The organism is Cytobacillus firmus DS1 (genome assembly GCF_000565285.1).
Taxonomy (GTDB): Bacteria; Bacillota; Bacilli; order Bacillales; family Cytobacillaceae; genus Cytobacillus; species Cytobacillus firmus_A.
Map to the genome: position 1 here is coordinate 57,672 of NZ_APVL01000010.1, position 57,671 is coordinate 115,342.

60 protein-coding genes (2 of these 60 cut by a window edge) are annotated in these 57,671 nt (G+C 40.8%); 15 read left to right on the forward strand and 45 right to left on the reverse strand.

Annotated elements, in window-relative coordinates:
* The 5 genes in view from PBF_RS14220 to PBF_RS14240 are tightly spaced (at most 50 nt apart) and all read right to left on the reverse strand, a layout consistent with a single transcriptional unit that may run on beyond the window.
* Positions 1–885: the 5' portion of an MmgE/PrpD family protein gene (locus PBF_RS14220; protein ID WP_051488884.1), read on the reverse strand. It extends 468 nt beyond the left edge of the window; the window shows 885 of its 1,353 coding nt (coding positions 1–885); the start codon lies at positions 883–885; its stop codon lies beyond the left edge, outside the window.
* Positions 886–898: 13 nt separating this feature from the next.
* Positions 899–1,759, reverse strand: a complete 861-nt coding sequence (locus PBF_RS14225; protein WP_035330505.1) for an HpcH/HpaI aldolase/citrate lyase family protein — start codon at positions 1,757–1,759, stop codon at positions 899–901.
* 50 nt (positions 1,760–1,809) lie between these two features.
* On the reverse strand, positions 1,810–2,454 hold the full coding sequence (locus PBF_RS14230; RefSeq protein WP_035330506.1) for a GntR family transcriptional regulator: 645 nt from the start codon (positions 2,452–2,454) through the stop codon (positions 1,810–1,812).
* Between the two features lie 37 nt (positions 2,455–2,491).
* A complete protein-coding gene (locus PBF_RS14235; protein WP_035330507.1) occupies positions 2,492–3,760 on the reverse strand; it encodes a TRAP transporter large permease in 1,269 nt (422 codons plus the stop codon).
* Positions 3,757–4,314 (reverse strand): TRAP transporter small permease, encoded by a 558-nt coding sequence (locus PBF_RS14240; RefSeq protein WP_051488885.1) that lies wholly within the window; start codon positions 4,312–4,314, stop codon positions 3,757–3,759. Before PBF_RS14240 ends, PBF_RS14235 begins: the two co-directional genes overlap by 4 nt.
* 215 nt (positions 4,315–4,529) lie before the next feature.
* Here PBF_RS14240 and PBF_RS26150 point away from each other — a divergent pair, with 215 nt between their 5' ends.
* Genes PBF_RS26150 through PBF_RS14250 form a run of 3 tightly spaced genes read left to right on the forward strand, consistent with a single transcriptional unit; the run spans position 4,530 to position 6,605 of the window.
* Positions 4,530–4,670, forward strand: coding sequence for a hypothetical protein (locus PBF_RS26150; protein ID WP_160169259.1), 141 nt, complete (start codon positions 4,530–4,532; stop codon positions 4,668–4,670).
* Entirely contained in the window at positions 4,667–5,647 is a 981-nt protein-coding gene (locus PBF_RS14245) for an NAD(P)-dependent oxidoreductase (protein ID WP_051488886.1), read from the forward strand. Before PBF_RS26150 ends, PBF_RS14245 begins: the two co-directional genes overlap by 4 nt.
* On the forward strand, positions 5,568–6,605 hold the full coding sequence (locus tag PBF_RS14250; protein ID WP_051488887.1) for a DctP family TRAP transporter solute-binding subunit: 1,038 nt from the start codon (positions 5,568–5,570) through the stop codon (positions 6,603–6,605). Before PBF_RS14245 ends, PBF_RS14250 begins: the two co-directional genes overlap by 80 nt.
* A 258-nt stretch (positions 6,606–6,863) precedes the next feature.
* On the opposite strand, the gene PBF_RS14255 is transcribed toward PBF_RS14250, so the two are convergent.
* The 6 genes from PBF_RS14255 to PBF_RS24945 form a co-directional block, all read right to left on the reverse strand.
* Positions 6,864–7,931: a tartrate dehydrogenase gene (locus tag PBF_RS14255; RefSeq protein WP_035330740.1), complete on the reverse strand. Its 1,068-nt coding sequence runs from the start codon at positions 7,929–7,931 to the stop codon at positions 6,864–6,866.
* A gap of 2 nt (positions 7,932–7,933) precedes the next feature.
* Positions 7,934–8,515 carry a FumA C-terminus/TtdB family hydratase beta subunit gene (locus PBF_RS14260; RefSeq protein WP_035330508.1) on the reverse strand — a complete coding sequence of 194 codons (582 nt, stop codon included), beginning with the start codon at positions 8,513–8,515 and terminating at the stop codon, positions 7,934–7,936.
* A gap of 21 nt (positions 8,516–8,536) precedes the next feature.
* Positions 8,537–9,379, reverse strand: a complete 843-nt coding sequence (locus PBF_RS14265) for a fumarate hydratase (protein ID WP_035330509.1) — start codon at positions 9,377–9,379, stop codon at positions 8,537–8,539.
* The gene (locus PBF_RS14270) at positions 9,376–10,050 is read right to left on the reverse strand and encodes a GntR family transcriptional regulator (RefSeq protein WP_035330510.1); all 675 of its coding nucleotides are present in this window, start codon (positions 10,048–10,050) and stop codon (positions 9,376–9,378) included. Before PBF_RS14270 ends, PBF_RS14265 begins: the two co-directional genes overlap by 4 nt.
* Positions 10,051–10,225: 175 nt before the next feature.
* On the reverse strand, positions 10,226–10,606 hold the full coding sequence (pcaC, locus tag PBF_RS14275; protein WP_035330511.1) for a 4-carboxymuconolactone decarboxylase: 381 nt from the start codon (positions 10,604–10,606) through the stop codon (positions 10,226–10,228).
* On the reverse strand, positions 10,606–11,082 hold the full coding sequence (locus tag PBF_RS24945; RefSeq protein ID WP_051488888.1) for a PaaI family thioesterase: 477 nt from the start codon (positions 11,080–11,082) through the stop codon (positions 10,606–10,608). The genes pcaC and PBF_RS24945 overlap by 1 nt, the downstream gene beginning before the upstream one ends.
* A gap of 501 nt (positions 11,083–11,583) precedes the next feature.
* On the opposite strand from PBF_RS24945, the gene PBF_RS14285 reads away from it, so the two are divergent.
* Positions 11,584–11,766 carry a hypothetical protein gene (locus PBF_RS14285; protein ID WP_009334884.1) on the forward strand — a complete coding sequence of 61 codons (183 nt, stop codon included), beginning with the start codon at positions 11,584–11,586 and terminating at the stop codon, positions 11,764–11,766.
* 254 nt (positions 11,767–12,020) lie between these two features.
* Here the strand turns inward: PBF_RS14285 and PBF_RS14290 are convergent, their stop codons facing one another.
* Positions 12,021–13,562, reverse strand: coding sequence for a DHA2 family efflux MFS transporter permease subunit (locus PBF_RS14290; RefSeq protein ID WP_035330512.1), 1,542 nt, complete (start codon positions 13,560–13,562; stop codon positions 12,021–12,023).
* 187 nt (positions 13,563–13,749) lie between these two features.
* Between PBF_RS14290 and PBF_RS14295 the strand changes: the two genes are divergently transcribed.
* Together PBF_RS14295 and PBF_RS14300 are read left to right on the forward strand one after the other, a co-directional pair.
* A complete protein-coding gene (locus PBF_RS14295) occupies positions 13,750–14,640 on the forward strand; it encodes a TetR/AcrR family transcriptional regulator (RefSeq protein WP_035330514.1) in 891 nt (296 codons plus the stop codon).
* 117 nt (positions 14,641–14,757) lie between these two features.
* Entirely contained in the window at positions 14,758–16,248 is a 1,491-nt protein-coding gene (locus PBF_RS14300) for a spore germination protein (protein ID WP_035330515.1), read from the forward strand.
* Positions 16,249–16,287: 39 nt separating this feature from the next.
* Here the strand turns inward: PBF_RS14300 and PBF_RS14305 are convergent, their stop codons facing one another.
* Entirely contained in the window at positions 16,288–17,703 is a 1,416-nt protein-coding gene (locus tag PBF_RS14305) for an FMN-binding glutamate synthase family protein (RefSeq protein WP_035330516.1), read from the reverse strand.
* A gap of 130 nt (positions 17,704–17,833) precedes the next feature.
* Here PBF_RS14305 and PBF_RS26155 point away from each other — a divergent pair, with 130 nt between their 5' ends.
* Positions 17,834–17,992: a hypothetical protein gene (locus PBF_RS26155; RefSeq protein WP_160169260.1), complete on the forward strand. Its 159-nt coding sequence runs from the start codon at positions 17,834–17,836 to the stop codon at positions 17,990–17,992.
* Positions 17,993–18,028: 36 nt separating this feature from the next.
* On the opposite strand, the gene PBF_RS14310 is transcribed toward PBF_RS26155, so the two are convergent.
* From PBF_RS14310 to PBF_RS14350, 9 genes are all read right to left on the reverse strand, one after another.
* Complete coding sequence (locus PBF_RS14310) at positions 18,029–19,114, reverse strand: nitric oxide synthase oxygenase (protein ID WP_035330517.1); 1,086 nt, start codon at positions 19,112–19,114, stop codon at positions 18,029–18,031.
* A 180-nt stretch (positions 19,115–19,294) separates the two neighbouring features.
* Positions 19,295–20,914 (reverse strand): glycoside hydrolase family 13 protein, encoded by a 1,620-nt coding sequence (locus PBF_RS14315; RefSeq protein ID WP_035330518.1) that lies wholly within the window; start codon positions 20,912–20,914, stop codon positions 19,295–19,297.
* Between the two features lie 58 nt (positions 20,915–20,972).
* On the reverse strand, positions 20,973–22,658 hold the full coding sequence (locus PBF_RS14320; RefSeq protein WP_035330519.1) for a glycoside hydrolase family 13 protein: 1,686 nt from the start codon (positions 22,656–22,658) through the stop codon (positions 20,973–20,975).
* Between the two features lie 33 nt (positions 22,659–22,691).
* Positions 22,692–23,513, reverse strand: a complete 822-nt coding sequence (locus PBF_RS14325; protein WP_035330520.1) for a carbohydrate ABC transporter permease — start codon at positions 23,511–23,513, stop codon at positions 22,692–22,694.
* Entirely contained in the window at positions 23,513–24,376 is an 864-nt protein-coding gene (locus PBF_RS14330) for a carbohydrate ABC transporter permease (protein WP_035330521.1), read from the reverse strand. Before PBF_RS14330 ends, PBF_RS14325 begins: the two co-directional genes overlap by 1 nt.
* Positions 24,377–24,434: 58 nt before the next feature.
* Positions 24,435–25,667 (reverse strand): ABC transporter substrate-binding protein, encoded by a 1,233-nt coding sequence (locus PBF_RS14335; RefSeq protein WP_035330523.1) that lies wholly within the window; start codon positions 25,665–25,667, stop codon positions 24,435–24,437.
* Between the two features lie 76 nt (positions 25,668–25,743).
* Positions 25,744–26,751 (reverse strand): LacI family DNA-binding transcriptional regulator, encoded by a 1,008-nt coding sequence (locus tag PBF_RS14340; RefSeq protein WP_035330524.1) that lies wholly within the window; start codon positions 26,749–26,751, stop codon positions 25,744–25,746.
* Between the two features lie 194 nt (positions 26,752–26,945).
* Positions 26,946–27,764: a uroporphyrinogen-III synthase gene (locus PBF_RS14345; RefSeq protein WP_035330525.1), complete on the reverse strand. Its 819-nt coding sequence runs from the start codon at positions 27,762–27,764 to the stop codon at positions 26,946–26,948.
* Positions 27,765–27,943: 179 nt separating this feature from the next.
* Positions 27,944–29,947: an LTA synthase family protein gene (locus PBF_RS14350; protein ID WP_035330526.1), complete on the reverse strand. Its 2,004-nt coding sequence runs from the start codon at positions 29,945–29,947 to the stop codon at positions 27,944–27,946.
* A 411-nt stretch (positions 29,948–30,358) separates the two neighbouring features.
* Here PBF_RS14350 and PBF_RS14355 point away from each other — a divergent pair, with 411 nt between their 5' ends.
* Positions 30,359–31,645, forward strand: coding sequence for a serine hydrolase domain-containing protein (locus tag PBF_RS14355; protein ID WP_051488889.1), 1,287 nt, complete (start codon positions 30,359–30,361; stop codon positions 31,643–31,645).
* Between the two features lie 44 nt (positions 31,646–31,689).
* On the opposite strand, the gene PBF_RS14360 is transcribed toward PBF_RS14355, so the two are convergent.
* The 13 genes from PBF_RS14360 to PBF_RS14425 all read right to left on the reverse strand — a co-directional run bounded on the left by PBF_RS14360 (position 31,690) and on the right by PBF_RS14425 (position 41,650).
* Positions 31,690–32,364 (reverse strand): lysozyme family protein, encoded by a 675-nt coding sequence (locus PBF_RS14360; RefSeq protein WP_035330527.1) that lies wholly within the window; start codon positions 32,362–32,364, stop codon positions 31,690–31,692.
* Between the two features lie 158 nt (positions 32,365–32,522).
* The gene (locus PBF_RS14365; protein WP_035330528.1) at positions 32,523–33,416 is read right to left on the reverse strand and encodes an NAD(P)-dependent oxidoreductase; all 894 of its coding nucleotides are present in this window, start codon (positions 33,414–33,416) and stop codon (positions 32,523–32,525) included.
* Entirely contained in the window at positions 33,413–34,174 is a 762-nt protein-coding gene (locus PBF_RS14370) for a hydroxypyruvate isomerase family protein (protein ID WP_035330529.1), read from the reverse strand. Before PBF_RS14370 ends, PBF_RS14365 begins: the two co-directional genes overlap by 4 nt.
* Positions 34,175–34,320: 146 nt before the next feature.
* A complete protein-coding gene (locus tag PBF_RS14375; RefSeq protein WP_035330531.1) occupies positions 34,321–34,794 on the reverse strand; it encodes a RidA family protein in 474 nt (157 codons plus the stop codon).
* Between the two features lie 295 nt (positions 34,795–35,089).
* Positions 35,090–35,440, reverse strand: coding sequence for a 2Fe-2S iron-sulfur cluster-binding protein (locus PBF_RS14385; RefSeq protein WP_035330534.1), 351 nt, complete (start codon positions 35,438–35,440; stop codon positions 35,090–35,092).
* 95 nt (positions 35,441–35,535) lie between these two features.
* On the reverse strand, positions 35,536–36,222 hold the full coding sequence (locus PBF_RS14390) for a GntR family transcriptional regulator (RefSeq protein WP_035330535.1): 687 nt from the start codon (positions 36,220–36,222) through the stop codon (positions 35,536–35,538).
* A gap of 15 nt (positions 36,223–36,237) precedes the next feature.
* Positions 36,238–36,768 carry a chromate transporter gene (locus PBF_RS14395; protein ID WP_035330536.1) on the reverse strand — a complete coding sequence of 177 codons (531 nt, stop codon included), beginning with the start codon at positions 36,766–36,768 and terminating at the stop codon, positions 36,238–36,240.
* Entirely contained in the window at positions 36,765–37,361 is a 597-nt protein-coding gene (locus tag PBF_RS14400; protein WP_035330537.1) for a chromate transporter, read from the reverse strand. Before PBF_RS14400 ends, PBF_RS14395 begins: the two co-directional genes overlap by 4 nt.
* Positions 37,362–37,445: 84 nt before the next feature.
* On the reverse strand, positions 37,446–37,925 hold the full coding sequence (locus PBF_RS14405; protein ID WP_035330538.1) for a GlcG/HbpS family heme-binding protein: 480 nt from the start codon (positions 37,923–37,925) through the stop codon (positions 37,446–37,448).
* A gap of 18 nt (positions 37,926–37,943) precedes the next feature.
* Positions 37,944–39,407 (reverse strand): aldehyde dehydrogenase family protein, encoded by a 1,464-nt coding sequence (locus PBF_RS14410; RefSeq protein WP_035330539.1) that lies wholly within the window; start codon positions 39,405–39,407, stop codon positions 37,944–37,946.
* Positions 39,408–39,529: 122 nt separating this feature from the next.
* The gene (locus tag PBF_RS14415; RefSeq protein WP_019382771.1) at positions 39,530–40,261 is read right to left on the reverse strand and encodes a TenA family transcriptional regulator; all 732 of its coding nucleotides are present in this window, start codon (positions 40,259–40,261) and stop codon (positions 39,530–39,532) included.
* Positions 40,262–40,485: 224 nt separating this feature from the next.
* Complete coding sequence (locus tag PBF_RS14420; RefSeq protein ID WP_035330541.1) at positions 40,486–41,256, reverse strand: creatininase family protein; 771 nt, start codon at positions 41,254–41,256, stop codon at positions 40,486–40,488.
* Positions 41,257–41,317: 61 nt separating this feature from the next.
* Entirely contained in the window at positions 41,318–41,650 is a 333-nt protein-coding gene (locus PBF_RS14425; protein WP_035330542.1) for a 2Fe-2S iron-sulfur cluster-binding protein, read from the reverse strand.
* 306 nt (positions 41,651–41,956) lie between these two features.
* Between PBF_RS14425 and PBF_RS14430 the strand changes: the two genes are divergently transcribed.
* Positions 41,957–42,292, forward strand: a complete 336-nt coding sequence (locus tag PBF_RS14430; RefSeq protein ID WP_035330543.1) for a hypothetical protein — start codon at positions 41,957–41,959, stop codon at positions 42,290–42,292.
* 593 nt (positions 42,293–42,885) lie between these two features.
* Entirely contained in the window at positions 42,886–44,268 is a 1,383-nt protein-coding gene (locus PBF_RS14435) for a hypothetical protein (protein WP_035330544.1), read from the forward strand.
* A gap of 19 nt (positions 44,269–44,287) precedes the next feature.
* On the opposite strand, the gene PBF_RS14440 is transcribed toward PBF_RS14435, so the two are convergent.
* Together PBF_RS14440 and PBF_RS14445 are read right to left on the reverse strand one after the other, a co-directional pair.
* Positions 44,288–44,968 carry an NAD(P)-binding domain-containing protein gene (locus PBF_RS14440; protein ID WP_035330545.1) on the reverse strand — a complete coding sequence of 227 codons (681 nt, stop codon included), beginning with the start codon at positions 44,966–44,968 and terminating at the stop codon, positions 44,288–44,290.
* Between the two features lie 92 nt (positions 44,969–45,060).
* Positions 45,061–46,506, reverse strand: coding sequence for a hypothetical protein (locus PBF_RS14445; protein ID WP_035330546.1), 1,446 nt, complete (start codon positions 46,504–46,506; stop codon positions 45,061–45,063).
* A gap of 554 nt (positions 46,507–47,060) precedes the next feature.
* Here PBF_RS14445 and PBF_RS14450 point away from each other — a divergent pair.
* Entirely contained in the window at positions 47,061–47,867 is an 807-nt protein-coding gene (locus tag PBF_RS14450; RefSeq protein WP_035330547.1) for an aspartate dehydrogenase, read from the forward strand.
* Between the two features lie 30 nt (positions 47,868–47,897).
* On the opposite strand, the gene PBF_RS14455 is transcribed toward PBF_RS14450, so the two are convergent.
* Positions 47,898–48,572, reverse strand: a complete 675-nt coding sequence (locus PBF_RS14455) for a GntR family transcriptional regulator (protein ID WP_035330548.1) — start codon at positions 48,570–48,572, stop codon at positions 47,898–47,900.
* A 109-nt stretch (positions 48,573–48,681) separates the two neighbouring features.
* Positions 48,682–49,302: a spore protease YyaC gene (yyaC, locus tag PBF_RS14460; protein ID WP_035330549.1), complete on the reverse strand. Its 621-nt coding sequence runs from the start codon at positions 49,300–49,302 to the stop codon at positions 48,682–48,684.
* Between the two features lie 282 nt (positions 49,303–49,584).
* Between yyaC and PBF_RS26160 the strand changes: the two genes are divergently transcribed.
* The gene (locus PBF_RS26160; protein ID WP_160169261.1) at positions 49,585–49,737 is read left to right on the forward strand and encodes a hypothetical protein; all 153 of its coding nucleotides are present in this window, start codon (positions 49,585–49,587) and stop codon (positions 49,735–49,737) included.
* A gap of 192 nt (positions 49,738–49,929) precedes the next feature.
* On the opposite strand, the gene PBF_RS26795 is transcribed toward PBF_RS26160, so the two are convergent.
* Positions 49,930–50,163 carry a hypothetical protein gene (locus PBF_RS26795; protein ID WP_035330551.1) on the reverse strand — a complete coding sequence of 78 codons (234 nt, stop codon included), beginning with the start codon at positions 50,161–50,163 and terminating at the stop codon, positions 49,930–49,932.
* A gap of 118 nt (positions 50,164–50,281) precedes the next feature.
* Between PBF_RS26795 and PBF_RS14475 the strand changes: the two genes are divergently transcribed.
* Positions 50,282–51,217: a DMT family transporter gene (locus PBF_RS14475; RefSeq protein WP_343299439.1), complete on the forward strand. Its 936-nt coding sequence runs from the start codon at positions 50,282–50,284 to the stop codon at positions 51,215–51,217.
* Positions 51,218–51,265: 48 nt separating this feature from the next.
* Positions 51,266–52,201 (forward strand): acetamidase/formamidase family protein, encoded by a 936-nt coding sequence (locus PBF_RS14480; protein WP_035330553.1) that lies wholly within the window; start codon positions 51,266–51,268, stop codon positions 52,199–52,201.
* 266 nt (positions 52,202–52,467) lie between these two features.
* Here PBF_RS14480 and PBF_RS14485 read toward each other — a convergent pair whose 3' ends face one another.
* Both PBF_RS14485 and PBF_RS14490 read right to left on the reverse strand, forming a co-directional pair.
* Entirely contained in the window at positions 52,468–53,415 is a 948-nt protein-coding gene (locus PBF_RS14485) for an alpha/beta hydrolase (protein ID WP_035330554.1), read from the reverse strand.
* A gap of 67 nt (positions 53,416–53,482) precedes the next feature.
* Positions 53,483–55,126, reverse strand: a complete 1,644-nt coding sequence (locus PBF_RS14490) for a flavin-containing monooxygenase (RefSeq protein WP_035330559.1) — start codon at positions 55,124–55,126, stop codon at positions 53,483–53,485.
* A 176-nt stretch (positions 55,127–55,302) separates the two neighbouring features.
* Between PBF_RS14490 and PBF_RS14495 the strand changes: the two genes are divergently transcribed.
* The gene (locus PBF_RS14495; protein WP_035330562.1) at positions 55,303–55,998 is read left to right on the forward strand and encodes a response regulator transcription factor; all 696 of its coding nucleotides are present in this window, start codon (positions 55,303–55,305) and stop codon (positions 55,996–55,998) included.
* A gap of 231 nt (positions 55,999–56,229) precedes the next feature.
* On the opposite strand, the gene PBF_RS26800 is transcribed toward PBF_RS14495, so the two are convergent.
* The 3 genes from PBF_RS26800 to opuFB all read right to left on the reverse strand — a co-directional run.
* Positions 56,230–56,382, reverse strand: a complete 153-nt coding sequence (locus PBF_RS26800) for an L-serine ammonia-lyase, iron-sulfur-dependent, subunit alpha (RefSeq protein WP_235192258.1) — start codon at positions 56,380–56,382, stop codon at positions 56,230–56,232.
* A 274-nt stretch (positions 56,383–56,656) separates the two neighbouring features.
* Complete coding sequence (locus PBF_RS14500; protein WP_035330564.1) at positions 56,657–57,004, reverse strand: hypothetical protein; 348 nt, start codon at positions 57,002–57,004, stop codon at positions 56,657–56,659.
* A 123-nt stretch (positions 57,005–57,127) separates the two neighbouring features.
* Positions 57,128–57,671, reverse strand: partial view of an osmoprotectant update ABC transporter permease/substrate-binding subunit OpuFB gene (opuFB, locus tag PBF_RS14505; RefSeq protein ID WP_035330565.1) — the final stretch only. 974 nt of this gene lie beyond the right edge of the window; the window shows 544 of its 1,518 coding nt (coding positions 975–1,518); the start codon falls outside the window, past its right edge — the gene reads right to left on this strand; it ends in the stop codon at positions 57,128–57,130.

Genomic DNA, 57,671 nt, shown 5'->3' on the forward strand with positions numbered 1-57,671 from the left:
ATGAATTTCTTCTACTTCTTCTCCTTTTAAGTTGTGTGCTCTCTGTATGGCAATGATTCCTTCAATGGACGGATGGGTTACAATGCCGCTGGCAAATGGCTTATAGCTGTTTTTCTCAATTTTCCATTTATCTCCCCATTTATCTGTCAACAGTTCCATTTTAGATTCTTCTGATAAAACATTGATAAATCCGCGCTCTGCTTCCAATGCTTGTTTAGAACTTGTAAACCCTTCGCCTGCAATGAATGCTGCAAGCATCCCATTCATCGCTGCTTTTCCCGGATGATAAGGTTTTGTCATTGTTCCAAACATTTCCCTTAATCCGGTAGGATCGGTTGCGGCTATCCCAATAGCAAAGGAAGTTTTCTCCTCGTCAAGCCCTAAGAGCTTGCTCATTGCTGCAGCAGCGCCAATTCCTCCAACGCTTCCGGTAATATGCCAGCCCCGCCAGTAGTGGGAAGGGTATAAAGCAAGGGCAAGTCTGGCCTGAACCTCACAGCCTAAAATGAAAGCCTCTAAAACCTCTTTACCGGTTTTTTTCTTATATTGGCTATATGCTAATACAGCAGGAAAAACAGGGGAAGAAGGGTGAAGAACTGTTTCAAGCAGTGTGTCATCAAAGTCATAAATATGGGATGACATGCCATTTAGCAAAGCTGCGAAAAGCATATCAGTCTTTTCATTTCTTCCAAGAATAGACGCCTGCGGGGTGCTTTCCATCAATTTTGAAACATTTAAAACTTTATCCATTGATTCATGATAGGCTGCTCCTATAGCAACACCGAGCCAGTTCAATAGACTTCTCTTAGCTTCATATACAGCATTTCCGCTTATTTGTTCAAAATTTGTATGGTTGATATTTCTAGCAATTTGGGTGGTTACCATTTTATCTCTCCTCTTATAAACATGAATAGTTTAATAGCCCTTTTGCTTTTTTATATACTGGATAATCCACTAATTTATTTCTTACCGAAATGGACGCACTCCCATTAAGTTCAGCCTCTTCAAACGCTTCTACTATTTCTCTTGCTTCTTCCAAGGCTTTTTCGTCCGGAGTAAAAACCTGATGAATGGCATTTATCTGTTTTGGATGAATAGACAGCTTGGATTTAAATCCTGAAATTCTAGCCCGGACAGCCTCTCTGTATAACCCTTCTTCATTGGATAGATCTGGATATACCGCATCCACTGGGCTACTGATCCCTGCCGCCCTTGATGCGTTAACAATTTGTGACCTTGCAAAATAAAGCTCTTCACCTCCATCAGTTAGCTCGCAATCTATATCAAGTGAATAGTCAATTGAACCAAACACTAGCCTCGGAACCAAAGAATGAGAATTTGCAATTTCATAGGCAAAGTGAACACCTGAAGCTGTTTCGATAAGTGGCAGCACCTCAAAATGATCTCCTTTTCTTCCCGCCCTTTCAAGGAGCTCAAGCACTGTTTGGCAGATAACTTTCATATTGCTGCCGCTTTCAGCTTTCGGGACAATGATTCCCTTCGCACCTGATTCAACTGCACACTCGATATCTTTTCTCCAATACACAGTTGTAAAGTCATTAATTCTGATATACACATCTTTTTCAGCTGGGTAATTTAGCAAGTAATTTTTTGCCCTTTCTCTAGCAATCTCTTTTTCATTAATGGCGACAGCATCCTCCAGATCAAAAATGACACTGTCTGCTGCACTGGATAATGCTTTTCCCATTATTTTTTCAGAAACTGCCGGTACAAATAAGTAGGATCGTTTAGGTGCCATTGTTAACTCCTCCTTCGCGGATATTGGATCCAATTATATGGAAGAATAGCTTACTCAATTACTTGAGTAAGCGCATTCCCTGCCCTCATAATATGGCTTTCGACCAGCTGTCTCAGCATGATAGGATCCTTTAATTCAAGGGCTCTTAACATTTGTTTATGCTCTTCATTCGAAACAAACATTGTTTTTGGAATGAGACTTGGAACATGAGCTGGGTATCCCTCAATAAATTCCTTCGTCAGCAATTTAATCTTTTTCCAATCACATCCCTTTTGCAACAGCATGTGAAACTGATGATTATGGCTAATAAAGGAATCCATATCATTGTTTTCAATATCCTGGTCCATTTTTTTTACAAATAGATGTAAGCCTGACTTATCCTCATTTGTAAGAAAATTCATTGATTTTTGAACAGTGATGCCCTCCAGGAGTGCTCTCAGATAATACAGCTCTTCTATATCTTCCCTTCTAAAGCCGATTACCTGTGCTCCTTTATGGGGAAGAAAGGCTACTAGTCCTTCTCTCTCGAGACAGCGGAGAGCCTCTCTTACAGGCATCCTGCTCACCCCAAATCTTGAAGCTAATTCGTCTTGAATCAATCTTTCCCCCGGTTTATAAACCTGGTTGAAAATAGATTCCCTAATCATATCTGTAACTTTTTCTTGTAATGTATGAAATTCTTTTACCTGATTCATTTAAAAACTCCTTAAGCATTGTAAAAACTGCCAAGAATTATTTTGCTAATAACAGTGAAATCTGCGGGAAAATAACAATTAATATAAGGGCCAATACCATAAGAGCGAAGAAAGGCAGGACTCCTCTTACTACTTCCCCTACTTTTTCCCTAGTGATTCCGCTTACTACAAAAAGATTCAATCCTACAGGAGGAGTAATCATTGCCAATTCCATATTAATCGTCATTATAATCGCAAAGTGAATAATATTAATATCAAACATCACTAGAACCGGAAGTAAAATTGGCAAGGTAATTAAGATAATCGCTACAGCTTCCAGGAACATTCCAAGCACGAAGAACATTAAATTAACACCAATCATAAAAATCCATTTATTCGTTGTGCTTTCTTCAATCCATGCCGCGAAACTTTGCGGTACTTGCTCTGTCGTTAAGAACATTCCAAAGATCATAGCTGAGGCAATAACCAGGAAGATCATCGAAGTAATATTGATGGATTCCTTAAGTACTTCCCTGAATTTAGGAAACGACATTTCTTTATAGATAAATACTGAAACAATGATTCCATAGAAACATGAAACAAATGCTGCTTCAGTTGGGGTTACAATTCCAGAGTATATTCCTCCGAGGATAATAACAGGAAGAAGAAAACCCCAAATGGCCTTATAGGTTTTTTTCCAGCGTACATTCATTGGCTCCTTTGGCAACTTACCATAGTTATTAATTCGTGCGTTAACAATTGCTGAAAAAAGTAAAATACCGCCCAGCAATAAACCCGGGATAATCCCTGCAGCAAAAAGTTTACCTACAGATTCTTCTGCAACCGACGCGTAAATGATTAAGGGTATGGAAGGAGGAATCAGAATTCCAAGTGTCCCTGCTGCTGCAACTAATCCCATTGCATATCGCTTGCTATAGCCTGCTTTAACCATTCCTGGAATCATAATGCTCCCGATTGCTGCTGCTGTAGCGGGACTTGAACCGGAGATTGCAGCAAAAATCATACATGCAAGGATGGTAACTACCGCGAGTCCTCCACGAATATGGCCGACCCACGATTTTAGAGCTTCAATCAAATGAAAGGATATTCCGCCTTTTGACATTATAATCCCAGCAAATACAAACCCTGGAATAGCCATTAGTGTTGCTGAATTTAAGGAGTTAAACATTTTTTGAATGACAGTATATAGGGTAAAGTCGATCATGGACAGAGCAACAACACTTGAAAGCCCTAAGCTGACCGCAATAGGCACTCTAATAAGGCAAAGAATGGCAAAGACCAAAAACAATACTAGAACCGGACTCATGCTCCTACTCCCTTCTGATCAGTTTCTTTCTTATTTAGCTCCTGCATTTCTTCATAGAGATGTTCAAGTTCTCCTGTAATTTCACGTTTATCCCCTGTAAATGCCCGATAAGCCTTCACAATAAAGTAAACCCCAAGCAAACTCATTCCCACAGGCAGAACCAAATAGGTTATCCAAATTGGAATCCCGACATCAATGGTAGTGATCCCCTGCTCTTTTGAAAGCGTTATCAATTCAAGGGATGAAAAAGCGAGATAAAAGGTGAAGCACGCTCCTATAATATTACTAATACCGGCAACGATTTTTTTTAATCCTTTTGGCAGCAAATCAAACAACAACTCTACCTGAATGTGACGATTGTCTTTTAAAGCCATTCCAAATCCAATAAAAATAGACCAAACGAGAAGAAATTCAAAAATTTCAGTGACCCATGCCTGTGGTGCATTTAACACATATCTGGTAAATACACCATATAAACTGACAACTACTCCTCCTATAAATAGCAATCCAGCTGCGCCTTCTTCGATGTGATCAAGCCATTTAAAGAGCTTCATACAATCAACTCCTTTTTTGGATTGTATCCAATCCTTGCTTGGTTTCTTTTTCAATATACAAGAAATAGAAATAAAAATAAACAGAAAATTTTATTTTTTTATTATTTTTTGTGTATTCACAATATTCGACTTATTTGTTATACTATTTTTATCATCCTGTATTAGCACCTCGTAAATTTTACTTTGTATCCAAAATCCAAAAAGGAGGTCGAAAGGTGGTATTAGAAGAAAGTACTTTGGCACTAAAGAAACAACCCTCTTTAGTCAATGAGACTCTGGAAAATAATTCTCTTGACCAAAGAAGAAAAAAGGTTCCTTCTTTACATAAGGGGCTTAAAGGAGATGTTCTTTTATGAAAGAAAATATTGGCTTTATCGGACTGGGGAAAATGGGTCTGCCAATGGCAAAGAATCTCCTTAAGAACGGATACCATGTTTTTGGGTCAGATGTGAATGAAAACGCATTAATCGAACTCCGGGCATTGGGTGGCAATACCGGCAATATGAAAGAGTGGATTCATAAAGTACAGTATGTTGTGTTAATGCTCCCTTCCTCTGTCATCGTTAACAAGGTAGTGGAAGAAATTATTGATTCAAGATCTTTGGTTCCGCTTCAAGATCAGAATTCTCTCATGATAATTGATATGAGCAGTTCTTATCCTGCGGATACAAAAGAAAATAGCAGAAAACTGGAACCTTATAATATATGCTTTGTTGATGCTCCAGTAAGCGGCGGAGTAAAAAAAGCAGTTGATGGGACATTGACGATCATGGCTGGCGGTTCAGCAGAGCAATTCGAAAAATGTAAGCGTTTGCTGTGTGCCTTGGGCAGCAATATTTCTTTAGTTGGCCCATCCGGAAGCGGCCATTTAATAAAAGCAATTAATAATTACTTATCAGCCACCCATCTTTTAGCATCTTGTGAGGCTGTGCAATTGCTGGAGAACTTTGGTGTGGAGCCTGAGAAGGCAATCAATGTAATTAATCAAAGTACCGGCAGGAGCGGCTCGACAGAATATAAGTTCCCAAGTTTCATTTTGACAGAAACTTATAATTCCGGATTTTCTCTTGAATTGATCAAAAAAGACATTGGCATGGCAAGTCAGCTTTTTAAAGATACAGATGCTGCTACTTCACTTCCAGAGATCGTATTTCAAAAATTTAGTGAAGCAAGCATTGCCTTAGACAAAGAAGCTGACCATACAGAGATAAATAAATTCGTATCAAATTACTTATTAAAAAGGGGGATTATAAATGATGAAAATGAAAAAGTTGTTCCTGGCGGCTCTGGCTCTGGTAATGATGTTCGCCCTGGCGGCGTGCGGCAATTCTGAGAAAACTGAAGGTTCAGGCGGCGGTGCTGAAAACGATGGAGTACAAGAACTAACAATTAAAATTGCTCACGTTGTAGCTGAAAATACTCCAAAACATCAAGGTGCTCTAAAAATGAAAGAGGTCATTGAAAAAGAGTCAGACGGCAAGATTAAAGTACAAGTATATCCTAACAGCTCTTTATTTGGCGATAAGGATGAATATCAGAACCTTGTTGCAAATAATGTTCAATTCATTTTACCTGATATGTCTAAGCTTGTTGGGAACGACCCTGGATTCAATATTCCTGCAATGCCTTTCCTCTTTGAAAGCGACGAAGCTGCTAATGCGTTCTGGGATGGCGAAAAAGGGCAGGAAATCTTTAAGCGTCTTGAAAAAGACGGAGTGCTTGGAAAGGCTATGTGGCCAAATGGCGCAAAGCACATGACTAATGATAAAAAGGCAATCAAGAAGCCGGAGGATTTAGATGGGATGAAAATCCGGACACAAGGCGGACAATTGCTTGAAGCAATCTATGCTGAACTGGGAGCTGGGTCTGCTTCTATTCCTTTCGGTGAATTATATACTGCCCTTCAGCAGGGAACAGTTGATGGACAGGAAAACACTTTCAGCAACATTGAATCCAAGAAGTTTGATGAAGTGCAAAAGTATATGACGATTATGGGGCATACCCGTGTTGATTATGCTTTGCTGACTAATACAAAATTCTGGGAAGGCTTAAATGATGAAACAAAAGCAATTGTACAAAAAGGCGTTGACGAAGGAACAAAGCTTGCAAGAGAGTCTGCTAAAAAGCTTAATGACGATGCATTGGCAAAATTAAAAGAAAATGGGCAAGTTGAAATCAATGAGCTTTCTGATGCTGAAATCGAAGAGTTCAAGAAGACCCTTGAACCAATTTACAATGAGTGGGCTGAAAAAATAGGCAAGGATATCATTGAGGACGCTGAAAGCAAATAAAACTGCTTTTTTAATAGTAAGACGCAAAGGGCAACCGCACCAATCAAGGAGCGGTTGTTTTTTAATTATTTAAAGACAGGTCTATCAATTATACATGTAAGTACAGGCTCCCTTTCTCACTCGAAAAGTAAGAGCATGATCGCCGGACCGTCCCTTATAGCATAAAGCCATGAGAATAAATCCAAAGTAAAAATAACAATCCCTAAAAAAAAGAATCCCAGATTCGAAATCTGGAATTCTGCTATTAGATATTAAGAGTTAAACTGAAACCGCCTTTTTAAGCCGTCTGCAAATCTCATCTCCAACCTCTTCTGTTGATGAAGTTCCTCCAATATCCGGAGTCTTTATACCATCATTTGTGACCTCCTCTATAATATCAAGCAGCTTACTGCCCAATTCCTCTTCACCGAAGTGGTCCAGCATCATTTTGGCAGTCCAAATTTGTCCGATTGGATTAGCAATTCCTTTCCCTACTATATCTGGTGCGGAGCCATGAACCGGTTCAAACATGGATGGATACTTTCCGTTAAGATTGATATTTGCTGCAGGAGCAATCCCAATGCTTCCCATAATTGCTCCTCCAATGTCGGTCAATATGTCCCCAAATAGGTTGCTGGCTACAATGACATCGAATATTTGCGGACGAGTTACAAAAAATGCAGCAAGGGCATCAATATGATAAGAAGCAGTCTGTACATCCTGATGCTCTCCCTTGACTTCGTTAAATACTTCATCCCAGAATGGCATGGAATGAAAAATCCCATTAGACTTGGTAGCTGATGTCACATGGCCTCTTCTTTTCTTTGCTAGTTCGAAGGCATAGCGCATCGCTCTTTCTGTTCCCTTTTTAGTAAAAATAGCATTCTGGATGGCCAGTTCATTATCACCTTTATGAATTCTTCCTCCTACCTCACTATACTCTCCTTCACTGTTTTCCCGTACTACAATTAAATCAAAATCATTAGGGTTGACCAGCGGCGACTTTAACCCTTTAAAATACTTTGCAGGACGAATATTAATAGATTGTTCAAATTCCCTTCTAATTTTAATTAACAGACCCCATAAGGCAATGTGGTCTTGAACTAAAGCTGGATTACCGATGGCACCAAGAAAAATAGATTCAAAGTTTTTTAATGTTTGTAAGCCATCATCCGGCATCATCTTTCCGTGTTCCACATAATAATCGCTGCTCCAAGGGAAAGATTGAAAATCAAATTTTATTCCACCGTGAACTTCTGCAACCGTTTCTAATACCTTTAAAGATACAGGTACTACTTCTTTTCCAATTCCATCCCCAGGTATTACGGCAACTTCAAATTGTTTCATCATCACACAGCTCCCTTATTTGTTTTTTGATTGAAATTTTCATATTTTGCAATCTCTTGCTGGTATAAATCGTCACCGTTTGAATCATATGCTACAAGCAAAGGAAAATCCTGAACTTCCAGTCTTCTTATCGCTTCTGGTCCTAAATCTTCATATGCAACCACCTGGACAGCTTTCACTCTCCTGCTAAGAATGGTTGACAATCCACCAATCGCCGCAAAAGAAACTGCGCCATGTTTCTTGCAGGCATCCTTCACCATATCTCTCCTCGGGCCTTTCCCAATCGTTCCGACAACGCCATATTCGTACATTGCGGGTGCGTATGGATCCATCCTAAATGCAGTAGTCGGTGCTACCGGTCCTATTACCTGTCCAGGCTTTGGAGGGCAAGGACCTGCGTAAAAGATGACTTCCCCTTTTAGTTCCACTGGCAAAGGCTTATTATTTTCAAGCAGCTCTACCATTCTTTTATGCGCAGCGTCTCTGGCCATGAAAATCGTTCCTGTCAGCGATACAGTATCGCCAATTTTTAATTTCTTTATATCTTCCTTGGTTATAGGTGTTTGCAGCCTGTATTCCGGCATCGAATCCCTCCCAGCTTTCATTTAAATAACAATTGTTTTCTTTCTTGCAGCATGACACTGAATATTAACTGCCACAGGCAAGGCTGTAATATGGCATGCGAATGTTTCGATAGGCACCCATAATGCTGTGCTCGTCCCGCCAAGTCCCTGAGGTCCAATCCCTGTATTATTAATGGCTTCCAGTAATTCCTTTTCAAGTTCTGCAATATGTGGGTCAGGGTGGTGAACACCAATTTCTCTTAATACAGCATGTTTCGCAAGAGATGTTACTTTATCAAAACTGCCGCCAATCCCCACTCCTACCACAACGGGCGGGCACGCCTTTCCCCCGGCATCTTTAATTGTCTGAAGGACAAAATTCTTAACACCTTCGACACCTTCCCCCGGAAGCAAAAATTTCATGGCACTCATATTCTCACTGCCGCCGCCCTTTGGCAGAACGGTAATCTTAATTTGATCACCAGGCACAATTTCCGTATGTACGACTGCTGGGGTATTATCTCCTGTGTTTACACGAAGCAAAGGATCACCTACAACAGATTTGCGTAGATACCCTTCCCTGTATCCAGTCCGAACTCCTTCTTGAATGCAATCTAAGTAATTTCCGCCTATAATATGCACATCCTGCCCGATCTCAACAAAAACAACAGCCATGCCAGTATCATGACAATAAGGCATATGATTAGTTTTAGCTTCCTCTGCATTCTCCATCAGCTGCTGAAGAATGGACTTCCCGATAGGTGAAGCCTCTGTTTTTTCGGCTCGTTTAAACCCTGCCAAAACATCATCAGGCAAATAGTAGCATGCTTCCCAGCAAAGCTTGGCAACGCTTTCAGTTAAAACCTCAGCATCTACAATCCTCATTTAATCTCCTCTTTTCCCTCAATAAGATATATCAGGTTTTTTAAATCCTCCTGGGTATGTTCCATTAAACATTGTGCTGCTTTTTCTGGATTTCTTTCACTGATCGCTTTAAAGATTTCCTTGTGGCCTTTTAAAATAATAGGTCCACGCTCATCACCCTCAATATTTAAAAGCCTGTAATAATAAATTAATGAATGAAGTTCATCTACTAGTTTTTTTAACCTTTCATTTTCACTTATTAAAATGATTTTCTCATGAAATTTCGTGTTCCAATTTACAATTTCTTCCTTATCATTTTTTTTGATTGCCGCTTCTGTTCCAGCTATGATACGTCCCAGTTCTGCTATTTGTGGCTCTGTTGCCCTCTCTGCTGCCAGAGCCACAGCAGCCGATTCCAGTGCAATCCTGCAGCCATAGATATCTTTAACATCTTTCAATGTTGGTTTATAAACCGTGATTTGGGATTTTTCATCCATACACAGAAGGCCCTCATTAATTAATGTCCGGATCGCTTCTCTAACAGGGCTGCGGCTGATGGAGAATTGCTTGGCAAGCTGGGCTTCGTATAACCGGTCTCCTGGTTTATATTCTCCGTGCCAAATTCGCTCTTTAATAGTTTGCTGAATTTGAAGGTAAAATGGAAGTGCTTTCTCAAGAGGTTTCTGGCTCATATTCCCACCCCTTTCACTTTTTAATTGGTAATCTGTCGGCTGTCGACAGCTTTAATTTTATAATAGTATTAATTATCAAAAGATTCAATAAATAAATTTATAAATAGGGAAACACCATTCTTCTTTAACCTGGCAGAATGGTGTTTCTAACTAGAAGCATGGCTAAGACAAACTATTATTCTTCTATTCCCATTTCCTTAAAAATTTCCTGGGCAGTCTTAAAGCTGTCCAATGATGCTGGTACTCCGCAATAAATGGCAGTCTGTAAAAATATTTCCTGAATCTCTTCTTTTGTAACACCATTATTGATGGCGCCTCGTAAGTGAAGCTTTAATTCATGGGGGCGATTTAGTGCAGTCAGCATTGCTAAATTAATCATGCTTCTCGTCTTTTTAGGCAAACCTTCTCTAGTCCAAATTTCTCCCCAGCAATACTCTGTCACTAATTCCTGAAGAGGCTTTGTGAAACTGGTAGCATTATTTATGGAGTTATCAACATACTCAGCTCCTAAAACTTCACGCCTTACTTGTAATCCGTCATCAAATTTTACACTCATTATAAATTCCCCTCCTTATGTTTTAAAAAAAATGTTCCCAATGCGATCGCCACTGCCTGTCCTTTTTCATCCAGAATTTTGCACTCTGAAACAACAGTACTTCGGCCAAGATGAACTATTGTAGGTTTGGCATACAACTTTTTTCCTTTGCCAGGCCTAATATAATTCATTTTCAACTCCAAGGTGTAGACTTCGGAATCTTTTGGTATCTGGGTCATTATGTGGAATCCTATAGATACATCTGCCAATGTATAGAGGGCTCCACCTTGGGCAACATCATATGTATTTGCATTCTGCATGCCCAATTCCATGCTCATTTCTCCATTTTCTTCAAAACCGATTCCTAAAAGCCTCCCTGTATAATGCAGTTCCTTTTTTGGCTCTTTTAGTGCCCTTATAACGTGGAAGATCTGATCTAATTCTTCGCTTGAGAAATTCTCAAGTTTTTTTAAAATATCGCTGGCAGCTGCATTCACGTTTATAATCCCAACCCTCCTATCTTAAGAAAACTTTAGCCATCTAATATTAGGATACTGGATCCAACAAGAAACGTCTATACTTTTCTGAATTTTTTAAATTTAAAAATAGTAACTGTATTTATTATTATACTTTTTTGCTCTTTTCGTATAAATTGTTGTTTTTCGCCTTTCAAAGTTGTCCGTTCATTTTCGCTCCAGGCTGCTCGCTTTCCGCGGGGCAGGCGGTGTGCCTACTCTACGCTGCACGTCTGCGGGGTCTCACCTGTCCCGCTACTCCCTCAGGATTTTGAATAAGCATCTTGAATAAACACCGCACGAAGGAAATGCGAATGCATTTTCGAGGACCTCTCACCTTCGGCTACAATCAACTCAGTAAATAATATACAAAAGCAACAAACCTTGCGAAAACAGCCAAGTTTTAAAACTGTTTAATTCCTACTTGACTAATCGGATAAATATGAATTAGAATATAAGTAACAAAAAGGGAGGGTTCATTACATGCCATTAAACAGAGAAACGTTAATCAGCAAATTATTATCACTTTCTAAATTCCAGCATAATCACAGCTTGTTTAATTTAAGTGACCGAAAGCTGGAAGCTCTGTACTTGGATCATATTCTTTTTTCACCTCACCCTCACAGCGGTCATCAATCAATCAAATTAGTTGGAAAAAATAGATAATAAGAAAGCCTGCAAATGCTCAGAAAGCATTGCAGGCTTTTTCATTTATAACTATAAGAAAAGCGCAAGCGCCTTGCCCATCCCCGACAAGTACAAGACGAGCCTCCCGAAAAGGCGTCATTTGCCTTTTTGGGAGGATTGGCTTGTGACCTCGAGGGGGTAGGCTGCTTGCGCTAGACAGTTATCGACGTTCAAAAATTATATATTTTCTTATCTTTTTAAAAAAGAGGGAATCCAAGATTCCCCCCTATTAATTAACTTTTTGCCAATTTAGGCACCATATTTTCCTGCTTTGGCTCTTCGACCGCGTCTTCCATTGGTGTTGCGCGTTTAATGAAGAAGGCCAAAACCAGTGCAGCTGCAGCGATGAAAGTTGCTACGAAGAAAGCGTCGTTTATTCCCTCAAGCATGGCTTTCCTTAATACCTGCTGCTGCATTTCCGCCACAGCAGCTTCAGTCATCTGGCTGCCATTAGCCATAGCCCCGCCTTTCATCGCTTCTTTTGCGATTTCCTCAGCATGTGTTTCCGTTCTTGTTGACATAACTGTTACCAATAAAGCTGTACCAATGGCACCTGCCACCTGGTTCAGCGTGTTGTTCATTGCAGTTCCATGCGGATAAAGCCTTCTAGGCAGCTGGTTCAGACCATTTGTTGAAACCGGCATCATGACCATGGACATCCCGAACATCCTGATTGAGTTGAGTATAATCAGCTGAGTATAGGTTGTTTCCAGAGTCAGCCTGCTGAATACATACGTAGTTCCTACTGTAATGGCTAACCCAATGATCGCCAAAATCCGGCCCCCGATTTTATCGAACAGCTTTCCAGTTAATGGCGACATCACAGCCATAACAAGGGCACCAGGAAGCATCATCAATCCTGCATCCAGCGGTGAAATCCCCCTTAATGTCTGAACATAAATCGGAATCAGAATCATTCCTGAGAATAGCGCCATATTTACCGTCATGCTGATAGCTGACGATAATGCAAACATCGGGTACTTATATACACCAAAATTAAGCATCGGACGTTCTGATTTGGTTTGTTTTAAAATAAACCAAACCAAACTTATGACTCCGACTGCAATTGTTAAATACACATGAGGGCTGTCCCAGCCTCTGTTCCCTGCAGAACTGAACCCGTAAAGTATTCCGCCAAACCCTACACTTGATAGAACAAGAGAAAACATATCCAGACGGATATTCACTTTTTCCTTTTTGTCTTTCAGCATGACGGCCCCTAGAACTAAAATGACACCCGCAATCGGTGAAAGGAAATGGAATAGCATTCTCCAATCATAATGTTCAATAATCCATCCTGAAAGAGTCGGCCCAATTGCAGGAGCGAACATTAAGATCAATCCAAATACACCCATGGCTGCTCCGCGTTTTTCAACCGGGAAGCTGATCAGCATTACATTCATCAATAGTGGCATCATAATAGCCGAGCCTGATGCCTGGAGCATTCTGCCTGTCAGCAATACAGGGAATACGTGAGCAATCCCCGCTATAAGGGTACCGATTGTAAATAGTCCCATTGCCACAATAAATAGCCTGCGGACTGTATATTTTTCAATTAAAAAGGCAGTAGCAGGTATTAAGATACCGTTAACCAGCATAAAGCCGGTAGTCAGCCACTGCACCGTTGCCGCTTCTATTTCTAAATCTGCCATTATAGATGGCAGGGCAATATTTAATAATGTATTATTCAAAAAGGCAATAAATGCCCCGATCATTAAAACAGCGAGAATCCCATAAGGCGGCCGGTCTGTTTTATTGCTTATTGCTTGTTCCATTTTATTTCCTCCTGTACAATCAGTTCATTCTTTTATACTGTCGTTACACACAAATCATATAATAAACTATGAGTTCAATTTTTGCAACAAAAAAACCCTTGTAAAATAGAGGATTTGTGCAAATTAATACAATGAGGTAGTATTAGGTTATACACATAGTTCAAAAAAAAATGACAGGTGATTATAGATGAATAACAGGAAAATGCATGTTATAAAAAAAGCACATCAATTATTCCTGGAGAAAGGTTTTCAGGCTACATCCATTCAGGATATTTTAGATTACAGCGGGATTTCTAAGGGTACCTTCTATAATTATTTTTCTTCAAAAAACGAGCTTCTTATCTCCATTTTTAAAACATTGCATGAAAAAATGGAATCAGAGCGCGATAAACTTCTTATTGGCCAGGACCCAAGCAGCATAGAAGTATTCACTCAGCAGATCGAATTACAAATGAATATGAATCGGACCAATAAGCTGGTTGCTCTTTTTGAAGAAGTACTTGTGTCAAATGACCCTGAACTCAAGCAATTTATTAAGGAAGGCCAGCTTAGAATGGTGAATTGGATTTTCACACGATTTATTGAAATCTTTGGTGAGGACAAGAAACCCTATTTACTGGACTGTGCCGTTATGTTCCTTGGCATCCTCCATCATAACGTAAAATACTATACAAAATTCTTTGAATTCTCTTCAAGCATTAATCCTGTCGTCCGTTATAGTGTAGAAAGGATAAGGAGGGTTGTTGAAGAGGTCAGTTCTGCCGGTGATTACCTGCTGAAGCCTGAACTTATTGAAAACAGATTCCAGCAGACAGATCATAGGAATCTGCATATTCTCTGCAAATCCATATTGACTTTGAAGAAATCCATCAAGCAGGAAGATCAGAACGATTGTATGGATCTTCTGGACTTTATCCAGGAAGAAATGATTCATTCGAAAAAACCAAGAAAATTTCTCATTGAAAGCGCAATCCAATCTTTGAACAGATGCATAGCATTTATGGATGCCAAAGAATTTGAGAATCTGGAAAAGCTGGTTTTATCCTGCTTTAAATCTCTGGAAGAAGAACCGGTATAATTCACGGCCTGCCCCAATCTGAGGGAGGCTTTTTTTGGCTATTCCCTTCTAATCATTCATAATCTTTCCAAAAACGGAAACACTACACTTAATGCCGAAAAAACTGGTGATTGCTGAATGAAAAAAGAGTTAAAAAAGAAGAGACCTCTGTCAGAGATCGAACTTGACGATCTGGAAAAGTCGCTTTCACGATCTCATGATTTTCAAAAAGTACATTATAGCAACAGACAAACTAGCCTCTGTTTTTCTTTTACTTATTTCAAAACACTGATTGACCAAAAAATGATCACAAAAAGTTTGCTCCCTCAGCTTCTTCTTGGTGAGTTCAACAAAATTGATGATTTGAAAAAACTTTTGCCATCTGCAAGCATACAAATTTGTGAAGATCTTTCAAAGGCAGAACATATGCTTTTGAATGGCTATGTGATGGTTACATCAGAAGCCGAAAAGCAAAAAGCGGCTTTTATGGCTGCTAAATGTTCATATGTCAGGGAGATAACACATCCGGAAGTCGAGCAAACGGTTATTGGAGCAAAGGAAGCCTTTGTCGAGTCTCTGGAGAATAATTTGAATTTAATCCGCAAACGACTGCCCATCTCTGAACTGATCATTGAGGAATATATAATTGGAAGCATATCCAGAACAGCGGTGGCCGTTCTCTATATTGACGGAATTACGAATACAGATTATGTAAGCATGGTAAAAGAAAGAATCGAAAATATCGATTTTGATGAAATCACTGACAGTTCTTATATTGGACAGCTCATTTCAGATAATAAGAATTCTCCCTTCCCTCAGCTGCTGGATACAGAAAGACCGGACAGGGCAGCCGCTGTACTTGCTGAAGGAAAAGTCGTGATTGCCATAGATGGGTCACCGCATGTGCTGATTACCCCTACAACGTTTTCTGAATTCTTCAGCTCCTTTGAAGATTATTTTTTAAATTGGACTATTGCTTCTTTTGCCAGAATATTGCGGGCCTTTTCTGTTATTTTTTCCATACAGATCACGTCCATTTATGTTGCAACTCTTACTTATCATATGGAGCTTGTCCCAACGGATTTATTAGGAACATTGGTAACTTCAAGACAGCATATTCCTTTGCCTCCTTTCTATGAAGCGTTAATGCTTGAACTGGTAATAGAGCTTTTAAGAGAGGCTGGAGCCAGATTGCCTACGAAAGTTGGTCAGACAATCGGTATCGTAGGGGGGATTGTTATTGGGACTGCGTCTGTACAGGCAGGGCTGACAAGTAATGTCCTGTTAATCTTTATCGCCCTTGCAGCTCTTGCCGCTTTTACTACACCTGTGTATAAGATGAATAATACCATCCGATTTCTAAGATTTCCGTTTTTATTATTCGCAAATTTATGGGGTTTTGTAGGTGTGCTGTTCTGTTCATGTATTTTGTTAACTCATATGATCAGGCTCACATCTCTCGGCAGACCTTTTATGGAGCCGTTTTATCCGCCCAGATATCGGGACTTGAAGGATTCATTTATTAGATTCCCGTTTCAGCCTTTGAGGCCTGTGTATTTAAGAACGCAAAATCCTCATCGGTTCCAGCCTCAGAAAAAATCAAAGGTCAAGAAAGATATTGATGAATAAATAATTAAGAGAGCCTGGCTTACAAGTGCCAGGCTCTTATTATGCCTTCTTAGATTTGTCCTCCCATGGTTCAAAAGAAAAAGGGATTCCGATCATTTTCGCCGTGAGTTCATCATAGGAAACGAGATCTTTCTTCGATAATTCTTTTAATGACTTTTTCCCCATGGCTCTTAACGCCATTTTGATTTCCTCGGTGCTCGCGGTCAAGAACTTTTCCGCCGACTTAGCCCCATCCTCCGTTTTAAATACATCTTTGAATTTCCCCTGGTTCCAGACAGCCTGTGTTGGCGGTTCAAAAGGAAGAGCATTCAATGTTTGTTTATGAGAAACAGTAAACAGCATTACAGATCCCAGATAAACCGCATCCGCTCCAAGCGCCAGGACTTTTAAAAAGTGTCCTGGTGTAAAAAGGCCGCCAGAAACAATTAAGCTGATATCCCCCTTCTTTTTTCTTTTTTCAAGATGATTTGAGGCACGGGTGATAGCATGCAGGGTTGGTATTCCAAAATCGTCTGCCAGTAAGGGAGGTGCACCGACAGAAGCCCCTTGTCCCCCATCAACCGCGATAAAATCCACCCCGATTTCGATTAAGTGATCAATATCATCTTCGATCTTTCCGCCTGCCCCTATTTTTGCGCCGATCGGGACACCTCCGGACATTTTACGCAGCTCATCCACCAGCTCTTTTAAATCCTTCAATGTCTGTTTTTCAAAAAAATGTTCCATTATATGGGCAGTTTCATTTTCCTTTAATCCCATGACTTCCCTTGCACGACCGGTTAAATTTTCAGGGGAGATGTTGCCGCCCATTCCAAGTGTAGCTCCCTGACCCAGCTTAAGTTCAATCATGTCTGCCCTTTTAATAGTTTTTTCTTCCTTACCCCACTCCGTCTTGGAGAACTGAAGAATATACTTCCCCGCACTTTCAAGCTCTTCTGGGAGAATCCCGCCTTCACCTGAATTAATGGCTGTTCCTGTATTCTTGGCAGCTGTGGCTAATGCAATTTTTACTTGCTCACTCAAAGCGATTCCAAAGGCCATTCCACTAATCATCAGGGGGATTTTGATTTTCATCGGCTTTTTCGCTTTTGGACCAATGGTCACTTTCACATCAACATCTTCCTCACCGTCAATGGGGAAAGGTGATGTCTGTGCAGGGATAAACGTAATTTCTTCAAAATGCGGCCATTTTTTCGATGAGCCAAAGGGGCGGTGCAGAACATCACCTGTTTCGGCCCGCAGGTTATTTTCAAGCGCATTTTGAATGCCCATATGCTTAAAACCGGGAATCAGTTCTATGAGGTTTTCCTGATAGCTGTCAGTCATAATAATTTTTCCTGCCTGCTTCACTGCCCGCTTCATGATCCAGCGCCAGCCGATAACCAGCATAAATAATAAAAAAATATATAATAAGGAAATCATAGCCAGTGCTGCAATTAATAATATATTGGTCATGGTTTTCTCCAAAAGATCTTTTAAATTCCATTATTTCCATTGAGAGGGAATTTAACCTATGACTTTTCGGTTTTTGGAATAATCACAAAGCTGAAAGTAAACTCTATGTGAAAATATAAAATGAGGTGAAATGATGGACAACCGCGAGAATGCTCAGCCGAATAATATTAAAGAAGAAAACCTAGTAAAAGGAAGTCTCCTTGAATCTATGATGGAGCCTATGGACCAGCTATCCAAGATTCCTCCAGAGAAAAAAGACCGAAGAACCAGTGATGGAGAGATGAATTAACAAATGAAGAAAGCCGGCATTTTTGAATGCCGGCTTTCATTTTTGATAAGGAGTATCTTGATAAAAGTAATTAGGGGTTTTTACTTCATTATTATACTGCTTATGAAAAATATGTGCAGCAGCAGGGGAAACCGGCGGAATCAGCCAGGTCCAGTCACCGGTCAGGTCCCTTCCCTGGTTCTTTTCGTTTTCTTCAAATGTTTTGAATTGCTGTGCAGCAGTATGATGGTCTACTATGCTGACCCCTTCTTTTTTAAAGGAATGCAATACGGCGGCATTCAATTCAACAAGTGCCCGATCCTTCCAAAGAGAAGAATGCGTCCTGGTATCCAGCCCCATTAATGAGGCAATCTGCGGGAGCATATCATAACGAAAATCGTCAGCCAGATTCCGCGCACCGATTTCAGTACCCATATACCAGCCGTTGAATGGGGCGGCATTATAGGAAATGCCCCCGATTTCCAGTTTCATATCCGATATCATCGGGACTGCGTACCATTTCAACCCGAGATCACTGAACCAATTATACTCTGGATGCTCAATCTCTATTTCAAGAATCAGCTCTTCCGGTATTTCCCTTATTTGGGGCGGCAGATTGTTCATTTGTATAACTAATGGCAGCACATCAAATTTGCCGTACTTCGGCTCCCAGCCCAATTTTATGCATTGTTTTGTAAATGGGATGGAGTGGGGATCACCAATTATTCCATCCGCTGTCTCATACCCGGCATACCGGATTAGCTGATGATTCCAAATTCTTATTCTTTGTCCGGAAGTTTCCGGAGAGAAGATAGTGATGGCAGGACGCAGTCTGCCATTGTTAGTGGCAAATTGTATATGTTCAAACAGAGCAGAAAATACTTCATCTGCTTGTTTCACATTCCGCTTGTCCAAAACCTTCAGCTGATCCCAGAACAGCCTGCCTATACAGCGATTGCTATTTCGCCAGGCAGCTTTTGCACCAAATTCCAATTCTTCATAAGTATGTTCATAAAACCCTTGCTCTTCAATTGAATATTCGATTTCCTTTAGTCTGTTGTTTAGCTCAGCAGGACTTTTATTCTGTTCACCAAAAAACATTTTGACAAATTCTTCTGCTTTTTTAAATAAGTCCTTTTTCAAAGATGAATCCTCCCAGAATAGACTATTTGTTTATGATAGCATAGGGAGTGCTGGGGAGAAAGTAATGATGTTCTGTGGTTTGCCTGATATCACTGGAAATGAGATGGATCTTTCTGTATTACTCCCATAGTAGTTTTCGCAAAGAAAAAAGAGAACCGCACGGGTCCTCTGCTTTAGCCATTAATTTATCTCATAAATCCTCGCTTCATGTGGATGCAGTACTTCTTCAATTTTATCAAAGTCATTCTTATAATTGGAAAGTATCAGCTTCCGGCTTGTGAATCTATCAAAGGTAAATCGCTGCTGCTCGTCACCATGGTTTAAAACTATCAGCCAGGTAACATCATTATAGGAGCGTGTATATACATACAAGTGTTCATCATCTGGCAATAGATCCTTATAATCCCCGTATACCATTACCTCGTTTTGTTTTCTTAGTTCAATCAGTTTTTGATAAAAATAATATACGGAGTCTGTATCATTCAGAGCTGATTCGACATTAATTTCCTTATAATTTGGATTCACTTTGATCCATGGTTCACCAGCTGTAAAGCCTGCCTGGCTGCTTGCGTTCCACTGCATCGGTGTCCTGGAGTTATCGCGGCTCAAAAGCAATAAGCTTTCAAAAACCTCCTGAGGATCACGCCCTTTAGAAACTTCTTCATGATATTTATTTTTCATAGCAATGTCATTGTAGTCTTCTATGGAATCAAATCTCACACCTGTCATGCCGATTTCTTCACCCTGATAGATATAAGGAGTTCCAGGTAATGTATGAATCATTGCTGCCAAAAGCTTTGCAGACTGAATACGATACAGGCTATCATTCCCATACCGGGTAACCTGTCTAGTGTGATCATGGTTGTTAAGGAATTGCGAATTCCACCCTCTTTGCTTAAGGCCTTCATACCAGCTTGTTTGGATTTCCTTGAATCTCAGCATATCCCATACCGGCATTTCATCTGCCACCTGAAAATGGAACAGAGTGTTCAGTTCATTTCTGCATTCATCCACATAGAGCAGTCCCTCTTCCGGTGAAACAAACGGGATCTCACCCACAGTCATCACATCATAATGCTGAAGGACTTCCCGGTGCATTTCCTGAAGATAGTCATGGATACCGGGGTTATTGGCCAGGTAGCTTATATCATAAGGATTCTCTGCATCTGATAAATCTTCTCTTTTGGCCAGTAAATTAATCACATCCATTCGAAACCCGTCAATGCCTTTATCCAGCCAGAAGCGCATCATTTTGTAGATTTCCTGGCGCAGTTCAGGATTTTCCCAATTAAGATCCGGCTGCTCGACTGCAAAGGAATGATAATAATATTGTCCTGATGCTTTATCCCATTCCCAGCAGGATGGAGCAAAATAGGAGCGCCAATTATTTGGTTCCCTGCCATCCTTTGGATCCTTCCAAATATACCAATCTCTTTTCGGATTATTTTTGGAGGAGCGTGCTTCCAAAAACCAGGGATGCTGGTCAGAAGTATGGTTCACAACCAGATCCATAATGACCTTGATATCGCGCTGATGTATTTCATGGATCAGCTCATCGAAAGCTGCCATGTCACCGGCTTTTTCCATAATCCCATAATAATCTGAAATGTCATAGCCATTATCCCGGTCTGGTGATTGATAAAAGGGATTCAGCCAAATTACATCAACGCCAAGATTCTTAATATAATCAAGCTTTTTTATCACGCCTCTTAAATCACCATAGCCATCACCATCGGAATCAAAAAAGCTTCTCCAATAAATTTGATATACAACAGCTTCTTTCCACCACTTTTTACTCACAGGGCCACCTCATTATCATCAAATCTTCGTAAAAAAGGGCCCTAAACAGGCCCTATCATTATTTCTTCAAACGATATACTCTTGCCTCATATGGCTTGAGTGTCAGTTTATCAATTTCTTCATTTTCATCTGCATTCAAGTTGGATATCAGCAGTTCCTTAGACGAAAACCGGATATGCTCCGGCAGCTTAAAGCCAGGTGTTCCATCACTGAAATTGCAGATAACAAGCAGCTGGTCATTACCTAGAGTTCGCGTAAAAGCAAAGATCTGCTCGTCCTCTTCCATTATTAAATCGAATGTTCCATAAACTATCACTTCATTTTGCTTTCTAAGCTGAATGAGTTTTTTATAAAAATGAAAGATGGAATCTTCATCTTTTAACACAGTTTCGGCGTTAATTTTCTCGTAATTAGGATTCACATTGATCCATGGGGTTCCGTCTGTAAAGCCTGCATTCGGGCTGGCATCCCATTGAACAGGAGTTCTGGCATTATCCCTGCCTCTTTCATGAATGCCTTTAAAGATTTCATCATGTGTTAAGGAATCCGGTGTAAGATCACGGTAGGCATTCAATGTTTCGATATCACGGTAATCATTGATATCATTGAACTTTACGTTTGTCATGCCGATTTCCTCGCCCTGGTAAATATATGGTGTCCCCTGCATCATATGAAGGCATGCCGCAATCATCTTACCAGAAGTTACGCGGTATTCTTCTGAATCATTTCCCCATCTGGAGATGGCGCGGGGCTGGTCATGGTTGCTCCAGTACAAACTGTTCCAGCCATCTTCTTCAAGGCCTTTTTGCCACTTGTTGAAGATCTCTTTCAAATCAGTCAATTTCCAGGGACGGGGATCCCATTTACCGTATTGCCCGTCTCCAAGGCCCACATGTTCAAAATGAAATACCATATTTAATTCATTTCTATCCCGGCCGGTATATAGTTTTCCTTCATCAACTGTTACACCAGGCATCTCGCCAACTGTAATGGTATCATAAGGGCTAAGGGCTTCTTTGTTCATTTCCTGCAGGAACTCATGAATTCTTGGACCGTTCATATAATACCTGCTGCCGTTCCCATATTTGTGTCCTTCCCGGATCTCCCCCTGAGGATAGCTGTTATCTTTTGAAATGAAATTGACGACATCCATACGGAATCCATCAATGCCTTTATCCAGCCAGAAGCGCATCATTTCATACACTTCATTTCGCAGAACAGGATTTTCCCAGTTCAAATCAGGCTGCTTTTTGCTGAAAAGATGCAGGTAATATTCGCCGGTTTGTTCATCATATTCCCATACACTTCCGCCAAACGCAGCTCCCCAGTTAGTAGGAGGCTCGCCATTGTCCGTCTTTTTCCAGATATAATACTCCCGATAAGGATTATCTTTAGATTTCCGTGATTCCCTGAACCATTCGTGTTCATCGCTTGAATGGTTGACCACGAGGTCCATCATGATTTTGATGCCGTGTTCATGGGCTTTTGCAAGCATCCCATCAAAATCTTCCATAGTTCCGAACTCATCCATAATATTGCGGTAATCTGAGATATCATAGCCATTATCATCATTAGGCGACTTGTAAACGGGGGATAGCCAGATGACATCGATTCCCAATTCGGCTAAGTATGGAATCTTTTCAGTGATTCCGTTGATATCGCCAATCCCGTCTCCATTTGAATCATTGAAGCTTCTTGGGTAGATTTGATAAATAACGCTTTCTTTCCACCATGTTTTGTTCAATTTATACAACTCCGATCAAAGAATAATTTATCTTTATTTTATTGAACCCTTCATTACACCGCTTATGATCCATTTTTGAGCAAAGATGTAAACAATAATCATTGGCGCAAGTGCCATTAAATAGGATGCAAATGCAAGATTATAATCTGTGCTGAATTGGCCCTGGAAAATGTACTGCACCAGCGGGAGTGTGGCCATTTCCCGGTCGCTGAGCAGGACAAGCGGAAGCATAAAGTCATTCCATGCACCAAGGCTCGTAATGATGGCAACTGTTGCATTCATTGGTGCCAGAAGCGGGAAAATGACTTTCCAGAAAACACCCCATGTAGTTGCTCCGTCCATGATAGCCGCTTCTTCCAGTTCAACTGGAATGGCACGGATGTAGCCAATATAGATAAACACATTAAAAGAAAGGTTGAAAACGATATACAAAATGATTAATCCAACCAGGTTATCCATTCCCCATGCACTGGTCTGTTTGACAAGCGGCAGCATGATGATTGGAAAAGGAATAAACATCGCACTTAAAAAATAGAAGTATAGGAACTTATAAAACTTCTTATGAAGATTTCTGGCGATGGCATAAGATACAAGAGAATTCGTTAACACTGTAAAAATGACAACAAAAATTGTGACAAATGCACTGTTTTTAAACGCATTAAAGAAATTAGTCATTTCGATTGCCTGTGCAAAGTTGTCAAATGACCATGACTTAGGAAGAGCAAGTAAATTCCCTGCCATTTCTGGCGGTGTTTTAAACGCAATGGTAATGGTTAAATACAGTGGAAAAAGAATGAGCAATGAACCTAAGATTAATAGAGTGGTCACAAGCCAGCTCGTTTTTTTGCGATTCATTAGTTTTCCACCTCTCTTTTATTTAAGAATTTCAGCTGAATAACAGAAAAGACGATGATGACGATGAAGTATATGACCGCATTGGCTGACTGATAGGCAAACTCGCCGCCTTCAAATCCTCCCCGGTAAATAAGCAGGGATATCGATTCGGTTGACTTTCCCGGGCCCCCGCCAGTCAGCGCAACGATCTGATCGAACACCATCAGAAAGTTCTTCAAAGATAGCACCATATTAATGGTGAAAAAAGGTGCTATAAGCGGAAACGTAATTTTCCAGAACTTTGTCCAGACACCTGCACCATCAATACTCGCTGCTTCATACAAATCCTCAGAAATCGTTACTAGCCCAGCAAGGTACAAAATGGTATTAAAGGATACAGCTTGCCAAACGGCTACAATGACAATCCCGATCCATGCAAGATCCGGATTTCCAAGAATATTACGTGTCAGAAATTCCCATCCGAATGCATCGCCAATCTGCGGCAGGAAATGAGCAAATATAAAATTAAAGATAAAGCCGACAATCAAGATACTCAGAATGTAAGGCAGGAAGTAGATTGCCCGAAGCGTTTTGTGAAACTTTATCTTGGAATTAAGCCCGATGGCCACAAGAAGGCTTATGATATTGACCAAAATGGTCGCAACAATGGCAAATTTAAAAGTAAATAAGTAAGCATCCCCTGCCCGTTCATCTTTAAAAACGTTCAGGTAGTTTTTTAATCCTACAAAATTCCAATCTCCATACCCTTTCCAATCCGTAAAGCTGTAAAAAATCCCCTGCAAAGCGGGAAAGCTGTGGAAAATGAAGAAAAGAAGGAAAGCGGGTATGGTGATGATGAGAAACACACTGTTTTTCTTTTTCATAACGACAACTCCTTTTTAGAAGGCCAGGAAATCCATGAGATTCCCTGGCCCGATGCCTTTAACGGTTTTGAACTTTCTCCCACTCGCTGTCCATTTTCTTCAGGAATTTTTCTTTATCTTTCTTGATCAGGAATTCCTGAACAAGGTTTTCAGCTCCCATGCCCGCAGGGTAATAGTGATCAGGGAAGCTTGTGATGGTGCCATTTTCAAAGTTAGCTTTGATTCCTTCAAACACCGGATCTTCCTGATATACTCCTTCAATGGCTGAGAAAGCTTTTTGCTCGTCAATATACTTTTGAGCTGTGTCTTGATTCATCATGAATTCAGCAAATTTCATCGCTTCTTCTTTATGCTCAGTCTCTTTGCTGACGGCTAAAAGAACATCTACACCAGAAACAAGTTTGTTTTGTGCAGGATCGTTTGTTACAGGCATTGGGAATACTCCAAGTTCCATGTCCGGATTAGCTTTAAGAATTTCAGGGATTGCCCAGTTTCCCTGCAGGTAGAAAACAGATTTGCCAGCAGCAAATGCATTGTTTCCATCCCCGTAAGCGACACCCATATTGTCCTTGTGGCCATACTGAACTAATGCAGCCATCTTGTCTGCAACTTCATCATACTTATCCGTGAAAGATGTTTCCCCTGCGCTTTTCTTTTCAGCAAAATCTTCACCCGCTACATTAGCGCCAAGTGAGTTCCATGCAATCATGCCTGTCCAGGCATCTTTTAATGTAAAGTAGATTGGTGTGTCGCCGGCAGCTTTCACCTTTTCAAGGCTGGCAATGAATTCATCCCAAGTAGTTGGGACTTCGAGGCCGTGTTCTTCAAACTTCGCTTTGTTGTAGATTACAGCATTTGCATTTGTAGCATACGGAAGACCGAAAGTGCCTTCTTCTTCTGGACCAACCAGACGATTGATCATGTCGATATAGGATGGCTGTACTGTTTTGGCTAAATCAGTCCCTGAAAAATCCTCAAGAACGCCTGCACGGCCAAGCTCGCCGTATGTAGCATTACCAGCGATAGACATGATGTCAGGAAGATCATTTTTGGTCAGACGTGTTTTCAAAACTGTTTCTGCTTCCGGCGGTGCATCCAATTTGATCTTAATATCCGGATTTTCCGCTTCAAATTCTTTAATCAATCCTTTGTAGGTTTCGATGCTTTCAGATTTATTGGAGAACAGCTCAAGCGTTACTTTTCCGTCATCTGCACTATCAGATGAACATCCAGCCATTAAAGACGCTCCTAAAGTTATTGCCATTACACCTGCAGTCATTTTTTTAAACATGGTATATCCCCCTATTTGATTTTTATAGTAAATTTACGTAAACGTTTACGTAAATAACCTGAGAAAAAGAGAGTTATTATTTTCTCTCCTTCACACTCATTCTTTCAATAATTTTATGCGGCATTATCCGGCTTTCCGGAGTTTCGCCTGTTTCTAAAATGGAAAAAAGCATTTCTGCAGCAGCTTCACCCATTTTTGCAAGAGGCTGTCCTACTGTTGTTAAAGGCGGGATGGACATTTCAGCAAGATTCAAATTATCATACCCTATTACAGAAATTTCGTCTGGGACCCTTATTCCCATCTGATAAGCTGCCGATAAGGCACCTATAGCCATTTCATCACTTGCTGCAAATATGGCCGTTACATCCGGAAACTGTCTGACAAGACTTTTCAGGCCCTCAACCCCATCAGAAAATGTAAATCCCCTGCTGAACACAATATTTTTGGAATCCAGATGTATGTTACAATCTGACAGAGCTTTCTGAAAGCCCTCGATTCTCGGAATTCCCGCAATGATATCATCCTTGTTCCCGCTTATCATTCCAATTCTGGTATGACCCTTGTCGATTAAATGCTTAGCTGCTGCATATGCTGCATGAAAATCGTTAACTTTTACAAAAGGCACCGGGTATGCATAGGACTCAGTCGAAAGCAAAATCATCGGCATGCTGGTTTTTGTTACAAATCGATAATATTCTTCTTTTAATATTTCACTTGCGAAAATGATTCCGTCTACCCTTTTTTCGATAAGCAGCTGGAGATATTTCATCGTTTTTTCGCCATTTGATTCTGTGTGACATACAATCACACTGGAACCGTTATCATTTGCTGCCTTTTCAATGCCATCCAGCAGATCGGTAACCAGTGAACTCGATAGTTTTGGGAAAAGCACCCCTATCGTATGGGTTCTTTTATTAATTAATCCCCTTGCCACTGCATTTGGCTGATAGCCCAGTTCTTCAATCACTCTAAGAACCTTGAATTTTGTTTTTTCCGAATAACCTCCCTGGCCATTTAAGATCCTGGAGACTGTTGCAATAGAGACATTTGCCTTCTTGGCAACATCTTTGATGGTATAGGACATATCCCACCTGCTTTAAGTTGCTGTATAATTTTGTTACGAAAACGTTTACGTTGTAATATTAACACGATATGTAAGCCTTTTCAATATTTTTTAATGAATTTTTTAAAATTTGTATATACATCAAGGCATTGAAAAAAGAGCCTAAAAAGGCTCAATGATAAATTCTGCACTGCTGCACTATATATGTTTAAGCATTAGTCCTTAAATTCTTCTTCCGCATAGAAACGGGCTAATTCAATTACCGCACTGCCAATCCTTTCGGCTTCCGGAAAAATGACTCTTGCAATCCCTTCTTCATGTAAAGCTTGTGCAGTTACTTTTCCAACCGATAACGCCACAGCCTGTTCAGAAAAACAGGTTTTCAATTGTTCTTCTGCATTCTTTTTCCGAGCGAAGCTGAATAAATTCCGTACTTGTGGAGTGCTTGTGAAAAATACTGAATCGAGCTCCCCGTCAAGGATCTCTGACAGCAGCAGATCCATCACTTTTTCATCCGGAGGAATATGGGTATATGGAAGAATTTCTTCATAGTCCGCCTGGTTATCTTCCAGCCATTGTTTAAGGTGCGGTGCAGGGTCCCCGTGAAGCTGCAGAGCTACTTTCAAGCCTTTTAGAGAATGTGCTGAGAGCTCTCGAAGTAAGCCTGCCATACTTCCGTCATCATCCCGAACTGCAGGTATGATATCAAGCTTTTTCAGCATGTTGGCGGTTTTGTATCCCCTTGCAGCAATTTTTGCTTTTTGCAGGCTGTTGACCAGGGCATCACTCCTATTCATTTCAAGAGCAGTTTGATAAATGGTTTCCACACCGATTCCAGTCGTAAAAATAATCCAATCGAAGTTGCACTCAGTTATCATTTCTACATGATACTGGAGTTTTTCATCTTTGAGCAGTGCTGTTCCCTGAGCGGACCTGCTGACTGCAACCCCACCCTGATTCTCCACCAACTTACTGATATCTTCTATTTTTCGTGAACCTAAAAGTGCAATTTTTTTGCCGGCAAGCTTTTTCATTTTACTCCCCCTCGGTATGTATCTCCTTATGTATCATTATAAAATATTAATGACATTAGAACAGTTATTAAGCACTTTAATTTATGATATGTTACTTTTGTCCAGTGATTTTGTTTATCTTGGATTTAAAAAAATGCCATTAAAAAACTGCCTGCAGGATCTCCCGCAGGCAGTTCAAATTATTTATCAACTGGTTCAGTTTCAGACATTTCTTCAGTTTCTTGGTTCTTCTTGTTTACCCCATTGCTTTCCGCTTTGTAATCGTATTTTGAACGGTCAACCGGTTCGAAGTTTTCCGGTGTGTAAAAGCGTAGAAGATCTCCGTTTACAACTTTATCTGATAGTGCCAATTTCTGTTCAGCACTTTCCTGAAGTTTTTTCGCTTCTTCAAAACGGCTTTCATCCAGCAGTTCACCAGTTGTTGAGTCATAGAACTTGCCATCAACCGATGAAATGGTTGGACTCATGAAGTCTCCGTTACGGAATGGAACAAGATCATCATGATTTTCTGAAAATAAGTCTGTACCGAATTGCAGATACTGTTTAGTATCAATGCCAAGCAAGTGCATCAATGTTGGCATCAGGTCGATTTGACCGCCAAATTCATGGTTTACTCCGCCTTCCATGCCAGGTACGCGGATGAATAGAGGAACACGCTGCAGACCGGCACTATCGAACGGTGTAATTTCCTTGCCAAGCACTTTTTCCATTGCTTTATTATGATTTTTGGAAATTCCATAATGGTCACCATACATGACAATTACTGAGTTCTCATACAGGCCGGATGCCTTAAGCTGTTCAAAGAACTGTTTAAGCGCTTCGTCAGCATAACGGGCTGTCTGGAAGTAATTATCAACTGATTTGTCTCCTGTAGTATGGGGCTCAATTGTCGCCATCTCCTGATCCATATGATAGGGATAGTGATGGGACACAGTAATAAATTTAGAATAGAACGGCTGCTTCAGTGACTCCAGGTACGGCATGGATTGTTCAAAGAACGGCTTATCCATTAGACCGTAGTCAGCCATGTTTTCAGGTTTTAAATCATAGTAATCTGCGTCGAAAAAGTTATCATATCCAAATGATTTATAAATTTCGTTACGGTTCCAGAAGCTTCCGGAGTTGCCGTGGAAGACTGCAGAACTATATCCTTTATCCTTCAGAATTGCCGGCGCCGCATTGTACGTATTCATGCCTTTTGTTGTAAAGGCAGATCCCTGCGGCAATCCATATAGGGAGTTTTCAAGGATAAACTCAGCATCTGCTGTTTTACCTTGTGCAGTCTGATGGAAGAAGTTATCAAAATACGTGGTATTTTCTTCTTCTATCAGCGAGTTCAGGAATGGTGTTACTTCTTCACCATGCAGTTCATAATTCATTAAGAATGTCTGAATGGATTCAAGGTGAAGGTAGATCACATTCATGCCTTCGGCTTTTCCAAAATACTTCGGATTCGGCTCAGCATAATTCGATTTCGTAAAGTTTATGACTTCGGTTGTATCACTGCTATCCGCCATGACTCTTTGTGCGGATGCCTTTGTGCTTTGCACTGCATCATAGATCGTATAATTGTACATGCCTAAATATTTCACAATATAGTTACGGTCAAATCCTCTTGTCAAAAGCTCAGGGCGGTCTGTTTCAGCCAGGCCCAGATTAGCAAAGGAAATGGCAAGCGACGCATAAATTAAGGCTGCTGATCTGCGGCGCGTCAAATCCTTTGTTTCGATTTTTACGGCTTTAAAAATAAGCAAGCCGGCAAGCACGATGAAATCAAGGAAGAAAAAGATATCAGTTGGCTTCAATAGTGAGCTGATGCTTCCGCTGACATCACCGAAGTTCTGTGTCTGCGTCAAGGTCGGAAGTGTAATAAAGTCATTAAAGAAACGATAGTATACTGCATTTGCAAACAGCAGGAACGATAGAAGTAAATACATAACCATCAAGGCGATATATTTCCTTCTGCCCTTAAAAAAGAATGCAATTCCTAAAAAGAGCAATGAAGACCCAAGCGGGTTAATGAATAAAAGGAACTGCTGCAAGGCACTTTCAATGCCTAAATTAAATTGTGTCATTTGAGTAATATACGTTTTCATCCAGAGCAGAAATACTGCTAAAAAGAAAAAGCCTATATATTTATTCAATATATCCTGACTTTTATGAAGTAAAGTATTCAAGATCATACACCTGCCTTCTAGCACATTATTGTAACATATTTCGCTAGTAATTTAAAAATTTAACGTTGGCAATCAGCCTAATTATTAGTTTACCTGAAAAATATTAATAATCTATGAACAGGCAAAAAAGCACTGCACAAGAATATAACTATACTCGCATTTAAAAAAATGTCAAGCATGTCCAGATATACTGCTCTTTAATGACATTAAAAACTGAGTTTCCTGTTCACAGCCTAAGCTGACTTTTGAACATTAATTAATACTGCACGTCTATATAGACGAATGAAATACAATTTGGTTTCACTTTTTATATAAAAACTTATCAATCTATAATTTTCCAGGGAAGGAGAAAAATCAGACAACAGCCAATATATATGAAGAATAGTAAACAATTATACATAAAGGCGGAATATTTTCATGGACAAGAAACAGCAAATTAATGAGTATATGGACATACTTGCCGAGGGCAATTATTTTAATGGTTTTGTACTTGCCGCAACTAAAGGAGAAATCATTCTGAATAAGGGATATGGACTATCAAGCTATCAATATGCCATTGAAAACACGTCTATTACCAAATTCCGAATCGGCTCTTTAACAAAGTCATTTACCGCCGCGGCTGTCCTTTTGCTTCACCAGCAAGGGAGACTGAATCTTTCGGATAAAATTAATGCCTATATTAACAACTTCCCTTCTGAAAACGGTGTGACCATCCACCATTTATTAAGCCATTCTTCGGGTGTGGCTGATTTCACTTTCTATTCTGAATACTGGGAGAAATATATGCGCCTTCCTTCCAGCCTGAAACAATCCGTCAATTGGATTAAAAGCAGGCCGCTGCAATTTAAGCCCGGTAAAGACATGCAATACAGCAATGCAGGATATCTGCTCCTGACTGCTTTAATTGAAAACGTTTCAGGTTTACCCTATGAACAATTCCTCCTGGAGAATATTTTTAAACCACTTCAACTAAAAAATACTGGAATTGATCATGGCCGCAAGATTGTGAAAGACTTGGCCAGCGGTCATTCGGTCTGGGAAGAGGTAGTTAACGCAGAATTTGTCGATATGAGCATTCCACAGGGAGCATATGGGATGTACAGCACTGCTGAGGATTTATACAAGTGGACAGAAGCATTGCGGAATGGTGTACTGCTAAACAAAAACATGACCTCAAAGATGTTCACAGCCAGCTCTGGAGGATATGGCTATGGCTGGTTTATTAGCGGCAATTCGGAGACAGCCAGACACTCTGGGGACATTAATGGCTTTACAAATGAACTGTTGATGAACTTTAAAGAGGGTCTGACCATTATCGTGTTGAGTAATGTTAATATCACTCCGGCGGACAAAATCTGTGAGGATATATCCAAAATCATCTTAAATAAGGAAGTTCGCATGCCGGAAAGGTTTTCACCTGTAAGAGAGCCTATTCCATGGAGAAATCTTATAGGTGAATACAAATCCAATGAATTATATTCATTAGTCCATTGGGAAAACAATAAATTGTTTGTGACCATGCCAAAGAAATTTGGGGCACAATACAAATATGAAATAAAGCCTTTTATCCTTGAAGATGACAAAGCTTTTTTCAAATCAGATTTTGTGTACGAGGATTTTATGTTTGATTTGAAAGGTCACAGTCTCGAGTTTGTGGATGTATATGGAAAAAAGTATTTTCTAAAAAAACAAACCGCACTATAATGCTAAGTGCGGTCCTTGTTTACCATAATATTATTATGTTTGTTTTACCAAACTGATTTATATTCTCCGTTTTTTCCTGTGCTGCTTGCTGTGAGAATCTCGAGATTTTTAGTTACCTTCGTCGTATATGTGAAATCACCATAACAGTATGGATAACGGAAATTATTCTTGTCGCCTCCGCAATCATAGACTTCCGGATTCTTTTCAGCCTGCTTTAGCGAGAATTGTTTTGCGATTTCTTCACTGTGTTTTCCACCCTGCTCAGCGACAAAGTCTATATATCCGATTCCCATATTATAAGCCTGGATAACGGCAGGGAAGTCTACATTTTTTTGGTCTCCATAATTTAATGCTTTTTCAAAGTGTTTAACACCCTGCTTAATGCTCTGTTCCGGATCCTGGATGTAATTTGGGGGCAATCCTGCTGATTCAGAAGCCTGCATCGGGTCCCCGCCCTTCCCTTTGCTTTCCTGCTGCATGATCGCGGCCAGAACGAGTGTGTATTCTTCGAGATTGACCTCTTTCAATTCCTTTTCTAGTAAAGGCGTGTAATTCTGGACGTCTTTAGATACCATATTTGGCAGCAAAGAAACTGCAGTTTCCTTTATATTAATCTGCTTGAATTGGTCGAAGAAGACGAAAATCAAAACAATAAAAAATAACAGTAAGGCTATATTTGAACTGCGTTTTGTACGCTTTTTGCTTTTTTTGCGCTTCATTGCTGCACTCCCGGTTTCGCTTTTATTATTTCAGATTATTATTATAGCAGAAAATACTGATATTTAAATAAAAAAACTCCTTACTCGAATATGCCGGAAATTAACGGCCCTAAACCTTATTAAGATTAAAAAAACGGACGCATTTCTGCACCCGCTCATTAATCTTTCTTCTTCACAACAATGCCCGTCTCTTCCTCGAGAATTTTTATCACTGCCGACATATCCTGCTCGCTTAGTTCTTTTTCTGCAGCTGTTTGGAATGCTTTTTCAGCCATTTGCCCGGTAAATTGCCTAAGGCCGGCTTCCTTCAATAGCTGGTTTGCAAGCCGGATGTCTTTATGTACATACTTGACTGCCCCTCCTGGTGTGAAGTGGCGGGGTAATATGTATTGTTCCATATGCCTGCGAAGGATCTTGCTGTCGCCATAGCTTGCTTTCAGGACTTTTAATAACTGTTCAGATTCCAGTCCATATGCAGCTCCGGTTACCATTGCCTCCGAGGCAGCCAGCGAGTGAACAGCAACAAGATACTGATTAATCAGCTTGGCAATGCTGCCTGACCCCGAATTTCCCATATATTCTACGGTTTCACCGAGCACATCAAGTACCGGCTTAACTTTATGAAAGGCCATTTCCTTCCCGCCAGCCATGATCGTTAAAGTGCCGTTTTCGGCCCCTTCTGGTCCGCCGCTGACAGGACAGTCAAGATAACTGATTTCTTTTGCACCTGCCATCCCATAGATGTTTTTACTCGTATCGGCCCCTACTGAAGTAAAGTCAACGCATATCGTTCCCGGCTTCGCAGTGTTTATGATTCCTTCATTACCCATATAAACGGTCATAACATCCTGAGGCATCGAAAGACACGTGCATATAATTTCACATTGATTGGAAAGCGCACTTACTGTTTCTTCATAAATCGCTCCATTTTCAATGAGCGGATGCACTTTTTGGAATGTCCGGTTATGAACTGCCACTTGAAAACCATGAACTAACAGCCGCTGCGCCATTCTGGAGCCCATCACGCCTGTTCCTATAAACCCTATCTTCATGTGGTTACCTCTTTCAGCCAAGCAAAGCTCTCAGCGCTTCCGCCTTGCGGATTATATTCAAGACCTATTCCGCCTTTATAGTGTTTCTGCAAATATAGGAGGATCTCTTTATAGTTCATTTCCCCCGTACCCGGCTCATGTCTGCCCGGAGAGTCAGCAATCTGTATATGTGAAACCAGTTCAGCATACTTTTGAAAAATAGAAAGGGCTTGTCCATATATTCTTTCAATATGGTAAAAGTCGAATTGAAGCTTAACATTCGGCAAACCGACACTATTGATTATCTCTTCAGCCTGCTTGATATCATTCAAGAAATAGCCAGGCATGTCGAATGGATTGATTGGTTCGATTAATAAGTTAATTCCGTGTTCAGACATAGCAGTGCCTGCAAAAGAGAGATTTTCAATAAAAACATTCAGATTATTGCGCGCGTGTACCCCCGCCATGCAATGAATCTGTTTTACTCCAAGGCCATACGCATAACGGATCCCGATTTCAACTGAATTTCTGAATTCTTCTATGCGATTGGGATCTGCAGCGAGTCCCCTGTCCCCTTCTTCCCATTTACCGGGAGGCAGGTTTATTAAAATCATGGATAAATCATTGCGCCTAAGCTCATTTCTTATTTCTTCTATTGTATTAGCATATGGAAATTGGCATTCCACAAGATCAAAACCAGCTTCACGGGCTTTTTTGAAGCGGTCCAAAAAAGGAACTTCTGTAAAAACGGTTGAAAGATTGACAGAAAATCTATTCATGACAGCCTCCTTTAAAAGGATTTTTGAAATTTACAATTACTCCTCCCATTAGTCTTTTCTACATTAATTCGGTAAAAACGCAAAGAATCCTTTTTACTTTATCAAACAAAAAACTGCTCAATACTTGAGCAGCCCTTATCTGGAATTTATTCTATTTCAACTATCATTTCAATTTCTACAGGAGCCCCGCCTGGCAGTGAAGCCAGTCCCACTGCTTTACGTGCGTGACCATTTTCCTTGCCGAAAATATCATGCAGCAGTTCTGATGCTGCATTTATGACGATTGGATGATATTTAAAGTCACTTGTTGAGGCAACATATCCATCCATTTTGATGATTCTTTTCACTTTATTTAAATCTCCAATGATTCCTTTAAGGGCTGCCAGCAAATTCAGCGTACAAATTCGTGCCGCATCCTTTGCTTCTTCGATCGAAATGCCTGCCCCGACAATTCCGGTATACTTTTGAAGACCATTGACTCTGGGTGTTTGCCCGGATAAATAGACAATCTTTCCCGATATAACGCCCGGTTCAAAAGGCATTCGGATATCAGTCAAAACAGGGAGCTGGATATTCAGCTCTTCCAGTCTTTCTTCAATTCCCTTTTTTACCCCTTCCATCGCTAAGCCTCCTGGGAAACACTTTGTTTTAATGAAGAATAAAGTTGTTTTGTGAATTTAAATGAGCGGTGAGTATAATAGACTTTGGCGAAAGCATGATTTTCACAAAGTGAGCATTTGATTTCATATGGAGCTTTTCGAATATGAGGTGTTTTTAATATTTGCATGGCTTCTTTTAAATGAGTGCTGCAAACCCACATAATTTCACCCTCTTCTATATTATTGGAAATTTATTTTGCATTCTGTAACGGGCTGAAATAGAGTTCCTCCATTACAGAATGCAGTATAGGGAATCTCATTTTCCTGTAGAAACGGCTTGCTTCAATTTATCCGGCTTTCTCTTTTTTACCTGATCTGTCACTTTATCATCCCAGGAAATGGTGACATCTCCGTTTGTTACAAAAGTTTGGCATCCTAAACGGTAGCCTTTTTCCAGCCACTCTTCTCCCAGCTTTCTTCTTTCCTGGATTTTTACGTTGTCCAGGTATTCGGACCCTTCATCCGTTTTAAAAACACAAGTGCCGCAAATTCCCCCGCCGCAGCGATTTGGCAGATCACCGTCATAGCGGAGCGACATTCTTAATATATTAGAATCCTCAGGCACTTCCAGAGTTTTGTTGCTGTTGACAAAATGGATGTTTGGCATGAATGAATTCCTCCCTGTGATTTCGTTTCTTAGTTCTTGGTATACAATATACCACATTAATAATATTCAGACAATACTAAACTTTTGAATATTTCTTAGTTTTTAACAGTCTCTCTCTTTTTAATTCGGTTCACATAGGCCATGTATGCTTTTTTAGAATTCTCAATATGAATCCTCATCAGGTATTCCGCTATTTCGGCATCTTTATCGCGAAGAGCTTTCATAATATCGATATGTTCTTTTAATGAGACCTTTCTTCTCCCAGGTGTTTCATATCCCATATTGGCCGCCATATGAATAAAATCGATCAAGCCTGATAGGATTTCATATAGCTTTGGGCTTTTGGATGCCTTATTAATCAGCCTGTTCATCTGAATATGTTCGGAATTGAAGTTTTCTTCATCCTGTTCACTTAGCTCAATTAGTTCCTTAATCTTGAGATCCAGTTCTTGTTGTGTACCTGTATCCATTCTTTGTGCTGCCAGTTTTACTGCCAGCACTTCCAGTGAAGAGAGAATCGTAAATACCTCCAATACTTCATCCTCTGAGATATTGGAGATAACCACCCCTTTTCTGGGAACTGTTTTCACGAAGCCCTGGGATTCCAGCCTGAACAACGCCTCCCTAATCGGTGTGCGGCTGATGTTTAGTTTGGCTGCAAGTTCTCTTTCTACAAGTCTGTCCCCTGCCTGGTATTCTCCTTCTAAAATAAGTTTTTTCAGATACAAATAGGCATGTTCGCGTATAGATATTAAGTTATTTTCCCCCCATATTTTTCCCATTGTTTCACCGCCTGTTTAAGATAAAAAGATCCCTCCATAAAATAAAGCTCCGAATATAACAAGAGAAGGATGAACCTTGAATTTGATTAATGTTAAATAGCTGACGGCTGCAAGAAGCAAAAGGTGCAGCATTCCGCTTTTTTCGAAGGCTGACATGAAGAACTGATATGCCATGACAGCCAGAAGGACAGCAATGATCGGCTGTACGGATTTAGTCATTAATTTCACTTTAGGCGAATCTTTGAATAAATTCACAAACTTAAACAGCACAATTACTGCCAAAGCGGATGGCAGGATGGTTGCGGCTAATGCCACCGCCGCACCCAGTACTCCGCCTAGTTCATAGCCGATAAATCCGGCCATTTTCGTTGCTATTGGACCTGGCAGCGCATTGGCTATGGCGAGAACATCCCCAAATTCAGAGAGTGTCATCCAGCCATTGTTATTGACTACTTCAATTTGTATGAGGGGAATTGTTGCGGGTCCCCCTCCGTAACCCAATAAATTCGCGATAAAAAATGCCCAAAAGATATCCCAATAGATCATGAACTTTTCTCCCTTACTGGCATGTACTCTTCAGCTGCCTTTTTATTCGCCTGTTCTTTCCGGTGGGCAATATAAAAAGCAGTACTTAAGACGATTGCAATTAAAATACCGGGATGCCATTCCAAAAATTGCACAAAAATTAATGACACTGCGGCCAATATGAGGTTTTTAGGCAATCCTAACCCCTGGCTGCCTTTCTGGTAAAAACGATAGGCCATCTCTGCCAGCATAAAACCGATGACAGGTGTCACTCCCTGCACCATTCCACTGACAACCGGGGACTGGCGAAAGGAGTATAAAACACCAAGCAAAGCAAGCATTGCGATAATAGAAGGAAGGATATGCGTTAAGATGGCTACAGTGGCACCCATGCTGCCCTTGACTTTATAGCCGATATAGGCAGCCATCTTCGTTGCAATCGGTCCGGGCAATGTATTGGCTAACGCCAGAGTTTCTCCGAATTCCTCCTCCGTCATCCATTTATATTTCTTAACTGCTTCAAATTCAATCAAAGGTATTGTCGAAGGACCTCCTCCATACCCTGTCACACCGGTGCGTGCAAAACCAATCGCCAATTCAAGATAAGGCTTCATGCGATCCTCCCCTTATTTAGGTGCTTTTGACTGAAGAAGGACCTCATTTCGCTATCTATTAACAACGAATGAGGTCCCTTTCTATTATTTTTTAATATCTGCTTCTGTTACGACTTCATAGCCGTCTTTCTCCAAATAAGATTGAAGGGCTTTTAATGCAGCGGTCCCAACAGCCGTATCCTGCTCGCCATTTCCTCCGCTGATGCCGATTCCGCCAACGACTTCACCATTAACCACAATCGGAAATCCTCCGACAAACACAGCAAATTTGCCATCAAGCATATGCTGAATGCCAAATGCCTCATTGCCTGGGAGGGCAGGCCCGTTCGGTTCTTTATTGAATAGGTGGGTGGAGCGTTTGTGGCCGGCTGCAGTGTATGCTTTGGCAATCGCAATTTCAGGGCCGGTTATTCTTGCTCCATTCATGCGCTCCAGGGCAATTACACTTCCGCCGTCATCAACAATCGCAATTGTCTCAAACACATTGATTTCAGCAGACTTTTCCTTTGCTGCTTCAATCATCAATTTTGCTTCTTCTAATTCAAGTTTTAGAGCAGTTTTCATCATCATTCTCCTTCTGATTTAATAGCCAATATAAACGGTTTTCACCTGAGTGAAAAATTCCAGGCCAACCCTTCCTGACTCCCGGAACGTAGCCGTGCTTGATTGCTTTAATCCGCCAAACGGTGCATTGATTAAGTTGCCTGTTGTAGTCCGGTTCACTTTTACCGTGCCTGCCTGAATGTCTTTAGTAAACTGGCTGGCTATTTTTAAGTTATTTGTCACGATGGAGGCAGATAATCCGTAGTCAACGTCATTTGCAACCGCAACGGCTTCTTCATATGTATCTGCCTCGATCACGGCAATAACCGGTCCGAAAATCTCTTCCTTGGCAATACGGTGATTCGGTTTAACATTCGTAAAAATGGCAGGCTGAACAAAATATCCTTTTTCATATTGGCCTTCAGTCAGCTGTTCACCGCCATATACAAGGTCTGCACCGTCTTCTTTTCCATACTCAATATACTTCAGAACGTTTTTCAGCTGCTTTTCATTTGCCAGCGGACCAATTTTAACTCCTTCTTCAAAGCCGCTGCCAATTTTAAGGGCACTCGTTTTTTCAATCAATTTGTTTACAAATGCTTCCTTTACTTCCTTCATCACAATTACTCTGCTTGTTCCAGTGCAGGCTTGCCCTGTTAAAGAAAATCCGCCATTTACTGTTAATGTTGCCGCCAGATCAAGGTCAGCATCTTCCATAACTAAAAGCGGATTTTTGCCGCCAAGCTCCATTTGAGTACGGGTGGTGAAAGAGCTCTTGCTGTGGATGTCCTCACCGGCAGCTGTTGAACCAGTGAATGTAACAGCCTTGACGGCAGGGTGGGTGACTAATAAATCACCTACATCGGAAGCCCTCCCTGTAACAAAATTTAAGACCCCTTTTGGTATACCTGCCTTATGCAATGCTTCTACAAGCCGGACAGCAATCAAAGGGGTATCTGATGAAGGTTTGAACACAACTGTGTTTCCAGTAATTAATGCTGGAGCAATTTTTCTCGCCGCAATGGAGATTGGAAAGTTCCATGGCGTTATCACACTTACAACGCCAAGCGGTTCTCTTTCCGTTGAAACTCTCATATTGGGATCATCATTAGGAAAGGTTTCACCTGTGAAGCTTTGTCCCTCAACCGCATAATAACGAAGCGTCTGTGCGGAACGGAGCACCTCATTTTTTGCATCACTGACATGCTTCCCTTCTTCTCTTGTCAGTTCTTCTGCAAACTGGGCGGCATTTTCTTCAAGGTATGCTGCTGCTTTGTTTAAAATGGCTGCACGCTTGGATGGCGCTGCCTTTGCCCAGTCCGGGAATGCTTCTCTCGCGGATTCAATCGCCAGCTTGACATCTGTTTCATTGGATGCCTGAAAAACGCCGACAACATCTTCAGTATTTGCCGGGTTAACGCTATAAAACTTCTTTTGGCTCCCCGATTCCTGCCATTCACCACTAATATAATTATGGAAGGTTTCTACTTTTGTTGTAATCAAATGAAATCACCTTACTCTCTGTTTATTTCTCCCTTTACTTAGCCAAATTCTCTGGTTATAGAAAGGGCCGCCACATAGACCTCGGATGACAAGATTTAGTGTGACGGCCTGGATAATAGATATTATTTTGCTTCTACTAAAGAGCCAAGATCCTGTTCAAGATATTCTCTCCATAGGCCATCCATGTACATGCGGCGCATCTTCGCACCTGTGCGGACTACTTCCAGACAGCGCTGCTGCAATTCAGGAGTGTCAGCATGATCTAAAACAATCTTATAACCGCGTTCTCCATGGATTTCATCGGATACGATATGAAGATCGAAGAATTCGATTTCTTCATCTGTAAATCCGTATTGGGCACGAAGAGCAGGAGTCTGCTTTCGATAAATGTCCGGCACCTGTGACTCTAAGCCGACAACAAGAGCTGCTGTAGCTACAACGAAGTTTTCACGGGCAGCAACTGCATAGCACCAGCTTTGAAGACCTAGTGTAGTGGGTGCCATGTTTTCTGGATTGATCACGCGTTCTCGGGTTGTACCGCATGCCTCTGCAAAACGAATCAGCAAGTCTGTATGGCGGTCGGCCGCAATTTCTTCTTCATACATATTTTGAAGTGTAAAATCTTTTGCTGCTTCAAATTTCGGATCGGTTGGAGTGTTGTGATAGATGTACGCTAAGTAGTCAGCAAAAGGCCCTACATAGTGGTAATGATTTTCAGCCCATCTCGCAAAATGCTTTCTTTCCAGTTTTCCTTCAGCCCAAGCTACAGTGAATGGAGCTTTCTGGCTATGGTTTCCTTTAATGGCTTCCTCTAATTCTTTGCGAAATTCATCTTTCGATAATAATTCTGGCATGTGTAAACTCCTCCTCGAGAATTATGTAGCCTGTCGGCACTTGATATTTTGTATACCAAAACTTATTAAAAAATAATAGGTTGCTAATTTACAACCACATTCAATCTTGTTTTTTGGTCTTTGGTATACCTTAATGAAATCATAACCTATTCTTTTTAAATTGTAAACATAATTTTTAGAATTTTTTAAAGATTATTTTTTCTTGGTTGATAGATTGTGAGAATTTAATAGAGCAGCTCCTCTTTCAGATCAAGCAGCTCGGAAAGTTCTTCAGCTAGATGATCCAAGGCTTCTTCAACGATCTGCTCTCCGATTTCCCTGCTCCCTTTCCGTCCATCACCAATACAGCCGTTTCCAGTCATTTCTTCATAGAAATAAAATCCCTGGACAGCTTTACCCGGACGGAGTCTTTCCCATCTGCCGCCTTGCTTGATTTCTCCTTTTTCCAAGAGGTCTTCTCTTACCAGTTCCGGTGCTAGATACAGGGCTTCAGACACTTCACGTTCACAACTGTGGCCAAATAAAGGGGATTTTACATGTTTCCCGATAGATTCCTTGGCAGATGCAGTGGTCTTTGCATAGTAAACCTCTACTTCCAATTCCTTTGTGATGGTCATGGCGGCCAGATTCAGTGTAGATTGGTTTCCGCCATGTGAATTCAAAAATAAAAACTTCTTGATGCCATGCTGTTTCAGTGAGGAAACCATGTCTGTAAGAACGGCAATCAAAGTAGCTGGCTGAAGGGTAATTGTTCCGGGGAAATGGATGTGATGCTCGGAAACCCCCATGTTAACTGTTGGCGTCACAATAGTATAAGGAAACATTCTTTGCCCCAGTTTTATCGCCATTCTTTCTGCGAGCACTGCATCACAGCTCTCCGCCATATGTGGGCCATGCTGCTCATGTGCCCCGACAGGAATTATGGCAAACTCTACTGTTTCTAAGGATTTTTCGACTTCCTTCCATGTCATCTTGGTAAGATCAAAACAATTCATTTTCTTGATACCCCGCTTATGTTAGGTATTTTGTATACCACTAATAAATAAAAATAAAAAACTATTTCGTAATAGCTGCAGTTGTCTTCTTGGGAGGCTTGACAGAGATGTTTTCCTGTGATATTTCAATGTCATTTTGAATGGTCATTTGACAGGTTAACCGATATCCTTCTTTCACTTTGTCGCCAAGCATTTTTTCTTCCTTCCAATTTGGCGGTGCGAGATCATCTCCCCCATTTAATACAATGCACGTACATTTTGTGCATCTTCCCATGCCGCATCCATATTTTAATTCCGGAAACTGGCGGATCCCTGCCAGCACAACCAAATTGGCATTATCCTTTACCTGCTTTTCAACAATCTCCCCATCCACATGAAGCGTAACCTTCGGCATAACATTACCCCTTTCAGTTTATTCTAAAAATTTTGATACTTTTTTCAAATTATACAACCATTCTGAAAGATTAGCAAACTGGTTTTTTATTTTTTGTTGTAAATAATACCGGATGCGGAATCAGCTTGATTCTTTTTACTAAATTATTAAAAAATTTAGAATATATCATTGAATAACTTGAAAATTTAGTATAAAATACATTTAAAGTCAATGGTATACAATATTCCAACAAAGGGGAGGTATGCTGGCTAAATACATATTAATTAATACTTTGAAAATATTTATAAATAAAAAGGAGTGTTTTAATTGGGAAAATATATTGTATTAACAAATAAAGATACTTTCCAGACCATTCTTGAAAACGAAGGTTTAAAGCCGGTTGAGACCTATAATTTCTATTTTTTCGATAAGCTGAAGGCTAAGTACACTATTGCAGAAGTTTTGGATGAGAATATGAAAATCCAATTATATGAAGAATATGAAGGAAAAGAGTATGTAAATCATATCGGTGTTAAATTTTTTGAACGTTTTGAAACGCTGGAAGCAGCTAGAGAAGAATTGGATGAGATTGTAAAGGCATCCGGCAATAGTGAGGACTCCATACATTCGAAGCTGGTTAAATCTGATGAAGTAGCAGTATAAAGTGAAACTTCAATCAGCGGGGAGTGCTTTTCTCCCTGCTGATTGTTAGTTGAGCCCCACAGGAAGTGGGTCACAAAGACGTTGCCACAGGATGTGGCGTTTTTAGTCTTTGTTCTTCTTTTCGGGCCTTTACGGGCAGTTTGATCCCCACTTAGCCTCCCTTGATTCATCTGAGTCTTGATGTGGGGGTCTTAGTACCCGTTAGACTGCGATAAAAAATTTTTAAGCCCGGGGGAAGCTGCTCTTCTTCCGGGTTTGCTGTTCACAAATTATTTTTATAAAAGAAAAAACCGCCAAAGCTGGGCGGCATGACTAGAATTTTAATGTTCTTCTTAAACGGGCTAATTTTCTTTCAGTTTTCTCAATTGCATATTTGGATCTAAAAAGAAAATGAAACATCGGGGCAGCCTCCTTTTTTCTCTAACTTGTTATCATTATTATATGATGAATATTTCAGATTTACAATAAGATTGTATACCAAATACCAAAATATATTTGTATTTGTGGCTAATTTTTGAACAAATACATATAAAACGAGATTCTGGTATACAATCCCCGGTGAAATGAAATTCAAAATATTGAGGGTGTCTGATATGCTAAGAGTCTTATTTTTGACGGTGATTGCTTTATATTTGCTGTCCACCTTGCTTCCGCAGTGGAATATTGATTCCCTACTTTCTATTATGTGTTTTATCATCGTCGTTTTAACATTCCGGCTGACGAAGAAATTTGTTCAGATTCTCGGGGGCGTTTTCCTAACTTTTGGTGCAGTCCTGCTCTGGACGAGCAGCTCTGAGTGGCAGCAGTATATTTTTGCTTTTGGACCAATGCTTGATTTGCTTACCATGTTTACTTTAATACCCATTCTGGGGATTCCTGTTAAACTGGGACGATACGGGGAAGGCATCCAGGCCATCATTCAAAAACGTGTAAAAACATCTGGTCATTTGTATATGATGACTTCTGGAATCTCTTACTTCTTCAGCATTTTCATGAATCTTGCCACCCTGCCCATGACTTATTATTCTATCAGGCCGGCTCTGGGGAGCTTTCCGGTAAGGAATAAAGAGCGGTTCATGAGCAGAGCTATTTCCAGAGGGTTTGCAATGCCTTTAATCTGGGCTCCTGTAACGCCTATAGTGGGGATTGTGATAACGATGACGGGGGTCAGCTGGGGATCCATCCTCCCTTATGTCATTCCGCTGAGCATATTAGGATTAGCAATGGATTGGTTTATTGGATCCCGTCAGTCCCAGCCAATGAAACTTCCGCATTCTGGTGGAGAATCTGTGCATGAAACAGCTGCTGCTCTAGAAGCGGCTAATGACGGGCGCCCGCGCAGAGTTTTTCAGATCCTTGTGGCAATCGCTATATTTAATGTCCTCGTGTCCTTTGCAGAGACTCAAGTTTCATTGCCATTCTTAATTCTTGTTTCGCTGATCGTCATTCCATTTGCTTTCAGCTGGTCCCTTTTATTACGTAGAGGAAAAGAATTTGGCCATCAGCTGTCTGACCATTTCAATTCCTTTGCGATGAGCATGAAGGATCAATTTTTTATCTTTTTATCAACAGGCTTTTTTATATCAGCGATTAATATTTCGAAGACAAATGCAATCCTTTTTGACTGGATTGCAGCTTTTATAAGTGTAGCCGGAGTCGGGGTTTTCCTGATCCTTCTGCCGTTGATTCCTTTAGGGCTGGCCTTTCTGGGCCTCCATCCAGCTGTTTCCCTTGCATTGATGATTGAAGGAGTAAATCCGGAAGCCATCGGAATTTCTCCTCATATCCTGACAGTCGCAATGCTTTCCGGCGCAGTTTCCGCCTTCTTAGTAGGGCCCTATAATGCCACTCTTGGTCTCATGTCTAACATTATCAAAGTCGATTCCTATAAAGTCTCCAGCTGGAATCTTCCTTTTGCGGCAGTTTATGTTGCCTGCGTAATGTTCTATTTGTTTATGCTGGAAAGCTTGCTCTAATAGGAAAAGCTGCTGAAAATTAATCAGCAGCTTTTTTATTCGATTCCTGTATTTCCTTCACAATTTCTTTAGCAAAATGCCCCAAAGTTCCTTCGCTGTAAGCCCGAATGACTTCCGGTGCAAGGGAAGCAAGGGCTCTTTTGATATAAGCTGGGTGATACCCTTTGCCTGTCATTTCATTCTCAATTTCAACAGCCGTTGTTACAGCAAAATAGGTTGCCAGTTTATTTACTTCTGCTACTCTCTCTTCACTGTCTCTTATGATTTCTCCCATTGGTCTAAATAAGTCCTGAATTTGAGCAGGAAGATGATCCTCAGTAATAAATAAACCCTTTCCATTCTCCATTAGATCTCTCGAATGCCCCATGTATTTCAATCCAAACACCTTACAGAAAGGGAACCTTTCTTTAATCTTTTTCGTTGGAAGTGCAGTCGCCATATTAATGAAGGCAATAGAAGAATTCTCTTGAATTATGCTGTCCATAAATGAAATCACCTTTCCAGCCGGCAAAGCGAGCAGAATAATATCCATTTGTCTCATCTCGTTATCAGTTAAAGGATGTGCGTTAGGGAACTTTTCAGCAAATTGTTCTGCCTTTGACCTGTCGGGATGAAAAATGCCTATTGAAAGGTTTGATTTATACCAGTGAGTCATCAAAGCTGCACCTAATTTTCCTATACCTGCTAAGCCAATTTTCAAATCCTCGCTCCTCTCCTTATAAAAAAGACTATCCCCTTAGTTAGTTTATTCTAACTTTGCAGGATAGCCTTCTTTATTTCAAGCATACTGTTTTACCAGATTATTATGGCAATTAAGGTTGCGATAAATAAACTGGCGACGACTGGAATAAAGTTTTTCCTGGCCAGCTCCAGCGGTGAAATCTGCAGGAATCCTGCTACTGCAACAAGTGAAGACCAGGCAACAATCGTTCCTCCACCCCAGATGGCACCCATTTGTCCGATGGCTGCTAATGTGGAAGGATCAATATGGCTTCCACTTGCTAATGCACCTGATAAGGCACCTGTTAACGGCAGCCCGGAAAAACCGGAGCCATCTAAGCCGGTGATCAGACCGACAATTAAGAGACCAAATCCTGCAATAAACGCATTTTCAGGAATATAAGCCTGGCCTGCCTGTATCATATCAAATAAGAAAGCAGGTTTGGTAGCGCTTTCATCTAATGATAATATGGTGCCGGTAAAGTCTGAGCTTCCCATAAAGAAGAATCCTGCTATTGGAATAACCGGAGCCATCGCCCTGAAGGCAAACACGAAGCCTTCCGTTAAATGCTCGCTTATCTTATCTAAAGCATGGATGCGATTAAATGCCACTGTAGCGAGCACCAATAAAAGAGTCGCAACACCGCCAATAAAAGCAGCTCCATCTGTTCCTTCAAAGCCTGACCCGCCTGTTAATTTTGTTGAGAACATATAAATCATAACACCCAGCATCGATAAAGGCACTAATACAGCAAAAACCTTGCCCCATGTATTTTTTCTCTGAATAATTTCAGCACTTTCTTCAGCCGTAGCAGCAAGCTCATTCGCTACACCAAAAAAAGCAGCATCTTCAGGGTTTAAATTGGAGTCGTGGTTCCCATTTTTCACGATTGAGTTTCTATTTGCCACATAAACATAGGTCAATGCAAGTACACCTGTAATGACGGAAAGAACCAGTGTCTTATCCGCAACCATGGCCTTATCAATTCCAGCTGCTTTGGCACTAAGCATCGGTGCTACCTGCATGATATAGTCAGAGGAAAGCGCCATACCCTGACCGGCAATGACAATAACCATGGCAGCCGTCATTACAGGCAGCCCAGCTCTGACTGCTGCAGGTACAAGCAATGCACAGATGAGCGGGACAGCAGGTGTTGGCCAGAAAAAGAGAGAAATCACATAGGTTGTTACCATTAAGACTAAATAAGAAATATGCCCATTCACCATAACCTTCTCAATCGGACCAATAAGCCTCTTATCAGCGCCCAAATCCTTCAATGAATTAAGAAGCGCGATCATAAGAGAAATGATTAAGAATATGCTGAATAGTTCTTTTGCTGCGAGGAGATTAGCGTTAAATACAGCCTGAAAGCCAGCAATCAGACTGCCTTTATAAATGACTGCCACAAAGAAAGTTCCGATGATTACCGGCAAGACAACGCCTCTTCTGAAAAGCATCGTGGCGATGACAGACACAGTAACAATTGCATAGACCCAATGAGCAAATGTTAACTCCATATATTCCCCTCCGTTTTTCGTTATCGAAAATAACTCTCTATAAAAGATTTCAAAAGACAGATTGCAGGAGGCATTCTGTTTATCTATGGCTGACTATGTAATACCCCGACATTTCGCTTCACCAGAAGGACTTGTAACTTTTCCCAAAGAGAATACAGCATTTGGTAGATTGTATACCAAGTTGACCAAAAAACAAAAAAGCGCTAATCATGGATGACTTAGTTCTCTGCTGATGCACTTCTTTTTTTCATACTATATCAATCTCTAATGCTCTTTAGATGTGCAGATCACTTTCAAATGCTTCCATCGTCCAGAACAAGAGGACTATATCCACCTCCTCTTTTCACTATTTTTAACTTGTATACTATAATAACACTAAAATTAACTATTATGCAAATAATTTTGAAAATTTAGATGTTTTAATATTTTCTATAAAATATATTGCTCTCTTACGGGTTTTAAGTTAAAATCTAGGTTAAAATCATGCACACAGTATGTCGTATACCAATTAACGAACGGTTTTTTAGCGGTGAACCTAAGAAGGAGTGATCATTATGCTTAAAGCTGGAATTATCGGTTATGGAACGTTAGGGAAAACCATAGCGGAATTAATAGAATCCGGCCATGCTGGCAACGTGGAGTTAAAGTCTGTGCTGATTAGAAGTAATAAAAGTGCAGATCATGTTAACAAACAAACATTTGACCTTACGTCAGATGAAGGCGATTTTTTTAATGGAGATTTAGATATTATCATAGAGGCAGCGGGTCATGAGGCTTTACATCTTTATGGGCAAAAAGTGCTTGCAAGCGGAAGCCATCTTGTAGTGCTTTCCGTGGGAGTATTAGGAGACACCCGTTTTTATGAAAAACTGAAGACTGTGGCCATACAGCATAACCGGCAGATCTTTATCCCCTCTGCAGCTATAGCCGGCCTGGACCGGATTGCAGCAGGAGCATTGGGTGAGATTGAAGATATTACCTTAATTACAAGAAAGCATCCCCGCAGCTGGAAAGGTACGATCGCGGAAGAAAAAGTGGATTTACATATGCTGACTGAACCATTTTGTATTTATGAAGGGAATGCCCGGGAGTCATCCCGGCTATTTCCGCAGAGCGTGAATGTTTCAGCAGCCCTTAGCCTTGCAGGGATTGGATTTGAAAATACAAAGGTGAAGGTGTATGCCGATCCGACTATCCAAACAAACACACATACCATCAAGGCTAAGGGTTATTTTGGCGAAGTGGAGATATCCGTTTCGAATGTTCCTTATGAGGAAAATCCAAAATCAAGTCCAATTGTCGCCATGAGTGTGGCCAAGGTTTTAAAAAATTTAACTTCACCATTCGTGATTGGAGTGTAATAAAAATTAAGAAAGGGCTTCTGCTCTTTCTTAATTTTTATTTTCACTCTGCTGCACCGCTTCAATATATGCTTTTTTTGAATTCTCAATATGTATTTTGGTCAGATATTCAGCCATTTCCATTTCTTTATTGACGATAGCTTCCATGATTTTTAGATGCTCCTCCATGGACTGCTTTGCCCTGCCAGGATTTTTATGCCCGATTTTGGCAAATGCGCGAATGTAATCTGATAATCCGCTCAGCATCTCATAAAGCTTTACATTTTGGGCCGAGCTATATAGGAGATGATTGAGTTCCCTATGTAACTCAGAAGCATCCTCTTCAGGATTGTTCAGGTAGTCCTCGACCTTTTTTATGCTGCTTGTGAACTTGCTTTCCATTTCATCATCCAGCTTTTGGACGGCCAATTTTGCTGCCAGTACTTCAAGTGATGATAAAATGGTAAACACCTCGATAATTTCCTTCTCAGAAATATCGGCAACAATTACACCTTTTCTTGGAACTGTCTTTACAAACCCTTGTGATTCCAGGCGGAACAGCGCTTCACGAATTGGCGTCCTGCTGATATTTAACCGCTCAGCAAGTTCCCGTTCAACCAGCCGGTCTCCCGCTTTAAATTCCCCGTCCAAAATAAGATCCTTAATATGCAGATAAACCCTCTCTCGAATCGAGATCAGATTATCCTCCGTCCAGTTATTAACCATCCCTTTCCCTCTTTCTCTCTTTAGTATCCTTACTGCCCATTATAACTTACCTGTCGGGGTAACAGCAATTTTTTGGCTGATTTACCAAGGAGTTCTACTTATATGATGTTTAAGGCACATTCATTTTTTCAATCTCTCCTCTGGAAGTCCGATCATTAGCTGCTACACTTGAAATAATTTCCGCTATGATTTCAGCCAGTTTTAAAACCATATATAATCTCGTGCTATTTAAGGAATGTACAGGTGTTAATGGATCAAGTGTATTTACAATCGCCTTCAAATGATAATCACCCACACTCGGCAGTACCCGATTCACTGCATTCCCCGGAATAAACGATCCTTCTCTTATTAAAATATAGCCGATTTGCCGTTCGTCCCCGAGGCAGGCGTCTATGCCAAATATAAACGGATCATGGTGCGTATCCTTGATTTCTTTAAGAACCTGTTTGATATTTAATGCGTGAACAGGATCCTTTAGAGTCCCATATACCGGATACGGAATGTTTTTTTCTTTAAGGATCTTTCCTGTCAAGGGTCCAAGAGAGTCTCCTGTTGACCGGTCCGACCCGATGCACAAGATAACGATTTCCCTGGATGTGCTATAAAAGATCTGTTCCAGCTTCAATACCATTTTTTCAATTTCCGCTTCTTCCGTTGTTTCTTTAATGGAAATGTAACTTGCTGCATCGATGACATTATCCTTCGGTTTGCTGGATGAAAATGGCCACATTTTGGTCCCTCCTTTCCATTAATAGTTTTATATTCCGAATCTTAATCAATATAAATTAAAATGATAATCATTCTTAGTTTATATAATGAAAGAAGCAATTGTAAATTTTTAGCGGGTATATTATGTATTACCCGGACTTTAGATGACATATCCGCGGACAATATATATATTTCTTTAATCATACCCGAAAACCAAGCTGAAGTTCATCACCTTAATAAATCTCCTTTGAAGAATATTTTAGATCCTTAAACAAAACATAATTTTTATGGAGGTGAGATTAAAATGAAAAAGGATAATATAAATGAAGGAATTGATAATCAAAATGGAGCTTCCCAGGATATATTGATGGATCGGGTTAATCAGGTTTTTGACAAAGTGGCTGAAGATGTAAGGGGGATGGTTGGTGAGAGCACCAGCAAAAAGAATAAAAGATAAAAGAAGCTGGCACCATGACCAGCTTCTTCATTTTTTTAAAAGCATGAAAATTCCCCAGGGACAATCCCATTATAATCTGTCCAATAGCCTGCTAAAGGATAAGCCGGGATCTCATTCCATTTCGCAGGATCCACTTCATTTATCTCTCCTGTCATATAGCGCATATACTAAGGATTTTAAAGCTAAATAGTTTTATTTGGTTAGATAACCGTTTGATTTCTGCCCCAGACTGCTTTCGCTTGAATTGCCTTTTGTTTCAAAAAATATGGCCGGATGGCTGTGATTTTCAGGATTCAAGCCGTTATAGTTCAGTCCCATCATCATGGCCGATACAACTCCGCCTTTAATGTCAATGTCATAGCCAACCTGATTCTCACTATCAACAATTTGGTAACGGTCAATATGCGTGTAGCCGTATCCTTTCATTCCTTTTATCCTATAATTGGACATGAAATTCATGTAATAAAAAAATAACTATTTCGACTTTCGAAAAAGATGTTATAATACTATTTATAAAATTTTACAGAAATGAAGGCGAGTTCGTTTGAAAAAGAGATTATGGCTTATTTATGGAATGCTGACTTTAGCTACTGCAACATGGGGCAGCGCATTTATTGCCGGCAAGTTTGCTGTTCAAAGTTTCGAACCTGCAACCGTTGCTTTTTTGCGGTTTTTGGGAGCTGCCATCCTGCTTTTTCCGCTTATGTGGATTATGGAAAAAGACCGGAAACGACCAAATTTAAAAGATCATGGACTGTTTGCAGTCCTCGGCCTGACAGGAATTGCGTTGTATAATATTTGTTTCTTTCTGGCCACGAAACACGCACCTGTGATTAAAAGCTCATTATTTATTGCATCAAACCCGGTTCTTATTGTCCTTTTATCTGGACTATTCCTTAAAGAAAAAATTACGAAAAATCATATCATTGGAATGGCCGTTGCTTTGACAGGTGTAGTGTTTATTATTACAGATGGCCATTTGCTCACTCTTTTCCAATACGGCTTTGAACCAATTGATTTCGTATTGCTTGGTGCTGTGATCAGCTGGGCCATTTATAGTGTTGTGGGGAAAGTGGTATTGAAAAAATACAGCTCAGTGGAATCAACCACATATGCAGTTGCCTATGGGACCTTATTTCTTTTGCCATTTGCTTCTGCGGAAACAACGTGGATAGATCTTCAGCAAGCAAGCTTTACGACTTGGGCTGCTATCGCTCATATGAGTATCTTTGTTACCGTGGTTTCATTTGTGATGTACTATAACGGGATTAAAGAGGTCGGTGCGGCAAAGGCCTCCATTTTTATTAATGTGATGCCTGTATCTGCCGTTATCATGGCTACGGTCTTTCTGGGTGAAACGTTCACCATTGCGCACGGAATAGGCGCAGCTTTTGTTCTTACTGGAGTATATATAGGAACAAATGTGAAAATGTTCCAAAGAAAGATGAATAAACAAAGCATGAAAAATAAGACTGCCTAGTAATTTATAAGATCTTAAATCTCATAATCCTGCAAGGAGAAATAATATATGATTCATACACTTACTATAAAAGACGAAAATCTCCACGGTTCTTTCAGCAATGAATATAACCCTATTCTAACCATTCATTCCGGTGATTCTATTCGCCTGCAAACGCCTGATATCCAATGGGGGTACTCAAGCTCAAAGGATAGAGAAAGAACCATTTTTAATTCCAAAGAGAATGAGGAAAAGCCAGGTCATCCAATGGTGGGCCCCATTAAGATTCATGGAGCAGAGCCAGGGATGGTTTTGGAAGTAAAAATCAATGATCTTGTTCCTGGCTGGTATGGCCGAAACTGGGCAGGAGGCAATAAAAGCTGGCAAAATGACCAACTGGGATTAACAGGAACAGAACGCATTCAGCTTGATTGGGAACTGTCTCCGGCAAATATGACGGGCACCTGCCAAATTGGAGGGCGTCCATTTCATGTGGCGCTTAATCCATTCATTGGATTGATGGGAGTTGCACCTGCAGAACAAGGTGTGCATTCCACCCCACCACCCCGTTATTGCGGCGGGAACATAGATTGCAAGGAACTTGGAAGAGGAAGCACTTTATTTTTGCCGATTTCTGTGGACGGTGCCCTTTTCTCAATTGGTGATGGCCATGCAGCCCAGGGAGATGGAGAAGTATCAGGAACGGCTATTGAATGTCCTATGGATCTGGTAGATATAACTTTAACTGTAAGAGATGATTACACGCTTTCGATGCCTAGGGCTCAAACACCAGCCGGATGGATTACATTCGGGTTCAATGAAGATTTGAATTTGGCAGCAGCGGAAGCTTTGAATGGAATAGTAGAATTGATCCAGGAATTGCATAAAGTAGAAAAAGCGGAAGCATTAGCTTTATCAAGCGCCGTTGTCGATCTAAGAGTTACACAGATAGTCAACGGGGTAAAAGGAGTCCATGCTGTCCTTCCGCATGGGGCAATCAGATAGATTGAATTCAAAAGGCTTGTTACACCGAATTGCGGTGAACAAGCTTTTCTTATCTACTCATGATCGAGTTCGATTGCTCGCCTTATTTCGGGACTTGAGTTTCCCTGTGAAAGGTATGGATATATCCATCTAAATCAGTCAGATAGTGAAGGAAGTTTTAGCGGTAAGCTTTAGTGTTTTTCGCAGAGACCGGCTGATTCCCGATATTTCTTCCGTAATACACAAAAAAGGACACTCCCACAATCAGAAGTGTCTAATCTGCATATCTATAATTTCGAAGCGACACTGCCTTGGAACACACGCTTTAAAGCATCTGCCGCATGCTCAATTGATTTTCTTCCCTGCTCCAGTACACCAGGCATCCAGAAGAACCCATGGATCATGCCGTCATATCGTTTGGCTTCAACCGGGACGCCGGCTTCTTTTAAACGCTCAGCATAGGCTTCACCCTCATCGCGCAGCGGGTCAAATTCTCCCGTTAACACCAATGCAGGGGGCAGTCCGCTCAGGTCTTTTGCCTGTAGCGGAGAGGCATATGGATTTTTTCCATCCTCTTCACTCCGCAAATAATGATTCCAGAACCATTCCATGCTGTCTTTCGTTAACAGGTAGCCGTCTGCGTTTTCAGTATAGGATTCTGTTGCATAGGAATGGTTGGTTACCGGGTAGATCAGCATCTGATAAGCAAGTGAGATTTCGCGCTTTTCTCTTGCCATGAGAGCCACAACAGCCGCAAGGTTTCCGCCGGCACTGTCGCCGCCAACGGCAATGCGGTTTGGATCCACACCAATGGATGCTGCATTTTCAGCTACCCACTTGGCTGCAGCGTACGAATCATCTGCAGCAGCTGGAAATTTATGCTCTGGCGCAAGTCTGTAATCTACCGAAACGACCACGCAATTCGCCAAATTCGTTAATAGTCTGCAAGGAACATCTACTGTCTCCAGGTCACCGATTACCCAGCCGCCGCCGTGATAGTATACGAGCGCAGGAAAAGCTCCTTCTCCTTTAGGAGTATAAATTCGGACAGGTATTTCTCCTCCCGGTCCCGCTATTTTTCTATTTTCAACCTTCCCTACTTCCTCCGGTTCTCCAGCCAGAGCGCTGAAATCTGTGGTAAGGCGGGCTTCCTCCGGTGATAGCTGACTCATCGGCGGAGCTCCTGCTGCTTCCATCTGTTCCAATAAAAATTTTGCCTGCGGATCTAATGCCATAATTATTTCCCCCTATTAATATATTTATAGTCAGGGCAGGAGTAATGCATGCCCTATCAATACCCACTTAATTCACAGCACTTTTTTCAGAGGCTGTCAGGATAAAGCCTTCATAGCCTTTTTCGGCGACTTCATCACAAATCCTTCTGTAGGTACCAACACCGCCAAGATAGATTTGAAAGCCGCGGGCTTTTCCTTCGATATTTGCACCCATGTACCATGAGTCTGTTTTGGTAAATAAAGTCTGATCGGCTATTTCACGGCAGTGCTTGCTCCATGTACTTTCCGCCTCTTCTTTTACTTCAATGACAGCCTGGTTTTGTTCGCGCATATAGCTGATGCAATCAAATACCCATTCCACATGCTGCTCAATTGAAACCATCATATTGCTCAATACGGACGGACTCTCAGGTCCAGTCAGCATGAACATATTCGGAAAGCCCGCTGTGCCAAGGCCCAGATAGGTTCTGGTTTGTGAGCCGCCTGCCCATTTCTCTTTCAGGGAGACACCGTTTTTACCACGGATATCCATCTTAAACAGCGGTCCGGTCATCGCATCAAATCCTGTGGCAAACACGATCATGTCAAGTTCATATTCATTATCCGCGGTCTTAACGCCTGTTTCTGTAATTTCCAGAATCGGTGCCTCTTTTACATCCACCAGCGATACATTATCCCGGTTATAGGTCTCAAAATAATCTGTATCTATAATGGTGCGTTTAGTTCCATAATAGAACCTCGGAAGCAGTTTTTCCGCCACTTCAGGATTTTTAACAGTTTCGCGGATTTTAGAGCGAATGAACTCTGCTACGATTGCATTAGCTTCCGGAGATATGGACAAGTCATTATATGCGTAAGATAGTTTAAGCAGTCCTCCTTCTTTCCAGGCTTCCTCGAAAGCTTTTTGCCTTTCTTCAGGAGTTTCATCAAACACCGAAATATTTCTTGGTTCCTCCGGTATGCCGGTAATGGAATGACGCATTTTTGCTCTGATGTCCCCGTAATTTTCCCGTATATTTTTCAGGTGTTCAGGATCATTCGCCGTATTCCTGGCCGGGCTGCTGTACTGCGGAGTCCGCTGGAATACGGTCAGGTGCCCAGCTTCTTTTGCAATGACCGGAATCGCCTGGATACCGCTGGACCCTGTACCAATGATGCCAACCCGCTTCCCTGTGAAATCCACACCTTCATGCGGCCAGTGCCCGGTATGATGCCATTCGCCCATAAAATTTTCCAGCCCTTTAAATTTAGGCACATTGGACGCTGACAAGCACCCTACAGCTGTAATAAAATATTGGGCAGAAACCTTTTCACCATTATTTAATTGGACGTCCCACCTGTTTTTCTTTTCATCAAATTGCGCAGATTGGACCCTTGTATTGAATTTAACATCACGCCGCAGATCAAACTTATCTGCTACATAATTTATATAGCTAAGTATTTCAGGCTGTTCGGCGTATTTTGCCGACCAGCTCCACTCTTTCAGTAGTTCCTCAGAAAAAGTGTAATTATAGTAAATGCTTTCAACATCGCATCTTGCGCCGGGATACCGATTCCAATACCATGTCCCGCCGACATTTTCTCCTGCTTCATATACCCGGGTTGAAAAACCGGCCTCCCGCAAACGATGCAGCATATACAATCCAGAAAAACCAGCCCCTACGACTACAGCATCAAAATCCTTGAGAGAGTTCGATTTTTGAAATGACATACTTTCTTCCTCCTCATGATATTAATTTAATTGAAAGCGATTACATTTTTTTCTTTTAAAGAAGTGCCTCCTCTCCAGGACTTATATTTTTACTCTATCTTTAGCTTACTATCATACGTTTATATTGAATATTCATAATTTTCTATATATAATACCCCTATAAGGAAGGTGTTAATATGGCAATAGAGTCTACCATTTTGAGTAATATCCAGAATTTAGAAGATGTCGAGAGTCATGAGGAAAAACTGTATAAAATTTTAGAGGTCTACATGAACATTTTTCCTGTTAAAAACGCCTATTTATTCAGATATTCACCCTTAGGTTTTATTGGTGAAGGAATCATCGCTATTACGTGCCACGGATTAATACATATCAGAGATATCAGGGATGATATTCGTTCATTGCCGCTTATTTACTCCGCCCTCTATGAAAGAAAAGCAAAATATTGTTCGGGGATCGAATACCTAAAGCAAATAAACATCAAATACATTACAACTTCCAATGTCAACTCATTCCTCGCTATCCCCATCTGCTTTGGCGCTGTTCCCATCGGCTATATTTGCACAAACGAATTTGATGATCATGGAAAAATTTCTGATCAGCAGCTTTCTTCTTATACTCAATTTGGTCAGCACATAGGAAAAACCCTTGAAAAAACGGAAGGAAAAGAAGATGCCCGGCTATTAAGCAAAAGAGAAATGGAGGTCATGAAGAGGATTTCCTGGGGGGAAAGCATAAAGGAAATGGCTGATTCCATGTTTATCAGTGAAGTTACCATCAACCAGTATATTAAAACAGCTATCAGGAAACTGGGAGCACAAAACCGGACACAGGCAATTGCGGAGATGTTTCGACGAGGGATGATTTCGTAATTCGCACATGTTCATTTACCGCACCAAAAAGGCCCTTTTCTTAAAGAGAGGGGCCTCTTTGGGCTGTTTATTTCTCTATCATCAATTTCAAAATAAGTTCATCCATATGACGGGTGCCTTCATTTCCTAGTTTACAGAAAATCTCGATGCTTTTTTCAACATCATCTTGAATAAATCCATCGGTTGATTTGATTTCCTGATCGTTGAGTGCAAGAAGGGCAGACTGCACAGCTACATTGGACAGGTAGACACTTTCATGGCACAGCCGCCTTTTGCTCCGAAACAGATCATTCCGGAAACATTCCCGATTGTGTTTTGAATAACTGCTTTGATTTGCTGAAGCTGTCCATTAAGCAAATATACGATGGCTGCACTTGCGCCCATATCTGCAGCAGTTTCACCGCATTAAGCCGTGAGCCGGCCAAATTTGGATTTTATATGAATGGTTATCAGATGATCAGAGCTAACAGCTCATCTTCCGGCCACTCCCTCTAACATTTCCAGCTTTCCTGCAGGGTCCCCTTCCACAGCGCTAATTGTTTAAAGTAAAAGAATAAACTGTAACCATTTTAATTCAAATAGCGATAAATTAAGAGAGGCAATATTTCCTTCACCATGAAACTCTTCGGATTCAGTAAACCAGAACAGCTCTGTCTGTTTAATCTTTGCTGAATAATGAACTTAGATTCTTCAATGTATATAATCTCCCCGTTAACATATACAGGCTGTTATAGTTTCTTTGTACAAATTCATCAATAATGGTTAGTCCTTTTACAAACTGGTCCACCAAATAATTCGTGTACTTTGGATCCCAGACGAAACGGTTGATTCTGATCAGCTCATCTGCGAGGATATGAAACTTAAAGTCTTCAGCAATAAGTTGGATTTGTCTTAATTTGCCTGTATCCATATAGAAGATATTTTTTTCGAGATTTTTATTAATAAACGCAATAAAATTCTTAATATTTCCAGCGAGCAGGTTAGCTTTTTCCATCTCATTTTGCATATCATCAACTCCTTAAACACAAGTGCAATTAAGAAATGTGTATGATATTTGGGCATGGTTTAAAACATCATATCATGCAAAATACCGCCCGGATTCCCTCCAGACGGTTTTCGAGGACTACTTCTACTTCAGAAGTCCCTCCTTCTCCAAATATTCCAGGGCTGTTTCTTCAGCACTTGCCCCTTCAACATTGACTTTATAATTCATTTCACGCATTTCATCGTCACTGATTTTACCGCTCAGTTTGTTTAAGACTTTGACCAATTCGGGGTGTTCTTCGACTGTTTCAGCTCTTAGAAATGGGGCACCCTGATATGGCGGAAACAGATTTTTGTCGTCCTCCAGTACAGTGAGGTTGTATCTGGCAATTTCACTATCTGTAGAATAAGCGTCCACTAAGTTGATTTCTCCTTTTTCAATTGCACCATAGCGCAGTTTGGGCTCCATGGTTAAAACAGTTGGAAAGTCCAGGCCATACAGTTCCTGAATACCCCGATAGCCATCTTCCCGATCTGAGAATTCAAGGGTGAAGCCGGCTTTTATATTTTGCTCGACTGATTTTAGATCTGAAATTGATTGCAGTTCATATTCTTCAGCCAGTTTCTCAGGCACTGCCAAAGCATACGTATTATTGTAAGCCATCGGCTCTAACAGCTCCATGCCAAAT

Excerpts from the sequence above, each read along its gene's own strand:
- PBF_RS14225 (WP_035330505.1), bottom strand. The coding sequence starts at position 1,759 with ATGGCACCTAAACGATCCTACTTATTTGTACCGGCAGTTTCTGAAAAA.
- PBF_RS14230 (WP_035330506.1), bottom strand. The coding sequence starts at position 2,454 with ATGAATCAGGTAAAAGAATTTCATACATTACAAGAAAAAGTTACAGAT.
- PBF_RS14235 (WP_035330507.1), bottom strand. The coding sequence starts at position 3,760 with ATGAGTCCGGTTCTAGTATTGTTTTTGGTCTTTGCCATTCTTTGCCTT.
- PBF_RS14240 (WP_051488885.1), bottom strand. The coding sequence starts at position 4,314 with ATGAAGCTCTTTAAATGGCTTGATCACATCGAAGAAGGCGCAGCTGGA.
- PBF_RS14245 (WP_051488886.1), top strand. The coding sequence starts at position 4,667 with ATGAAAGAAAATATTGGCTTTATCGGACTGGGGAAAATGGGTCTGCCA.
- PBF_RS14250 (WP_051488887.1), top strand. The coding sequence starts at position 5,568 with ATGATGAAAATGAAAAAGTTGTTCCTGGCGGCTCTGGCTCTGGTAATG.
- PBF_RS14255 (WP_035330740.1), bottom strand. The coding sequence starts at position 7,931 with ATGAAACAATTTGAAGTTGCCGTAATACCTGGGGATGGAATTGGAAAA.
- PBF_RS14260 (WP_035330508.1), bottom strand. The coding sequence starts at position 8,515 with ATGCCGGAATACAGGCTGCAAACACCTATAACCAAGGAAGATATAAAG.
- PBF_RS14265 (WP_035330509.1), bottom strand. The coding sequence starts at position 9,379 with ATGAGGATTGTAGATGCTGAGGTTTTAACTGAAAGCGTTGCCAAGCTT.
- PBF_RS14270 (WP_035330510.1), bottom strand. The coding sequence starts at position 10,050 with ATGAGCCAGAAACCTCTTGAGAAAGCACTTCCATTTTACCTTCAAATT.
- pcaC (WP_035330511.1), bottom strand. The coding sequence starts at position 10,606 with ATGAGTGTAAAATTTGATGACGGATTACAAGTAAGGCGTGAAGTTTTA.
- PBF_RS14285 (WP_009334884.1), top strand. The coding sequence starts at position 11,584 with ATGCCATTAAACAGAGAAACGTTAATCAGCAAATTATTATCACTTTCT.
- PBF_RS14290 (WP_035330512.1), bottom strand. The coding sequence starts at position 13,562 with ATGGAACAAGCAATAAGCAATAAAACAGACCGGCCGCCTTATGGGATT.
- PBF_RS14295 (WP_035330514.1), top strand. The coding sequence starts at position 13,750 with ATGAATAACAGGAAAATGCATGTTATAAAAAAAGCACATCAATTATTC.
- PBF_RS14300 (WP_035330515.1), top strand. The coding sequence starts at position 14,758 with ATGAAAAAAGAGTTAAAAAAGAAGAGACCTCTGTCAGAGATCGAACTT.
- PBF_RS14305 (WP_035330516.1), bottom strand. The coding sequence starts at position 17,703 with ATGACCAATATATTATTAATTGCAGCACTGGCTATGATTTCCTTATTA.
- PBF_RS26155 (WP_160169260.1), top strand. The coding sequence starts at position 17,834 with ATGATGGACAACCGCGAGAATGCTCAGCCGAATAATATTAAAGAAGAA.
- PBF_RS14325 (WP_035330520.1), bottom strand. The coding sequence starts at position 23,513 with ATGAATCGCAAAAAAACGAGCTGGCTTGTGACCACTCTATTAATCTTA.
- PBF_RS14330 (WP_035330521.1), bottom strand. The coding sequence starts at position 24,376 with ATGAAAAAGAAAAACAGTGTGTTTCTCATCATCACCATACCCGCTTTC.
- PBF_RS14335 (WP_035330523.1), bottom strand. The coding sequence starts at position 25,667 with ATGTTTAAAAAAATGACTGCAGGTGTAATGGCAATAACTTTAGGAGCG.
- PBF_RS14340 (WP_035330524.1), bottom strand. The coding sequence starts at position 26,751 with ATGTCCTATACCATCAAAGATGTTGCCAAGAAGGCAAATGTCTCTATT.
- PBF_RS14345 (WP_035330525.1), bottom strand. The coding sequence starts at position 27,764 with ATGAAAAAGCTTGCCGGCAAAAAAATTGCACTTTTAGGTTCACGAAAA.
- PBF_RS14350 (WP_035330526.1), bottom strand. The coding sequence starts at position 29,947 with ATGATCTTGAATACTTTACTTCATAAAAGTCAGGATATATTGAATAAA.
- PBF_RS14355 (WP_051488889.1), top strand. The coding sequence starts at position 30,359 with ATGGACAAGAAACAGCAAATTAATGAGTATATGGACATACTTGCCGAG.
- PBF_RS14360 (WP_035330527.1), bottom strand. The coding sequence starts at position 32,364 with ATGAAGCGCAAAAAAAGCAAAAAGCGTACAAAACGCAGTTCAAATATA.
- PBF_RS14365 (WP_035330528.1), bottom strand. The coding sequence starts at position 33,416 with ATGAAGATAGGGTTTATAGGAACAGGCGTGATGGGCTCCAGAATGGCG.
- PBF_RS14370 (WP_035330529.1), bottom strand. The coding sequence starts at position 34,174 with ATGAATAGATTTTCTGTCAATCTTTCAACCGTTTTTACAGAAGTTCCT.
- PBF_RS14375 (WP_035330531.1), bottom strand. The coding sequence starts at position 34,794 with ATGGAAGGGGTAAAAAAGGGAATTGAAGAAAGACTGGAAGAGCTGAAT.
- PBF_RS14385 (WP_035330534.1), bottom strand. The coding sequence starts at position 35,440 with ATGCCAAACATCCATTTTGTCAACAGCAACAAAACTCTGGAAGTGCCT.
- PBF_RS14390 (WP_035330535.1), bottom strand. The coding sequence starts at position 36,222 with ATGGGAAAAATATGGGGGGAAAATAACTTAATATCTATACGCGAACAT.
- PBF_RS14395 (WP_035330536.1), bottom strand. The coding sequence starts at position 36,768 with ATGATCTATTGGGATATCTTTTGGGCATTTTTTATCGCGAATTTATTG.
- PBF_RS14400 (WP_035330537.1), bottom strand. The coding sequence starts at position 37,361 with ATGAAGCCTTATCTTGAATTGGCGATTGGTTTTGCACGCACCGGTGTG.
- PBF_RS14405 (WP_035330538.1), bottom strand. The coding sequence starts at position 37,925 with ATGAAAACTGCTCTAAAACTTGAATTAGAAGAAGCAAAATTGATGATT.
- PBF_RS14415 (WP_019382771.1), bottom strand. The coding sequence starts at position 40,261 with ATGCCAGAATTATTATCGAAAGATGAATTTCGCAAAGAATTAGAGGAA.
- PBF_RS14420 (WP_035330541.1), bottom strand. The coding sequence starts at position 41,256 with ATGAATTGTTTTGATCTTACCAAGATGACATGGAAGGAAGTCGAAAAA.
- PBF_RS14425 (WP_035330542.1), bottom strand. The coding sequence starts at position 41,650 with ATGCCGAAGGTTACGCTTCATGTGGATGGGGAGATTGTTGAAAAGCAG.
- PBF_RS14435 (WP_035330544.1), top strand. The coding sequence starts at position 42,886 with ATGCTAAGAGTCTTATTTTTGACGGTGATTGCTTTATATTTGCTGTCC.
- PBF_RS14445 (WP_035330546.1), bottom strand. The coding sequence starts at position 46,506 with ATGGAGTTAACATTTGCTCATTGGGTCTATGCAATTGTTACTGTGTCT.
- PBF_RS14450 (WP_035330547.1), top strand. The coding sequence starts at position 47,061 with ATGCTTAAAGCTGGAATTATCGGTTATGGAACGTTAGGGAAAACCATA.
- PBF_RS14455 (WP_035330548.1), bottom strand. The coding sequence starts at position 48,572 with ATGGTTAATAACTGGACGGAGGATAATCTGATCTCGATTCGAGAGAGG.
- yyaC (WP_035330549.1), bottom strand. The coding sequence starts at position 49,302 with ATGTGGCCATTTTCATCCAGCAAACCGAAGGATAATGTCATCGATGCA.
- PBF_RS26160 (WP_160169261.1), top strand. The coding sequence starts at position 49,585 with ATGAAAAAGGATAATATAAATGAAGGAATTGATAATCAAAATGGAGCT.
- PBF_RS26795 (WP_035330551.1), bottom strand. The coding sequence starts at position 50,163 with ATGAAAGGATACGGCTACACGCATATTGACCGTTACCAAATTGTTGAT.
- PBF_RS14480 (WP_035330553.1), top strand. The coding sequence starts at position 51,266 with ATGATTCATACACTTACTATAAAAGACGAAAATCTCCACGGTTCTTTC.
- PBF_RS14485 (WP_035330554.1), bottom strand. The coding sequence starts at position 53,415 with ATGGCATTAGATCCGCAGGCAAAATTTTTATTGGAACAGATGGAAGCA.
- PBF_RS14490 (WP_035330559.1), bottom strand. The coding sequence starts at position 55,126 with ATGTCATTTCAAAAATCGAACTCTCTCAAGGATTTTGATGCTGTAGTC.
- PBF_RS14495 (WP_035330562.1), top strand. The coding sequence starts at position 55,303 with ATGGCAATAGAGTCTACCATTTTGAGTAATATCCAGAATTTAGAAGAT.
- PBF_RS26800 (WP_235192258.1), bottom strand. The coding sequence starts at position 56,382 with ATGGGCGCAAGTGCAGCCATCGTATATTTGCTTAATGGACAGCTTCAG.
- PBF_RS14500 (WP_035330564.1), bottom strand. The coding sequence starts at position 57,004 with ATGCAAAATGAGATGGAAAAAGCTAACCTGCTCGCTGGAAATATTAAG.